This is a genomic window from Actinomadura sp. RB99, from assembly GCF_014706005.1.
Taxonomy (GTDB): domain Bacteria; phylum Actinomycetota; class Actinomycetes; order Streptosporangiales; family Streptosporangiaceae; genus Spirillospora.
In genome coordinates this window covers 56,342-111,716 of record NZ_JABMCA010000022.1, presented here as the reverse complement: position 1 = coordinate 111,716, position 55,375 = coordinate 56,342, and the positions used below count along the sequence as shown (strand labels likewise).

The following is a 55,375-nucleotide window of genomic DNA, read 5'->3' as shown; positions in this document are numbered from 1 at the left end:
GCAACATCGTCGGCGCGCCCGGCGAGGGCTGGAAGATCGCGATGGCCACGCTCGGCTTCGAGCGCGGCGTCGCCACGCTCGGCCAGCAGGTCGGGTTCCGCCGCGAGTTCGAGGGCGTCCTCGACCTCGCCCGCCGCACCGGCGCCATCGACGACCCGCTCCTGCGCGACCGGCTCACCCGCGCCTACATGGGCCTGGAGGTCATGCGGCTGAACGCCGTCCGCACGATGGCGGGCGTCGCGTCCGGCGCCCCGGGGCCCGAGTCGTCGATCTCCAAGCTCGTCTGGGGCACCTGGCACCGCGAACTCGGCGAGCTCGCCATGGACGTCCTCGGCGCCGCCGGGCTGGTCGCCGACGGCGAACCGTATGACCTCAACGACTGGCAGCGGCTGTTCCTGTTCTCCCGCTCCGACACGATCTACGCCGGGTCGAACGAGATCCAGCGCAACATCATCGCCGAGCGCGTGCTCGGTCTCCCCAGAGAGGCTCGCGGATGACGCCGCCCCCCTACGTCCCCGGGCACGGCCTGCTGAAGGACCGCGCCGTCGTGATCACCGCCGCGGCCGGCGCCGGGATCGGCGGCGCCACCGCCCGCCGCTGCCTGGAGGAGGGCGCCCGCGTCCTGATCTCCGACGCGCACGAGCGGCGGCTCGCCGCGTCCGCGCAGGAGCTGGAGAAGGAGTTCGGCGCCGACCGCGTCGCCGCGCTGCCCTGCGACGTCACCGACGAGGAGCAGGTCCGGGCCCTGTACGCGCTGGGCGTCGAGCGGTTCGGCCGGATCGACGCCGCGGTCAACAACGCCGGCCTCGGCGGCACCGCCGAGCTGGTCGACATGACCGACGACCAGTGGGGACGCGTCCTCGACATCACGCTGAACGGGACGATGCGCTGCACCCGCGCCGCGCTGCGTGTCATGCGCGACCAGGGCGCCGGCGTCATCGTCAACAACGCGTCGGTGATCGGCTGGCGCGCGCAGAAGGGCCAGTCCCACTACGCCGCCGCCAAGGCCGGCGTGATGGCCCTCACCCGCTGCTCCGCGCTGGAGGCCGCCGAGTTCGGCGTGCGGATCAACGCCGTCTCCCCGTCCCTCGCCATGCACCCCCACCTGGTCAAGGTGACGTCGGAGGACCTGCTGGACGAGCTGACGCGGCGCGAGGCGTTCGGCCGCTACGCCGAGCCCTGGGAGGTGGCCAACGTTATCGTCTTCCTGGCCAGCGACTACTCCTCGTACATGACCGGGGAGGTCGTCTCGGTCTCTTCACAACATCCGTAGGGTCTCCTCTCCGCACGCTTAGGAACCGACCATGAGTCCACGACGGCGCGACGCCGAGGGCACCGCCGCCGCCCGCGCGGAACGGCGGGCCGAGCTGCTCGCCACCGCCGCCGAGGTGTTCGCCTCGCAGGGGTACTCCGCCACCACCGTCCGGAAGGTGGCCGACGCCGCCGGCATCCTCGGCGGCAGCCTCTACTACCACTTCGACTCCAAGGAGGCGATGGCCGACGAGATCCTGTCGACCTTCCTGGACGAGATGTGGGCGGCCTACGAGCGCGTCCTCGCCGCCGGCCTCAGTGCCCGCGACACCATGGAGGGCGTCATCGTCGAGTCGTTCCGCTCGATCGACCGGCACCGGCCCGCCGTCGTCCTCTACCAGAACGAGTCCAAGCACCTCGCGACCAGCGAACGCTTCCACTACCTGCTCGAGTCGCAGCGCCGCTTCGAGACGATGTGGATGTCCCTGCTGGACCGGGGCGTCGAGGAGGGCGCCTTCCGCGCCGACCTCGACCGGACGCTGATCTACCGCTTCATCCGCGACACCGTCTGGGTCGCGGCCAACTGGTACCAGCACGGCGGGCGGCTGTCCGCCGACGACATCGCCAAGCAGTACCTCGCCATGGTCCTCGAAGGCATCCAGGCGAGCTAGCCCCGAAGGAGACACCCCCCATGGCCGAGGCCTACATCGTCGAAGCGGTCCGCGCCCCCGTCGGCCGCAAGAAGGGCGGGCTCGCCGGCGTCCACCCCGCCGACCTCGGCGCCCACGTGCTGAAGGCGCTGATGGACCGCGCGAAGGTCGACCCCGCCGCCGTCGAGGACGTGGTGTTCGGCAACGTCGACAGCGTCGGCCCGCAGGCCGGCGACATCGCCCGCACCTGCTGGCTCGCCGCCGGGCTGCCCGAGGAGGTCCCCGGCGTCACCGTCGACCGGCAGTGCGGCTCCTCCCAGCAGGCCGTGCACTTCGCCGCGCAGGCCGTCCTGGCCGGGACGTCCGACCTCGTCGTCGCGGGCGGCGTGCAGAACATGTCGCAGATCCCGATCTCGTTCGCGATGACCGCCGCCGAGCCCCTCGGCTTCACGCAGGGCCCGTTCGCCGGCTCCAAGGGCTGGACCGCGCGGTACGGCGACGCCGAGGTGTCGCAGTTCAACGGCGCCGAGATGATCGCCCGCGACTGGGACATCTCCCGCGAGGAGATGGAGGCGTTCGCCTACGAGTCGCACCAGCGCGCCATCCGCGCGACCGACGAGGGCCGCTTCGAACGGGAGATCGTCCCGCTGGAGGGCGTCACCGCCGACGAGGGCCCGCGCCGCGACACCACCCGGGAGAAGATGGCCGGGCTGAAGACCCTCGTCGAGGGCGGCCGGCTCACCGCCGCGCTCGCCTCCCAGATCTCCGACGGCTCCGCCGCGCTGCTCATCGCGTCCGAGCAGGCCGTCAAGGACCACGGCCTCACCCCGCGCGCCCGCATCCACCACATCTCGGCGCGCGGCGAGGACCCGATCCGGATGCTGTCCGCGCCGATCCCCGCCACCGCGCACGCGCTGAAGAAGACCGGCATGACGATCGGCGACTTCGACGCCGTCGAGATCAACGAGGCGTTCGCGCCTGTCGTGCTCGCCTGGCTGAAGGAGACCGGCGCCGACCCGGCGAAGGTCAACCCGAACGGCGGCGCCATCGCCCTCGGCCACCCGCTCGGCGCCACCGGCGCCCGGCTGATGACCACGCTGCTGCACGAGCTGGAGCGCACCGGCGGCCGCTACGGCCTGCAGACGATGTGCGAGGGCGGCGGCCAGGCCAACGTCACCATCCTCGAAAGGCTGTGATCCCCAGGGGGCGACCCCCTGGAACCCCCGTCACGGTGTTGGCCCAGGGGGGCGACCCCCTGGAACCCCCGCTCCGCTCGCCGGCGCTCGCTCCGCGTGCCTGCCCGTGAGCCGGGGCCCAGCATGGAAACTCCTCGATCGGAGGTCGTTGTGGACGTCTTCGAAAACGCGAAGCTCGGGCCCCTCACCCTGCGGAACCGGGTCATCAAGGCCGCCACCTTCGAGGGCATGACGCCGGACGCCCTCGTCACCGACGACCTGATCGAGTACCACCGGCGGCCCGCCGCCGGGGGAGTGGCGATGACGACCGTCGCCTACTGCGCGGTCGCGCCCGAGGGCCGCACCGAGCGGCGGCAGATCCACATGCGTCCCGAGGCCGTTCCCGGGCTGCGGCGCCTCACCGACGTCGTGCACGCCGAGGGCGCGGCCGCGTCCGCGCAGATCGGGCACGCCGGGCCGGTCGCCGACGCGAGCTCCAACAGGATGCGGGGCCTGTCGGCCGGGCGGTTCTTCAACCCGCTCGGGATGCGCTTCACCAAGGCGGCGACGGCCGAGGACATCGAGCGGGTCACCCGCGACCACGCCGCCGCGGCGCGCCTGGCGATCGAGGCGGGCTTCGACGCCGTCGAGATCCACTTCGGGCACAACTACCTGGCCAGCTCGTTCCTCAGCCCGCGGCTGAACAAGCGCGACGACGCCTACGGCGGGCCGATCGAGAATCGCGCCAAGGTCGCGCTCGGCATCGCCCGGGCGGTGCGCGAGGAGGTCGGCGACCGGATCGCCGTCACCGCGAAGATCAACATGCGGGACGGCGTGCCGGGCGGGCTGGAGGTCGACGACAGCCTGCAGGTGGCGCGCTGGCTGCAGGAGGAGGGCACCGTCGACGCGCTGGAGCTGACGGCGGGCAGTTCCCTGCTGAACCCGATGTACCTGTTCCGCGGCGAGGCGCCGGTCCGCGAGTTCGCCGCCAACTTCAAGCAGCCGCTGCGGACGGGCATCCGGATGTCCGGCACCAAGTTCCTGCGCGCCTACCCGTACCAGGAGGCGTTCCTCCTCGAACACGCCCGCCGGTTCCGCGCCGAGCTGGACCTGCCGCTGATCCTGCTCGGCGGCGTCACCAACCGCGAGACGATGGACAGGGCGATGGCGGAGGGCTTCCAGTTCGTCGCGATGGGACGCGCGCTGCTGCGCGAGCCCGACCTCGTGAACAGGATCGCGGAGGACCCCTCGACGCGGTCGCTGTGCATCCACTGCAACCGCTGCATGCCGACCATCTACACCGGCACGCACTGCCCCGAGATCCCCGCGGAGGGCCCGGCTTGACCTGGAGCGCGCTCTAACTCGTACCGTACGGTGCATGATCACTCCGCAGCACGGGATCGATTCGGGGTTCGGGTTCGAGAGCACGGCGCGCGAGGTCCTGGCGGGCATCGACCTGTCCGGCAGGCTGGCCGTGGTGACCGGCGGCTACTCCGGGCTCGGCCTGGAGACGACCCGCGCCCTGGCAGAGGCCGGCGCGCACGTCGTGGTGCCGGCGCGGCGCCCGGCGGTCGCGAAGGAGGCGCTCGGGGACCTCGGCGACGTCGAGGTGGACGAGCTGGACCTCGCCGACCTGGAGAGCGTGCGCGGCTTCGCCGACCGCTTCCTGGAGTCCGGCCGCGGCATCGACATGATCATCGGCAACGCGGCGGTCATGGCGTGCCCGGAGACCCGGGTCGGGCCGGGCTGGGAGGCGCAGTTCGCCACCAACCACCTCGGCCACTACGCGCTGGTGAACCGGCTGTGGCCGGCGGTCAGGGCCGGCGCGCGCGTCGTCGCCGTCTCCTCGCAGGGGCATCACTTCTCCCGGATGCGCTGGGACGACCCGCACTTCACGAGCGGCTACGACAGGTGGGAGGCGTACGGGCAGGCGAAGACCGCCAACGTGCTGTTCGCCGTGCACCTGGACGCCCTGGCGAAGGACGACATGCGCGCGTTCTCCCTCCACCCGGGCAGCATCCTCACGCCGCTGCAGCGGCACATCCCGAAGGAGGACAAGATCGCCTACGGGTGGATCGACGAGGAGGGCAACGAGATCGCCCAGGGCTTCAAGACCCCGGAGCAGGGCGCCGCGACCGCGGTGTGGGCGGCGACGTCCCCGCGGCTGGACGGGATGGGCGGCGTCTACTGCATGGACTGCGACATCGCCGAGCCCACCCCGGCCGACGTGCCCGAGGTGCGCGGCCGGAAGGCGGGTGCGCCCGCGCCCGTGGGCGTCCGTCCTTACGCGATCGACCCGGACGAGGCCGCGCGGCTGTGGGCGTACTCGGCCGAGCTGACCGGCGTCGACGCGTTCGCGGAGTAGCCGCCGCCCCGCGCGGCCCGGCTGACGCGGGGCCGGGCCCGGCGCCGATCCCGCCCGTCGGCATAATCCCTGGGGAACGACCGACGGCCGAGGGATGTGGCGATGATCGACGTGGGCGGCTGGTCGCCGGAACCGGTCGAGGCGGCCGAGGTCATCGACGCGGCGCCGTCCGCCGCGCTGGCGGGGGTGCTGGACGTCGAGCCGCCGGGGGAGGAGCTGCCGCCGCTGTGGCACTGGCTGCACTTCCTCGAACGGCCCGCGCAGCGCGAGCTCGGCCCCGACGGTCATCCGCTCGGCGGGCACTTCCTGCCGCCGATCCCCGACCGGCGGCGCATGTTCGCCGGCGGCCGGTTCCGCGTCCGCGAGCCGCTGCGCGTCGGCGACACCGTCACGCGCCGCACCGAGCTGGCCTCCACGGCGGTCAAGCAGGGACGCAGCGGCGAGATGCTGTTCGTGACCGTCCGCCACACGTTCCTGCGGGCCGGTGCCGAGATCGCCGTCGAGGAGCAGGACCTCGTCTACCGCAGCGGCGACGCGGCGTCCCGCCCGCCGGAGGTGTCCTTCGACGCGCCGGACACGAAGGCGCCGTGGACGCTGCCGGTGACCGCCGACCCGGTCCTGCTGTTCCGGTTCAGCGCGCTCACCTACAACGCCCACCGCATCCACTACGACGAGACCTACGCGACCGAGGTCGAGGGGCACGGCGGGCTGGTCGTGCACGGGCCGCTGCTGGCGATCCTGTGCCTCGAACTGCCGCGCCGGGCGGGCCTGAGGGTGAACGACCTGTCCTTCCGCGCCCGCAGACCCGTCTACGCGCGGCAGCCCTTCGTCGCGGCCGGCTCGCCGGACGGTGAGCTGTCGATCGAGGCGCCCGGCGGCGTCACCGCGATGACCGCGACCTTCACCGCCTCCTAGGCCGCCGTCACCGGGGGCTCCACGACGGCCGGTCCGTCCCGGCGCTCCGCCCTGATCTGCAGGACGTACCGCTTGACCTCGTCGGCGGCGTCCTCGCGGCTCCAGCCCAGCCGGGGCGCGAGGAGGTCGGCGACATGCGCAGCAGCGGCGAGGCCGCCGTCCCACTCCTCGATCGACACGCGCAGCCGCCGCGCGAGGACGTCCTCGAGGTGCAGGGCGCCCTCGTGCGTCACCGCGTAGACGGCCTCCGCGCACAGGTAGTCCTCCGCGCCGGGGATCGGTGCGCCGAGCTCCGGTTCGGCGGCGACCAGGTCGAGGACGTCCTGCGCGCACGACCCGTACCGGCGCAGCAGGTGCTCGATCCGCGCGACGTGCAGCCCGGAGCGGGCGGCGAGCCGGCGCCGCTCGTTCCACAGCACCTCGAAGCCGACCGCGCCGAGGATCGGCAGCCGCCCGGTGACCGACGTGGGCACCGACTCGTCCAGGCCCTCGGCGACCACGTCGACCGCGTCGCGCGCCATGACCCGGTAGGTGGTGAACTTGCCGCCCGTGACCACGACCAGCCCCGGCACCGGCTCCGCGACGGCGTGCTCGCGCGACAGCCGCGCCGTGTCGTCCATCTCGCCGGACAGCAGCGGCCGCAGCCCCGCGTACACGCCCTCGACGTCGTCCATGGTCAGCGGCGTGCGCAGCACCGCGTTCGCCCGCTCCAGCAGGTAGCCGATGTCGGTGTGGTCGGCGACCGGCTCGTCCGGGCCGTCGTCGTGCGGGGTGTCGGTCGTGCCGACCAGCCAGTGCCGGCCCCACGGGATGATGAACAGCACGCTGCGCTCGGTCCGGGTGATCAGCCCGGTGTCCATCGGGATCCGGTCGCGCGGCACCACCAGGTGGACGCCCTTGGACGCGCGCACCGCGAACGTCGCCCGCGCCCCCGTCATCGCCTGCGCGCCGTCCGTCCACACGCCCGTCGCGCAGACGACCCGGCGGGCGCGGACGGTGATCTCCCGCCCGCCCTCCAGGTCCACGACGTGCGCGCCGGTGACCCGCTCGCCCTCGCGCAGGAAGCCGGTCACCTCGGTGCGGGTGGCGACCCTCGCGCCGTACTGGGCGGCGGTGCGGGCGACCATCATCGTGTAGCGGGCGTCGTCCACCTGCGCGTCGTAGTACTGGATCGCGCCGACGAGCGCGTCCGCGCGCAGGGCCGGTGCCTCCCGCAGCGCGCCGCGCCGGGTGAGCTGCCGGTGCCGGGGCAGCGACCGGGCGCCGCCCATCGTGTCGTAGAGGGTCACGCCGGCGCTGACGTACGCCCGCTCCCACACCCGGTTGCGCAGCGGGTACAGGAACTGGACGGGCCGCACCAGGTGCGGTGCGAGCCGGTGCAGCAGCAGGGCGCGCTCCCGCAGCGCCTCGCGGACCAGACCGAAGTCGCGCTGCTCCAGGTAGCGGAGCCCGCCGTGGATCAGCTTGCTGGAGCGGCTGGAGGTGCCGGCCGCCCAGTCGCGGGCCTCTACCAGGGCGACGGTCAGGCCCCGGGAGATCGCGTCGAGCGCGGCGCCGGCGCCGACGATGCCGCCGCCGACGACCAGGACGTCGAACTCGTTCTCGGCCAGTGCGCGCAGGGTGTCCTCGCGGTACCGAGGGCCGAGGGCTACGGATGTCACTGCATGCTCCCGATGAGGGGTGATCGGTCAGGATGGTGCGGGCGGGGCCGGCGCCGGTGTCCCGGCCCCGCCGCGCGTGTTGTCCCGGCCGGGTCTAGTCGACGTCGACCCAGTCGAGGGTTCGGTTGACGGCCTTCTTCCAGCCGGCGTAGCCCTTCTCGCGCTGTTCGTCGCTCCAGGTGGGCAGCCAGCGCTTGTCCTCGTTCCAGTTCTGGCGCAGCTCGTCGGTGGTGTTCCAGAAGCCGACGGCGAGGCCGGCGGCGTAGGCGGCGCCGAGGGCGGTGGTCTCGGCGACGACCGGGCGCGACACCGGGACGCCGAGGATGTCGGCCTGCATCTGCATGCACAGCTCGTTGGCGGTGATGCCGCCGTCGACCTTGAGCGTGTCGAGGGCGACGCCGGAGTCCTCGCGCATGGCCTCCACGACGTCCCGCGACTGGTAGCAGATCGATTCGAGGGTGGCGCGGGCGAGGTGGGCGTTGGTGTTGAAGCGCGAGAGCCCGACGATGGCGCCGCGCGCGTCCGACCGCCAGTAGGGGGCGAACAGGCCGGAGAAGGCGGGGACGAAGTACACGCCGCCGTTGTCCTCGACCTGCCGGGCGAGCGCCTCGCTCTGCGCGGCGCCGGAGATGATGCCGAGCTGGTCGCGCAGCCACTGCACCGCCGACCCGGTGACCGCGATCGACCCTTCCAGCGCGTACACCGGCTTGCCGCCCCCGAACTGGTAGCAGACCGTGGTCAGCAGCCCGTTCTTCGACCGCACCAGCTCGTTGCCCGTGTTGAGCAGCAGGAAGTTGCCGGTGCCGTAGGTGTTCTTGGCCTCGCCGGGCGAGAAGCACACCTGGCCGACGGTCGCGGCCTGCTGGTCGCCGAGGGCCGCCGTCAGCGGGACCTCGCCGCCGAGCGGGCCGTCCGGGCGGGTCAGCCCGTAGCCCTCGGACGTCGACGACGGCCTGATCTCCGGCAGCATCGCGCGCGGGATGCCGAAGAACGAGAGCAGCTCGTCGTCCCAGTCGAGGGTCTCCAGGTCCATCAGCATGGTGCGGCTGGCGTTGGTGACGTCGGTGACGTGCACGCCGCCGTCCGGCCCGCCGGTCAGGTTCCACAGCACCCAGCTGTCGGTCGTCCCGAAGATCGCGTCGCCCCGCTCGGCCGCCTCCCGGACCCCGTCGACGTTCTCCAGGATCCACTGGATCTTGCCGCCGGAGAAGTAGGTCGCGGGCGGCAGCCCGGCCTTGCGGCGGATGACGTCGCCCTTGCCCTCCCGCTCCAGCGCCGAGGCGATGCGGTCGGTGCGGGTGTCCTGCCAGACGATCGCGTTGAAGTAGGGCCGCCCGGTGCGGCGGTCCCACACCAGCGTCGTCTCACGCTGGTTGGTGATGCCGAACGCCGCGAGGTCGGTGTGGCTCAGGTTCGCCTTGTTCAGCGTGCTCTGGACGACCGCGCGGGTGCGCTCCCAGATCTCGGTGGGGTTGTGCTCGACCCAGCCGGCCTGCGGCAGGATCTGCTCGTGCTCGAGCTGGTGGCGGGCGATCTCGTTGCCGCCGTGATCGAAGATCATGAACCGGGTGCTCGTGGTGCCCTGGTCGAGCGCTCCGACGAAGTCAGCCATGTGCGGAATCTCCAGTGGGAAGGACCTGCGGACGGGGGGTCGCGCCGCTCACGCGGCCTCGTACTCGGGCTCGGGCTTGGCGACGTCCGGCTCGGTGCCGTCGGACGGCAGGAACCAGCCGATCAGCAGCTTGTACAGGCCGGCGCCGAGCACGCCGCCGATGAGCGGGGCGACGATCGGGACCCAGAAGTACAGGTCCCCGTGCTGGTCCTTCCAGGCGCCGCCGTAGCCGGTGATGAACTGCGCGAGCCGGGGGCCGAAGTCGCGCGCCGGGTTGATCGCGTAGCCGGCGTCCGAGCCGAACGCCATCCCGATCGCCACGACCAGCAGCCCGATCAGGAAGGGGCCGAGGTTGGCCAGCGGCGGCGAGTTCCGCGCGTCGGTCAGCGCCTTGATGACGAACAGCAGGATGGCGGTGCCGATGACCTGGTCGCGGAACGCGCCCCAGGTGCCGACGGGCAGGGTCCCGTTGCCCGGCAGCGTCGAGAAGACGCCCTGGGTCTTGATGGTGTGGCCGGGGTCGACCTTGGCCAGGATCTCGCTGTAGTTCCACCGGACGATCAGCGCCGCGATGAACGCCCCGGCGGTCTGGGCGGCGATGTAGGGCGCCACCTTCCGCCACGAGAACTCCTTGAACGTGGCCAGCGCGAACGTGACCGCTGGGTTGAGGTGGGCGCCGCTGATCCGCGCGGCGACGTAGACGCCGAGCGTGACGCCGAGCCCCCAGGCCCAGGCGATGCTGTCGTGGTCGCCGATGCCGGCGCCGGCGACCTGCGCCACGACGCCGACTCCGAACAGGATCAGGATCATGGTTCCGGCGAACTCGGCGGCGAGCTCCCCGGCCAGCGGTGGGAATTTCCGGCGTTCCGCCATGTCTGTGCTCCTCGGCTGCGGGGGTGGACGCGAAGCCTCATGAGGCTGGCCAGAACGTAGGACGCGGATGACCCGGAAACAACGGAAGGCTGCCGACAATGTCGAACACTTTCCCCGCCGCCCGGCGCCGGTTACCCTCCCCCCTGTGCACCAGATCACAGAATCCGGGCAGTTCGGGACGGGAACGGTGGTGATGACGACAGGTGCCGACATTGTCGGCACCCTGGCCCGAGAACTAGCATCGGGTTCATGCCCGGACCTGTGCAGTCGATCGAGCGGGCCGCCGCGATCCTGCGGCTGCTCGCCGCGAGCTCCGGCCGGCTCGGGGTCGGTGAGATCGCCAGCTCGCTCGGCCTCGCCCGCGGCACCGCGCACGGCATCCTGCGCACCCTGGAGCGGGTCGGCTTCGTCGAGCAGGACGGCGGCACCGGAAAGTACCAGCTCGGCGCCGCCCTGCTCCACCTCGGCACCAGCTACCTGGACGTCAACGAGCTGCGCTCCCGGGCGATCAACTGGGCGGACGCGCTGGCCTCGCGCAGCGGCGAGGCCGTCCGGATCGGCACCCTGCTCGACGGGAAGGTGCTGGTCGTCCACCACGTCTTCCGGCCCGACGACACCCTCCAGGCGCTGGACGTCGGGTCGCTGCTGCCGCTGCACGCGACCGCCCTCGGCAAGGCGCTGCTGGCGCACGACGCCAACGCGGCGGCGTCCATCCGCGACACCGAGCTGGAGTCCTACTGCCGCCGGACGATCACCGATCCGCGCCTGCTCGCACGGGCCGCCACCCGGGTCCGCGAGAACGGCTGGGCGGCCGAGGTCGAGGAGCTGTCCATCGGCGAGGCGGGCATCGCCGCCCCGATCCGCGGGTACGGGGGACTCGTCGTCGGGGCCATCGGCATCTCCGGCGCGGTCGAGCGGATCTGCGACACCGGCCGCGTCCCCGAGCCCCGGCTGGTGGCGTTCGTGCGGGACGCGGCCCGCGCCGTCTCACGGGACCTCGGCGGCTCGCGATGGTGACGCGCGGAGACCGCGGGTGACGGGACGAGCGGCCGCCCGCACCGGCGGGCGGCGGGACCGGGAGACGCGGCGGGACCGGCGGACGGGGAAGGGGCACGGCGGGGGAGAGGGCGCAACGTGACCGAACGCTACGTGATGTCGATCGACCAGGGCACCACCTCGACCCGGTGCATCCTGTTCGACCACGGCGGCCGGCTCGTGTCGGTGGCGCAGCGCGAGCACCGGCAGCACTTCCCGAAGCCCGGCTGGGTCGAGCACGACCCCATGGAGATCTGGCGCAACCTGGAGCGGATAGCGCCGGAGGCGCTCGCCCAGGCGGGCGTCACCGCGAACCAGGTCGCCGCCGTCGGCATCGCCAACCAGCGCGAGACCACCGTGCTCTGGGACCGGCTCACCGGCGCCCCGATCGGCCGCGCCATCGTCTGGCAGGACATGCGGACCGGCCCGCTGGTCGACGAGCTGGGCCGCGCCCCCGGCGCCGCGATCGTCACCGAGCGCAGCGGGCTGCCGCTCGCCACCTACTTCTCCGCGCCGCGCATCCGCTGGCTGCTCGACCACACGCCCGGCCTGCGCGAGCGCGCCGAGCGCGGCGAGGTGCTGTTCGGCACCATGGAGAGCTGGCTGATCTGGAACCTCAGCGGCGGCGTCGACGGCGGCGTGCACGTCACCGACGTCACCAACGCCAGCCGCACCCTGCTGATGGACCTGCACACGCTGTCCTGGGACGACGACCTGCTGGCGTTCTTCGGGGTGCCGCGGGCGATGCTGCCGGAGATCAGGTCGTCCACCGAGACCTACGGGACGGCCCGCCGGGTGTTCCCCGGGGTGCGGGTCGGCGCCGCGCTCGGCGACCAGCAGGCCGCGCTGTTCGGCCAGACGTGCTTCGCGCCCGGCGAGACCAAGTGCACCTACGGGACCGGCGCGTTCCTGCTGATGAACACCGGGACCAAGCCGGTGCGGTCGGAGAACGGGCTGCTCACCACCGTCGGCTACAAGATCGGCGACGAGCCGGCGGTGTACGCGCTGGAGGGCTCGATCGCGATCACCGGCGCGCTCGTCCAGTGGTTCCGCGACGGGCTCGGGCTGATCACCACCGCGCCGGAGATCGAGACGCTCGCCCGGACCGTGAGCGACAACGGCGGCTGCTACATCGTGCCGGCGTTCTCCGGGCTGTTCGCCCCGCACTGGCGGAGCGAGGCCCGCGGCATCATCGTCGGCCTGACCTCCTACATCACCAAGGGCCACCTGGCGCGGGCGGTGCTGGAGGCGACCGGCTGGCAGACCCGCGAGGTCGTGGACGCGATGAACCGGGACTCCGGGCTCAGCCTCCGGGAGCTGAAGGCCGACGGCGGCATGACCTCCGACAACCTGCTGATGCAGATGGTCGCCGACATGCTGAACGTGCCGGTGGCGCGGCCGATGGTGGTCGAGACCGTCTCGCTCGGCGCCGCGTACGCCGCCGGGCTGGCCGTTGGCTACTGGGCGGGCCTGGAGGGGCTCCGGCGGAACTGGCACCGCGCGGCCCGCTGGGTCCCCGCCATGGAGGCGAGCCGCCGCGACCACGAGTACGACAACTGGAAGCGCGCCGTGGAACGCACCTTCGACTGGATCCGGGCCGGCGAGGAGCCCGGCGAGGGGCCCTGACCCGCCCTGACCGGCCCGGGCCGCGGGGCGCCGCGCCGCGTCAGACGCGGTTCCGCTCGACCAGCTGCTTGACGATCACGTTGCGCTGGATCTCGTTGGTCCCCTCGCCGACGATCATCAGCGGGGCGTCCCGGAAGTAGCGCTCGATGTCGAACTCGGTGGAGTAGCCCGCCGCGCCGTGGATCCGGACGGCGTTGAGGGCGATCCGCATCGCCGCCTCGGAGGCGTAGAGCTTGGCCATGCCCGCCTCCATGTCGCAGCGCTCGCCGGCGTCCAGCCGTCCGGCGGCGTCCAGGGTGAGCAGCCGCGCCGCGCGCAGCTCGGTGGCCATGTCGGCGAGGTAGTTGCCGACCGACTGGTGCTTCCAGATCGGCTTGCCGAACGCCTCGCGCTCCTGGGCGTAGCGGACGGAGTCCTCCAGCGCGGCCCGGGCCACGCCGAGCGCGCGCGCCGCGACCTGGATCCGGCCGACCTCCAGACCGCGCATCATCTGCGCGAACCCGCGGCCCTCCTCGCCGCCGAGCACCGCGTCCAGCGGCGCCTCGCAGCCGTCGAACGACATCTCGCAGCTCTCCACGCCCTTGTAGCCGAGCTTCGGCAGGTCGCGGGAGACCGTCAGGCCCGGCCCCTTCTCGACGAGCAGGACGCTGATGCCGCGGTGGCGGGGCCGGGCGTCCGGGTCGGTCTTGCACAGCAGCGCGATCAGGCCGGACGTCCGCGCGTTCGTGATCCACATCTTCGCGCCGTCGATCACGTAGCGGTCGCCCTCGCGGCGCGCGGTCGTGGTCATCGCCTGCAGGTCGGAGCCGCCGGACGGCTCGGTCAGCGCCATCGTGGCGCGCAGCTCGCCGGTCGCCATCCGGGGCAGGTACCGGCGCTTCTGCTCCTCGGTGCCGAAGACCGCGAGCAGGTGCGAGACGACCGTGTGCCCGCCGAACGCGCCCGCGAGCGACATCCAGCCGCGCGCCAACTCCTCGGTGACGAGGGCGTAGCAGGCCTTGGAGACCGAGACCTCGCCGTACGGTTCGGGCACGGCGAGCCCGTAGACGCCCAGCTCCTTCATGCGGGCGATCAGGTGCTCGGGGTAGGCGTTCGCGTGCTCGAGGTCGCGGGCCACCGGCCGGACCTCCCGGTCGACGAAGTCCGCGACGACCTCGACGATGGCGCGCTCCTCGTCGCTCAGCGTGAACACGGCTGCCGCCCTCCTCCGGCCCCGGCACCGGCCGGCGCCTTTTCATATATTTGATTTGAAAATCACCACTGTCAACTCGCTGGAGGCCGGAAGCGGCTGATCGGACACGAGGGGGACGGCCCGTCCCTACATAATGTTGGGATCAGGCAGGCGCACGGGGAGACGATGACGGTGGCGAGTTCCGGCGACCGGGCGCTCGGCAGGCGCCGCCAGCTCAGCGACGAGGTGGCCGCCTACGTCCGCGAGCTGATCATGTCCGGCCAGGTCGGCCACGGGGAGTTCCTGCGGCTGGAGCGGATCGCCGACGACCTCGGGATCAGCGTCACCCCCGTCCGGGAGGCGCTGCTGTCGCTGCGCGGCGAGGGCTTCGTCACGCTGGAGCCGCGCCGCGGGTTCATGCCGGCGCCGCTGTCGCGCCAGGACGTCCAGGACCTGTTCGAGGCGCAGGCCTACTTCGCCGGGGAGCTGGCCTCCCGCGCCGCCGAGAAGATCACGGCGGAGGAGCTGGAGGCGCTCGACCGGACGCAGGGGCTGCTGGAGCAGGCGTCCAAGGCCCAGGACGCCGAGGGCATCGAGCGGGCCAACCACCAGTTCCACCGGGTGATCAACCTGTGCGCCGGGTCGCCCAAGACGGCGTGGCTGCTCCAGCTGGTGGTGCGGTACGCGCCGCGCCGCTTCTACTCCAGCATCCAGGGCTGGAGCCAGGCCTCCGTCGACGACCACCGGCTCATCCTGGCGGCGCTGCGGGCCGGGGACCCCGAGGCCGCGCGCGGCGCGATGCGGGCGCATATCAGGCACGCCGGAGCGCTGCTGGTCGTGCACCTGGAGGCGCAGGGGTTCTGGGCCGACCACACGGGCTGACGGGGGCGCTCCCAGGGGGCCGCCCTTCCCTGGGGCGGTCATCGCCCCATATCGTATAAAAAATTGCGAGGAGGGATCGATGGACGACCGGGACTCCGGAGCGGTGCGCGCCCCCGCGCGGCGATCGGCGGCGGACGCGTGACCGGCGGCCCCGCCGGCGACGTCGTCGAGGTCGCCGACCACGACGCGACCCGGGTCCTGACGCTGAACCGCCCCGAGGCGCGCAACGCGATCGACATCCCGATGCGCCTGCGGCTCCTGGACGAGCTGCGCCGCGCCGCCGACGACCCGGCCGTCCGCGCGATCGTGCTGACGGGCGCGGGCGGCACGTTCTCGGCGGGCGGCGACCTGCGGTCGATGGAGGGCGCCGGGCCCGACGAGGTCCGCGAGCGGCTGGCGCCGGTGCACCGGGCCGTCCGGATCATCGCGACCTGCGGGACCCCGGTGGTCGCCGCCGTCGAGGGCGCCGCCGCCGGGCTCGGCGTGTCCGTCGCCGCCGCCTGCGACCACGTGGTGGCCGCCGAGGACGCCCGGTTCGTCGCCGCGTTCGGCAAGGTCGGGCTGGTCGCGGACGGCGGGCTGCTGTGGACGCTCCCGCAGCGCGTCGGGATGGGCCGCGCCAAGGAGATGCTCGTGTTCGGCCGGACGGTGCCCGCGCCGCGGGCCTGCGAGATCGGGCTCGCCGACTCGCTCGCGCCGCCCGGCGGGGCCCTGGACGCGGCGCTGGAGCTGGCCGCCGGCGCGGCGTCGCTCGCCCCGCTCGCCGTCGCCGCCGCCAAGCGGCTCCTCGCGCGCGCCGACCACAGCCTGAAGCGGCTGCTGGAGGCCGAGCGGGAGGAGCAGGCCGCGCTGTTCGGCACCGCCGACTTCGCGGAGGGCCGCGCCGCGTTCGCCGAGCGCCGCGCCCCCCGCTTCGAGGGCCGCTGAGCCGCCGGCGCGGCGGCTCCTTCGCACAGGCGCGTGATCCGGGAGGGAATGGAACGTGAGCAGGCTGCAGCAGACCTACGGGCTGTCGGACGAGCAGCGGGAGATCGTGGCGACGGTGCGGGCCTTCGTCGACAAGGAGATCCTCCCGGTCGCGACGGAGCTGGAGCACGCGGACGCGTACCCGCAGGAGATCGTGGACGGGATGAAGCGGCTCGGCCTGTTCGGGCTGGTGATCGGCGAGGAGCACGGCGGCCTCGGCGAGTCGCTGCTGACCTACGCGCTCGCGGTGGAGGAGCTGTCGCGCGGCTGGATGAGCGTGTCCGGCATCGTCAACACGCACTTCATCGTCGCCTGGATGATCACGCACCACGGCACGCCGGAGCAGCGGGCGCACTACCTGCCGAGGATGGCGACCGGCGAGATCCGCGGCGCGTTCTCCATGTCGGAGCCGGGCTGCGGCTCCGACGTGTCGGCGATCAGGACCCGCGCCGTGCGCGACGGCGACGCGTACGTGATCGACGGGCAGAAGATGTGGCTGACCAACGGCGGGTCCGCCAACCTCGTCGCCACCCTCGTCAAGACCGACCCGGACGCGGGCCACCGCGGCATGACGACGTTCCTGGTCGACAAGACGCCCGGGTTCGGGGAGGTCGCGCCGGGCCTGACCGTCCCCGGGAAGATCGAGAAGATGGGGTACAAGGGCGTCGACACGACCGAGCTGGTCTTCGACTCCTACCGGATCCCGGCCGCTCAGGTCCTCGGCGGCGAGCCCGGCCGCGGCTTCTACCAGATGATGGACGGCGTCGAGGTCGGCCGCGTCAACGTCGCGGCCCGCGGCTGCGGCGTCGCGCGCCGCGCCTACGAGCTGGCCCTCGACTACGCGCGGCGGCGCGAGGCGTTCGGCAGGCCGATCGCCGAGCACCAGGCGGTCATGTTCCGGCTCGCCGAGATGGCGACCAAGGTCGAGGCGGCCCACCAGATGATGGTGATGGCGGCGCGCCGCAAGGACTCCGGCGAGCGCAACGACCTGGAGGCGGGCATGGCCAAGTACCTGGCCAGCGAGTACTGCAAGGAGGTCGTGGAGGACTCCTTCCGCATCCACGGCGGCTACGCCTACTCCAAGGAGTACGAGATCGAGCGCCTCTACCGGGAGGCGCCGATGCTGCTGATCGGCGAGGGCACCGCCGACATCCAGAAGATGATCATCGGCCGCCGGCTGCTGGAGGACTGAGACCGCGATGCTCCCCCTCGAAGGCATCACCGTCGTCGCGCTGGAGCAGGCGGTCGCCGCGCCGTTCGCCACCCGGCAGCTCGCCGACCTCGGCGCCCGCGTCATCAAGGTCGAGCGCGTGGACGGCGGCGACTTCGCCCGCGCCTACGACGCCGACGTGCGCGGCGGGCTCGGCACCCATTTCGCGTGGCTGAACCGGTCGAAGGAGTCGGTCGCGCTCGACCTCAAGCGGGACGAGGGGCGGGCGATCCTCGCCGAGTTGGTCGCGGGCGCCGACGTGTTCCTGCAGAACCTCGCGCCCGGTGCCGCCGCCCGCCTCGGCTTCGGCGCGGACGGGCTGCGCGCCCGCGACCCCCGGCTGATCGTCGTCGACATGTCCGGCTACGGGACGCGCGGCCCGTACCGCGACAAGCGCGCCTACGACATGCTCGTCCAGGCCGAGGCGGGGCTGATCTCGGTGACCGGCACCCCGGAGACGCCGGTGAAGGCGGGCTCCCCGCTGGCCGACATCGCCGCCGGGATGTACGCCTTCTCCGGGACGCTCGCGGCGCTCGTCCGGCGCGGCACCACCGGCGAGGGCGCGGCGATCGAGGTCACGATGTTCGACGCGGTCGCCGAGTGGATGAGCCAGGCGATGTACACGACCCTCTACACGGGGTCGGTGCCGCCGCGGACCCGGCTGAGCCATCCGGTCATCTGCCCGTACGACGCCTACCCGACGGCCGACGGGGTCGACGTCGTCATCGGCGTGCAGAACGACCGCGGCTGGGCGGCGCTGGCGACCGGCGTCCTGGACCGTCCCGACCTGGTCACCGATCCGGAGTACGCGACGAACCGGGCGCGGGTCCGCAACCGCGGGAAGGTGGACGCGATCGTCGCCGGCGTCACCTCGGCGATGGACCGCGCGGAACTGCTGCGGCGGCTGGACGAGGCGGGCGTCGCGAACGCGTCGCTGAACGACGGGCACGGGCTGATCGCGCACCCGCAGCTCGCCGAGCGGGACCGCTGGCGCGAGGTCGGCTCCCCGGTCGGGGCGATCCACGCGATCCGCCCGCCGATCACCTTCGCCGACGTCGAGGCGCGGATGGACCCGGTCCCGGCGCTCGGCGAGCACACCGAGGCGGTCCTGCGCGAGCTCGGACGCGACGGCGCGGACATCGCGCGGCTGAGCGGGTCCGGGACCGTGCGGCTGCACGCGGAGGCCCCGCCCGCCACGTGACCGGCGCGCCCGCCACGTGACCGGCGCCCGCGGCCCGCCCGGCCGCCGCCCCGGCGATCACGACCGGGCCACCGGATATCGTGGCGGTATGGCCAGCACGACCCCGCCCTCCGCCCCCGACCGCCGCCGCGAGGAGATGCGCGACTTCCTGCGCACCCGCCGCGCCCGGCTCACGCCCTCCGACGTCGGCATGCCCGACGCGGGCCGGCGCCGGACGCCGGGCCTGCGGCGCGAGGAGGTCGCCGTGCTCGCCGGGGTCGGCGTGTCCTGGTACACGTGGCTGGAGCAGGGCCGCGACATCAAGGTCTCCGGCGACGTGCTGGACGCCATCGCCCGCGCCCTCCGGCTCGACGCCGCCGAGCGCGAGCACCTGTACCTGCTGGCCGGGCTGAACCCGCCGCGGCGCGAGGCCGGCCCCGCCGCGCCGATCACGCCGGAGCTGCGGCGGGTGCTGGACGCGTGGTCGCCGCGGCCCGCCTACGTCCGGGACCGGCACTGGAACTTCGTCGCGATCAACGACGCGGCCCGCGAGGTGTTCGGGTTCTCCGACGTGGACCACAACTGCCTGGTGACGTTCTTCACCAACGCCCGCTACCGGAGCATGCACCTGGAGTGGGCCGCCGCCGCCCCGGGCGTCGTCGCCCGGTTCCGCGCGGACGCGGCCCGCTATCCCGACGACCCCGAGTTCGGCCGGATCGCGGAGGACATGATCGAGGTCAGCCCGGAGTTCGCCGAGCTGTGGCCGCGGCACGACGTGAGCGCCGCCACGCAGGCGGTCAAGGGCGTCCGGCACCCGGAGGCCGGCGAGATGATCTTCGAGGGGACGCTGCTGCCGCTCGCCGACCGCCCCGGCACCGACCTCGTGCTGCAGAACCCGCGGCCCGGCACCGGGACCATGGAACGCCTGGAGCGGCTGATGGCGCGGCGCGGTCTGGCCGCGGCGAGCTGACGCCCGCCCGCGAGGGTGGTGGTGGCAGACCCAGGATGAGCGCGGTCTGCCTGCTTCTCCGGCGATCCGGCACGATCGTTCCCGAACGAACCAGATGAAGGGAACGGCCGTGAGGAATCGTGATTTCGCGGGTACGCCGGTGGGCGCCGTCGGGCTGGGCTGCATGGGCATGAGCTGGGCCTACGCCGAGTCCGAGCGCGACGACGACGCGTCGGTGGCGCTGATCCGCGAGGCGCTCGACCTGGGCGTCACCTTCCTGGACACCGCGCAGCCCTACGGCGACGGCCACAACGAGACGCTGGTCGGGCGGGCCCTCGCGGGCCGCCGCGACGAGGCGGTGCTCGCCACCAAGACGGGCCTGGTCGTGGAGTCGCTCGCCACCAGGGAGATCGTCCGCAACGGGCGGCCGGAGCACGTCAAGGCGTCCGCCGAGGACAGCCTCCGCCGCCTGGACACCGACGTGATCGACCTCTACTACCTGCACCGCGTCGACCCGGACGTGCCGCTGGCCGACACCTGGGGCGCGATGGCGGAACTGGTCGCCGAGGGCAAGGTGCGGCGGCTGGGGCTGTCGGAGGTCAGCGTCGCGCAGGCGGCCGAGGCGCACGCGATCCACCCGGTGGCGGCGATCCAGTCGGAGCTGTCGCTGTGGACGCGGGACGCGATGGGGCAGCCCGCGGCGGAGTCCGCCGGCGCCGGCGCGGTCTCGGGCGCCGGAGAGGCGGGCGACGTGGTCGGCTGGTGCGCCGCCAACGGCGCGGCGTTCGTCCCGTTCTCGCCGCTCGGCCGGGGGTTCCTCACCGGGACCGTCACCGCGGCCGACTTCGAGGACGGCGACTTCCGCGGCGCCAACCCGCGCTTCCAGGAGGAGGCGCTGAAGGCCAACCTGCGCATCGTCGATGTCGTCAAGACGGTCGCCGAGCGGCACGGGGCCACCCCGGCGCAGGTCGCCATCGCCTGGACGCTCGCGCAGGGCGACCACGTCATCCCGATCCCCGGCACCAAGAAGCAGCGGTACCTGCGCGACAACGCCGCCGCCGCCGACCTGGACCTCACCGAGACCGACCTGGCCGAGCTGGACGCCGTTCCCGCGGCCGTTGGAGGGCGTTACTGATGAAGGCCGTCACCATTCCCGCGTTCGGCGAGGCCGACGTGCTGCGCGTGGACGAGGTCAAGGTCCCCGAGCCGGGGCCGGGGCAGGTGTCGATCGACGTCGCCTACGCGGGCGCCAACTTCGCCGAGGTGCTGTACCGGCGGGGCGTCGTGGACGTGCCGCTGCCGTTCGTCCCCGGCATCGAGGTGTCCGGGCACGTCCGCGCGGTCGGCCCGGACGTCGAGGGGCTGCGGCCCGGGCAGCCCGTCGCCGCGCTGACGATCGTGGACAGCGGCGGGTACGCCGAGGCCGTCGTCACCTCCGCCGACCTGGTCGCGCCGCTGGACGGTCTCGACCTCGGCCTGGACGTCGCGGCCGCGATCCCGTCCAACAGCACGACCGCGTTCCTCGTCCTGGACCGGGCGGCGCGCATCGAGCCCGGCGAGACCGTGCTCGTGCACGCCGCCGCCGGAGGGGTCGGCAGCCAGCTCGGCCAGGCGGCGCGGCAGCTCGGCGCGGGCCGGGTGGTCGGCACCGTCGGCGGCCCGGCGAAGATCGAGACGGCGCGCGGCTTCGGCTACGACGACGTCGTGCTCCGCGACGAGCTGCCGGACCGGGTCGCGGACCTCACCGGCGGGCGCGGGTTCGACATCGTGGTCGACATGGTCGGCGGCCCGGCGCGCCGCACCAGCCTCGACGCCCTCGCCCCGATGGGCCGGATGATCGTCATGGGCAACGCGTCGGGCGCGGACGACGTGGGCGTGTCGGCGAACGAGCTGTGGTTCAGCAACAAGTCCGTGTCGGGGTTCAACCTCGCGGCGTTCTCGGGCGCGTTCCCGGCCGAGGCGGGCCGGGGCCTGCGCCGCGCCGTGGCCGCCGCGGCCTCCGGCGACCTGCGGCTTCAGGTGGAGGAGCTGCCCCTGGAGCGGGCCGCGGAGGCGCACCGCCGCATCGAGTCGGGCGCCACGACCGGCAAGCTCGTCCTCGCGGTGCGCGGCTGACGCTCACACCGCCGTGACCAGCCATGCGGTGCTCCGCAGCCGGACGCCGCCGGGCGTCTCGAACGGGCGGGCCGCGCCGGTCAGCGCGGCCCGCGCGCGGCCGGCGGCGGCCTCGTCCAAGGCGCCGCCGAAGGCGCCCCAGGCGAGGATGAACGAGGCGGCCGCCTCCGCGTCCGGTCCGAGGACGATGGACGTCTCGACCGGTTCGGAGCGGACGTCGGCGAACCCGGCCGCGCCGAGCACGGCGGCGATCCGGTCGGGGTCGGACAGCGAGTGCACGTCGGACGGGGGCCCGCCCGCCGGCGCCGGGGGCATGGCCGCCGCGACGATGCCCGGCAGGTCGTTGCCGCCGGGCGGGCCGACGGTCGTGAACACCAGCCGTCCTCCCGGCTTCAGGGCCCGGCGGACGTTGCCGAAGGCGGCCACGGGGTCGCGGAAGAACATCATGCCGAACCGGCTGATCGCGACGTCGAACTCGCCGTGGCGGAAGGGATGCGTCTGCGCGTCGCCCGCCTCGAACGCGACATTGGCCAGGCCCTCGCCGTCGGCGAAAGCGCGGGCCTGGGCGAGCAGGGGCTCCGCGATGTCGTTGCCGAGGACGCTTCCGCGGGCGGCGAGCCGTGCGGCCCGCCGCGAGGTCGCGCCGTAGCCGCAGCCGACGTCGAGCACGCGCCCGGCGGGCGGGACGGCGGCGGCGGCGAACAGGGCGTCGTCGTATCCGCCGCTGATCACCTCGTAGCGGGCGGCGTCGGCGACGCGGTCGATGGTCTCCATGGTCATGCCTTCCGTGCCGGGGCGGGCGCCTCGGCGGCCAGGGCGAGCAGTTCGTCGACCGACCACTGGTCGTAGGCGTGCTCGCCGTACTTCGCCGCGATGAGCCGCCCGTCCGCGCCGATCAGGAAGTCGCCGGGCAGGCCCAGCCGGCCGCCGGTCGGGCGGGCGGCCGGCGGGCGCTCGCGGCCCCGGAGCACCCGCCAGGTCTTGATGACCGAGGACCAGGCGAGCGGGCCCCACACCCGGGGGTCGAGCAGCGCGCGGCGCGCGGACTCGACGCCGAACTCGGCGTACAGGCGCTTGCGGGGGTCCCCGACGACGGGGAACGGGAGTCCGGGGACGTGCTCGCGCAGTTCCTCCTCGGTGGAGTGGAACACCACGATCTCGCGGATCCCGGCGGCCTCGATCTCGGCGTGCCGGGTGACGAACGAGCGCAGGTGCAGGTTGCAGATCGGGCAGCCCGCGAACCGGCGGAACTGCAGGTGGACGAGGTGGCCCGGGTCGGGCACGGGGACGGCGGGGCCGCCGACCGGGGTCAGCTCGCGGGCGGGGACGTCGGAACCGGGGACGAGACGCATCGGCGCGCTCCTTAGGTGTACGGCATACGCTTACGATCGTAAGTGTATGCCGTACGCTGTCAAGTGCCATGCCGAGACCCCGCTCGCTCACCCAGGACCAGGTCGCCGCCGCGGCACTCGCCGTCATCGACCGGGACGGCCTCGCCGGGCTGTCCATGCGCGCCGTCGCCAAGGAGCTCAAGCTGAGCACCATGGCGCTGTACCGGTACGTCCGCGACCGGGAGGAGCTGGAAGGACTCGTCATCGACCTCGTCTACGCGGAGGTCGACCCCACGCCGCCGCCCGGCGGCCCGTGGGAGGAGAGGATCGTGACCATGGCGCTGCGGCTGCGGAAGGCGTTCGGCGCGCACGCGGCGATCATGCCGCTGACGCTCACGCACCGGCACGACTCGGCCGGGTCGCTGTGCTGGGGCGAGACGGTGGCCGGCATCCTGCGCGACGCGGGCATCACCGGGCCGCGCGCCGCCGTCGCCCTCCGCGCGGTGATCGCCTACATCATCGGCGCCATCCAGCTGGAGCACCTCGGCCCGCTGGAGGGCGAGGGGACGGCCGCCATCGCCGCGCTGCCCGCCGACCGGTTCCCGAACATGGCGGAGACCGCGCGGCACGCCCGCCACATCGGCCCCGACGAGGAGTTCCGCGGGGGACTGGCGGCCGTGCTGCGCGGCCTCGGCACCGTCTAAAGCACCAGCATCGTCTAAAGCACCAGCACCGCCTAACGCACCAGCAGCGCCTGCTGCGCGGCGATGGCCCGCACGGCCTGCTCCACGATCCCGTCGATCAGCCGGGCGCAGCTCGGCAGGTCGTCGATGACCCCGACGACCTGGCCCGACGCCATCACTCCGAGATCGGGACGGCCGTCCACCATCGCCGCCTTCAGCAGCATCGGGGTGTTGGCCGCCATGAGGACCTGCGACCAGGACAGGTCCTTGCCGTGCTTCATCGCCTTCCCGTCCGCGATCATCGCGCGCCACGACATCCCGGACAGCTTCTTGAACCGGGCCCCGTTGCGCAGCGCCCGGACCAGCCCGCTGACCCGGCCGGACGACTCCAGCCCGTCCACCAGCTCGCTGCGCAGCACCCGGTGCGGCATCCCGTCGACCTGCCGGGTCACGACCGTCTCGCCCGTCTCCAGGTACACCTGCTTGACCGCGTCGGGGACCGAGCTGTCGGAGGTCAGCAGGAACCGGGTGCCCATCGCCACTCCCGCCGCCCCGTAGGACAGCGCGGCGGCGAGCCCGCGCCCGTCGAAGAAGCCGCCGGCCGCGATCACCGGGATGTCGACCGCGTCCACGACCTGCGGCAGCAGCAGCGTGGTGGCGACGGCGCCGGTGTGCCCGCCGCCCTCGCCGCCCTGCACCAGCACCGCGTCCGCGCCCCAGCCCGCGACCTTCTCCGCGTGCCGCCGCGCGCCCACCGACGGGATCACGACGAGGCCCGCGTCCTTGAGCTTGGCGATCAGCTCCTTCTTCGGCGCGAGCGCGAACGACGCGACCTTCACGCCCTCCTTGATCAGCAGGTCGATGCGGTCGCCGGCGTCCCCGGCGTCGGCCCGCAGGTTGACCCCGAACGGCGCGTCCGTGCGGTCCTTCACCTCGTGGATCGCGTCCGCGAGCTGGTCCAGCGTCATCGTCGCCGACGCGAGGATCCCGAGACCGCCCGCGTTCGCGACCGCGGTGACCAGGCGCGGGCCGGCCACCCAGCCCATGCCCGTCTGGACGACCGGGTGCCGCACGCCCGTCAGCCGGGTCAGCGGGGTGTCGAGCCGCTGCTCCATCAGGCCGGGACCTCCCGCTCGCGCAGCCCCTTCGGGTCGAGCACCTCGCGCATGACCCGCAGCTCCTCGTCGTCGGGGAGGCGGGTCTGCGGCACCTCGTCCGGGACGGCCAGCTCGAACCCGGTGGCGGCCACGACGTCCTCGACGGTCACGCCGGGGTGCACCGAGCGCAGCCGCATCCGGTGGTCGGGGGTGTCGAAGTCCAGCACCGCCAGGTTGCTCACCACGGCGCGGATCTCGTGCGCGCCCCGGTCCCAGCCGACGCCGCTGACGAAGTCGACCGTGTCGGTGAACACCCGCGTCGAGTGCTTCGGCACCCAGTAGCTCGTCGGGTTCAGCAGCGTGTTGCCCGGCCCGCCGCGCGACCCGAGGAGCTGCCGCGTCGGCCGCTCCCAGTCGCCGATGCACGAGATGTTGGTGTTGCCGTACCGGTCGATCTGCGACGGCCCCATCACCACATGCCGCCGCGCGTTCAGCACCAGCCACAGGTGGTCGCGGAACGGCAGCCAGCCCTCCGCCACCTCCGCCGTGCGGCCCAGCGGGACGGGCTCGGCGCTCAGCGTCGGCCCGCCGTCGGTCGTCAGCAGGTCCGGCTCGAACGTCGCCCGCGCGAGCCGCGAGCCCAGCATCGGCACGAAGCCGGCGACCGCCGCCGCCACGATCTCGCCGTCGCCCCGGAACAGCTCGGCGCAGGCGACCGCGCAGACCTCGGCCCTCGTCACATCGCTCATCGGGACTCCTCCTGCCAGGTCCGGACCGCGTCCTGGTAAGCGGCCTCGTCGCCGGACAGGAACCGGTCGCGGAACGCCGCCCACGACTCCGGGTCGCCCGCCGACTTCGCGTACAGCTTCTGGAACGCCTCGTCGCGGCGGTGGTCGGGCTCGCAGTCGGTGAAGTGCGCGCCGTTCGGCGTCTCCACCACGCCCGCGACCTGCGCCCGGCTGATCAGCATCGACTGCGGCGGGCCCTCCTTGGCGAAGTCGGCGGTGTCCACCAGCCGCTCGCAGGAGATGTACGTCCGGTCCGCGGCCTTGGCGAACAGGTCGTCCATGTACGGGTCGGCGCCGAGGTACTGCGCGTTGCCGCGCGCGTCGGCGCGGTTCATGTGGATCAGCGCCGCGTCCATCTTCAGCGCCGGGACGGCGACGAGCTCCTGCCCGTCCTCGTACGGCGACCGGATCGTCTTCAACTCCGGGTTGACGCGCATCACGTCCGAGCCGAGCCCGACCGGGGTGGGCAGGAAGGGCAGCCGGTGCGCCGCCGCGTACAGCCCGAACATGAACATGCCCTCGTCGTACTCGGTCAGCTCGATCGACCCGGTCTGCCGGGCCTGCCGGAAGTGCGGCTCCAGCGGGATCGAGTCCATGGTCACGAACGCGGTGACGAGCCGGCGGACCTTGCCGGCCGCGCACAGCAGCCCGACGTCCGGGCCGCCGTAGGTCACCACGGTCAGGTCGGTGACGTCGGAGCGGCACAGCGCCCGGACCAGGGCCATCGGCTTGCGCCGCGAGCCCCAGCCGCCGATCCCGAGCGTCATGCCGCTCTCCAGCGACCCGACGATCTCCTCGATGGAGAGAACCTTGCTCACTTGGCCCCCTTCGCGACGAAGGCGTCGCGGTGCTCGTCGCCCGCGCCCATGAGGTTCAGCTCGAACGTGAACCCCTGCTCGTAGCGGTAGCTGCGGCGGACGTCGACCGGGTCGATGCCGTTCAGCGACTCCTTGGCGCGCCGGATCACGTACCTGTCCTTCGCCGCGATGTTCCCGGCGACCTCCAGCGCCTTGGCGCGCAGCTCGTCCTTCGGGACGACCTCCAGCACCGAGCCGTGGTGGTGCAGCTCGGCCGCGGTCACGTTGCGGCACGTGTAGACCATCGCGCGCATCAGGTGCTGCGGGACGAGCCGGGCCAGGTGCGTCGCGGCGCCGAGCGCCCCCCGGTCGACCTCGGGCAGGCCGAAGAAGGCGTCGTCGGACGCCACGACGATGTCGGCGTTGCCCGCCAGGCCGATTCCGCCGCCGAGGCAGAAGCCGTGCACCGCGGCGACGACCGGCACCTCGCAGTCGTAGACGGCGGCGAACGCCGCGAAGCAGCCCCGGTTGGCCCCCACCAGCGCGGTGTGGCCATCGGTCCGCTGCATCTCCTTGATGTCGACGCCCGCGTTGAAGCCCCGGCCCTCGGCCCGGAGCACGACGGCGCCGACCTGCGGGTCGCGGCCGGCCGCGAGCACCGCGTCGGCCAGCTCGAACCAGCCCGCGACGGTCAGTGCGTTGACCGGCGGCGCGTCCACGACGATCTCGGCGACCCCGTCCAGGGTCGTGGTGGAGACTCCCATGCGCTACCTTTCCACCAAACATTTGTTAGAACAGACCGTAGCAGAGGGGCTCGGAGGAGGCGGGATGTCACTGACGCTGGACCTGGCGGGGAAGACCGTCGTGGTCACCGGAGGCGCGCGCGGGGTCGGTGCGGGGATCAGCCGCGCCTTCCTGGAGGCGGGCGCCGACGTGATCGCGGTGGCCCGGCGGGAGCCGGACGCGCTGCCCCGGGGCGGCGGCCGCGAGGCGGCGTTCGTCTCGCTGGACGTCCGGGACGCCGACGCCGCCGAGGCCTTCGCCGCCGGGCTCGACCGGGTCGACGTCCTGGTCAACAACGCGGGCGGCGCGCCGTTCCGGCCGCTCACCGACGGGCCGCTGCGCACCCACCTCAAGATCATCGAGCTGAACCTGACCGGACCGCTGATCATGGCGCGGACGCTGCGCCCGCTGATGCCGGACGGCTCCTCGGTGGTCAACATCGGCAGCGTCAGCGGGGTCCGGCCGTCGCCGGGCACCGCCGCGTACGGCGCCGCCAAGGCCGGGCTGCACAGCCTCACCCAGTCGCTGGCCGTCGAGTGGGCGCCGCGGGTGCGGGTCAACACCCTGGTCCTCGGCATGATCCGCACCGAGCTGGCGCACCTGCACTACGGGGACGAGGCGGGCGTCGAGGCCGTCGGCCGCACCGTCCCGATGGGCCGCCTCGGCGACCCGTTCGAGGTCGGCGCGGCCTGCGTCTACCTGGCCTCGGACCTGGCGTCCTACGTCACCGGGTCGCAGATGCTGCTGCACGGCGGGGGAGAGCGCCCCGCGTTCCTGGACGCCGCCACCGTGAACAAGGAGGAGTCGCGATGATCTGCAAGGACCGCGTGGTCGCCGTCACCGGGGCCGGGCGCGGGCTCGGCCGCGCGCACGCGCTGGAGTTCGCCCGGCAGGGCGCCCTCGTCGTCGTCAACGACCTGGGCGTGGCCCGCGACGGCAGCGGCGACGCCTCCGGCGGCCCCGCCCAGGACGTCGTCAAGGAGATCGAGGCGCTCGGCGGGCGGGCCGTGGCCAGCACCGACGACATCGCCACCGACGCGGGCGCCGCCGCGCTCGTCGCCACCGCCGTGGACACCTTCGGCCGCCTCGACACCCTCGTCAACAACGCCGGGTTCCTGCGCGACCGGATGCTGATCAACCTCTCCGAGGACGAGTGGGACGCGGTGATGCGCGTCCACCTCAAGGGGCACTTCCTGCCGCTCAAGCACGCCGGGCGGTACTGGCGGGCCGAGAGCAAGGCGGGCCGCGCCGTGGACGCCCGCGTGATCAACACCTCGTCCGGCGCGGGCCTGCTCGGCAGCGTCGGCCAGGGCAACTACTCGGCCGCGAAGGCCGGCATCGTCGGGCTCACCCTCGTCGCCTCCGCCGAGCTCGGCCGGTACGGGGTGAACGTCAACGCGATCGCGCCCGCCGCCCGCACCCGGATGACCGAGGAGGTCTTCGCGCAGACGATGGCCGCGCCGGCCGAGGGCGAGTTCGACGCGATGGCGCCGGAGAACGTGTCGCCGCTGGTCGTCTGGCTCGGGTCCGCGCAGTCCAAGGGCGTCACCGGCCGGGTCTTCGAGGCCGAGGGCGGCAAGATCTGCGTGATGGACGCGTTCCGGCACGGCCCCGCGGCCGACAAGGGCGCCCGCTGGGACCCCGCCGAGGTCGGCGAGGTCGTCGCCGGCCTCCTCGCCGAGGCTCCGGAGCCCGAGCCGGTGTACGGCGCGGGCTGATTCGCCCCCCGCCCGCGCCCCTCGCCCGCGCCCGGCGCATGCCGGGCGCGGCCGGTTCCGGTCGCGAACCTCCGTGGAACCGCCCTGACCTGCCACCATTCCGGATATCGGCGGGGGATGGGGGATGGTCGTGTCACCGAACCGGATCGTGGCGACCACGCGTCGTAGTTGCCGGGGAATGTCCCCGGACGACGTGAGAGGCAGGGGGTGCCGCCATGGCTCCTGTTGAGGGTCCGCCGCCAGGGGACGTGCCGCGCCGCGGCCCCGCCCACGAGATGACCGGCGCGTTCCTCGCCGGGCCCGGCGGCCGCCCCCGGCCCGTGGCGGCTCCCGCGGTCGCGCCGGCGCGGCGGGGACGGATCGGCGGACGCCGGGGCCGCGTCGCCGCGGGAGCGGCCGCGGCCGTCGTGGCGGGCGCCCTCCTCGGCCTCGGCGCCGAGTCCGGCGGGTCGCCGTCCCCGCTGCGCCCGGTCGGCCGGTTCCTCGACTTCTACTGCGGGGTCTTCGCGCTGGTCGCGCTGTCGCTGACGGTCATGATCGGGCTGCTGGCCACCGACCGCGCGATCCTCGCCTCCCGGCACCGGCTGCGGGCCCAGGCCGTGCACCGGGCCACCGCGTTCCTCGCCGTGGCGATGCTGGCCGTCCACATCGACTCGCAGCTCGCCGAGCACCGGGTCGGGATCGCCGGGGCGTTCCTGCCGCTGCCCGGCCGGCACGCCGCCGACTACGACATCGGCGTCATCGCCTTCTACCTCCTGATCATCGCGGTGGCCGGGGGCATCGCGCGCGGCCGCTTCGCCGGCACCCGGCGTCCGTGGATCTGGCGGGCCACGCACCTCACCGCGTACGCGGCGTGGCCGCTCGGGATCTGGCACGGCCTGACCTCCGGCCGCGCCCCCGCCGTGTGGGTGACGGCGGGCTACCTGCTGTGCGTGGCCGGAGTCGTGCTCGCGCTCGCCGCCCGCCCCGTCCTGCGGCCCCGGGAGAGGAGGACGCCGTGAGCGCGCTCGCCGTCCGGCACGTCGGCCCGCCGCGCCTCACCAAGGGGCTCGCCGACGGGGGACGCCTCGACTGGGACGCCCACCGCGCCCTGCATCCGCACCCGCGCCCCCTCACCACCGACCAGCTCGTCGCGCTGTGCGAGGAGGGGCGGCTGCACGGGCGGGGCGGCGCCGCGTTCCCGTTCGCGCGCAAGCTGCGGGCGACCGCCGACAGCGCCGTGCGGCGCGGCAAGCGGACGATCGTGGTCGTCAACGGCACCGAGGGCGAGCCCGGCAGCGCCAAGGACAAGGCGCTGCTGCGCGGCGCGCCGCACCTGATCCTGGACGGCGCCGCGCTCGCCGCGACCGCGCTCGGCTCGCTGGAGATCATCGTCGCCGTGACGGACGGGACGGCGGCCGCGTCGGTGCGGGACGCGATCGCCGAGCGCGACCTCGGCGGCCGGGCCCGCGTGGCGCTGCTGCCGGAGCGGTTCGTCACCGGCGAGAGCGGGGCGCTGGTGCGCGGCATCAACGGCAAGCGCCCGATCCCGCCCGGCCGCAAGGGCCGCGCCTCGACCCGCGGCGTGGACGGCCTGCCCACGCTGCTGTCCAACGCCGAGACCTACGCCCAGCTGGCCGTCCTCGCCGGGCTCGGCCCCGCCGGGTACCGGAAGGTCGGGACGCCCGACGAGCCCGGCACGGTGCTGCTGACCGTGACCGGCTCGGCCCGCTTCCCGGCCGTGGTGGAGACGCCCGCCGGGGCGCCGCTCGGCCACCTGCTCGACCTGTGCGGCGCGCGGGCGGGCGAGGGAGTGCTGGTCGGCGGGTACCACGGCGCCTGGCTGAAGGGCGAGGTCGCGACCCGGACCGCGGTGTCGCGCGCCGGGCTCGCTGCGGCGGGCGGCGCGCTCGGCGCCGGGATCGTCATGCCGGTCGGGCGCGGCACCTGCCCGCTCGGCGAGGCCGCGCGCGTCGCCGGGTACCTGGCCGCCGAGTCGGCCGGGCAGTGCGGGCCGTGCCGCCTCGGGCTGCCCGACGTCGCCGGCGCGCTCGCCGACATCGCCGCCGGCCGGGGCGTCGCGGCGGCCTGCGAGGCCGTCCGCCGCGCCGTCGGGATGGTCGTCGGCCGCGGCGCGTGCTCCCACCCCGACGGCACCGCCCGGTTCGTGCTGTCCGCGCTGGAGGTCTTCGCCGACGACCTCGCCCGGCACGCCTCCGACGGCGGCTGCGGGCGGCCCGTCCTCGGGGTGCTGCCCGCCGAGGCGGAGGCGGCCGAGCTGCGGCTGGAGGTCGACTGGAGCCGCTGCGACGGCCACGGCCTGTGCGCCGACGTGCTGCGCGGCACCGTCCGGATGGACGAGTACAACTACCCGGTGATCCCGTCCGAGCCCATCCCGGCGCGGCTGGAGGCCGACGCGCGGCGCGCCGTCGCGATCTGCCCCGGCCTCGCCCTGCGCCTCGTCCCGCGCACGCCCCACGAGAAGGCGGGCCGGGCCTCCTAGCGGCGCAGGAATGCCCGGTGGGGCGGCGGGCGTTGTAATCGGCGCGCCGACGGAAAATGGATCGCCCGGCGCGGGCGATTCCGGCTACGGTGCGAAGGTTTGAGGGTGAGCGGGGCCTGCCGGCCTGGAACCCTATCCTTGTCGATGGTTATGAGGACACCTGTGAGATCGCCGCTCGCCGACCTGCGCGCGCGCCTGCCCGAGCTGATGCTGCGCGACCAGCACCGGCTCCGCCGCCGCATCGACGGCGCCCAGAAGATGCGGGACGCGGCGCGGCGCGCGAAGGTCGCCGAGGAGATCGCCGCCGACGTCGAGGCCGCCGGACGGCGGGTCGAGCGGCGGCGCCTCGCCGTGCCCGAGATCACCTACCCGGCGGAGCTGCCGGTCGCGCAGAAGAAGGACGACATCCTCGCCGCGGTCCGCGACCACCAGGTCGTGATCGTCGCGGGCGAGACCGGCTCCGGCAAGACCACCCAGATCCCGAAGATCTGCCTGGAGCTCGGCCGCGGCGTGCTCGGCTCGATCGGCCACACCCAGCCGCGCCGGCTCGCCGCCCGCACCGTCGCCGACCGGATCGCCGAGGAGCTCGGCACCGAGCTCGGCGACACCGTCGGCTACAAGGTCCGCTTCACCGACAGGGCCGGCGACGACACGCTCGTGAAGCTGATGACCGACGGCATCCTGCTCGCCGAGATCCAGACCGACCGGCTGCTGCGCCAGTACGACACGCTGATCATCGACGAGGCGCACGAGCGCAGCCTGAACATCGACTTCCTGCTCGGCTACGTCAAGGAGATCCTGCCGCGGCGTCCCGACCTCAAGGTGATCATCACCTCGGCGACGATCGACCCCGAGCGGTTCTCCCGGCACTTCGGCGACGCCCCGATCGTCGAGGTCTCCGGCCGGACGTACCCGGTGGAGGTGCGGTACCGGCCGGTCGCCGACCCCGACGACCCGTCCGCCGACCCCGACCGCGACCAGATCCAGGCGATCATCGACGCGGTCGACGAGCTGGGCCGCGAGGCGCCCGGCGACGTCCTGGTCTTCCTCAGCGGCGAGCGGGAGATCCGCGACACCGCCGACGCGCTCACCAAGCACTTCACCCGCCAGAGGACGGCGACCGAGGTGCTGCCGCTGTACGCGCGGCTGTCGGCCGCCGAGCAGCACCGGGTGTTCCAGGCGCATCGCGGGCGGCGCGTCGTCCTCGCGACGAACGTCGCCGAGACGTCGCTGACCGTCCCCGGCATCAAGTACGTCGTCGACCCGGGCACCGCCCGCATCTCCCGCTACAGCCACCGGCTGAAGGTGCAGCGGCTCCCGATCGAGCCGGTCTCGCAGGCGTCGGCGAACCAGCGCAAGGGGCGCTGCGGCCGCGTGTCCGAGGGCGTGTGCATCCGGCTGTACTCCGAGGAGGACTTCGAGTCCCGGCCCGAGTTCACCGACCCGGAGATCCTGCGCACGAACCTCGCGTCGGTCATCCTGCAGATGACGGCGCTCGGCCTCGGCGACATCGCCGCGTTCCCGTTCGTGGAGCCGCCGGACCGCCGCAACGTCAAGGCGGGCGTCGACCTGCTGCACGAACTCGGCGCCATCGACCCGGCCGAGAAGGACCCGCGCAAGCGGCTCACCCCGCTCGGCCGCCGGCTCGCGCAGCTGCCCGTGGACCCGCGGCTCGCCCGCATGGTGCTGGAGGCCGACCGCAACGGGTGCGTCCGCGAGGTCCTCGTCATCGCCGCCGCGCTGTCGATCCAGGACCCGCGCGAGCGCCCCGCCGAGCACCAGCAGGCCGCCGACGAGATGCACCGCCGGTTCGCCGACCCCACGTCCGACTTCCTGGCGTACCTGAACCTGTGGAACTACCTGCGCGAGCGGCAGAAGGAGCTGTCGGGCAGCGCGTTCCGCCGCATGTGCAAGAACGAGTTCCTGCACTTCCTGCGCGTCCGCGAGTGGCAGGACCTGCACGGCCAGCTCAAGCAGGTCGCCAAGTCGCTGGGCGTCACGCTCAACACCGCCGACGCCCCGCCCGACCGCATCCACGTCTCCCTGCTCGCCGGCCTCCTCTCGCACATCGGGCTCATCGACTCCGACAAGAAGGAGAAGGACAAGCCGCGGCGCGGGCAGGAGTACCTCGGCGCGCGCGGCGCGAAGTTCGCCGTGTTCCCGGGGTCGGCGCTGTTCAAGAAGCCGCCGCGCTGGGTGATGTCGGCGGAGCTGGTCGAGACGTCCCGGCTCTGGGGGCGCATCAACGCCAAGATCGAGCCCGACTGGATCGAGCCGCTGGCGGAGCACCTCGTCAAGCGCAACTACAGCGAGCCGCACTGGTCGAAGAAGCAGGCCGCCGTCATGGCGCACGAGAAGGTCACCCTGTACGGTGTGCCGATCGTCGCCGACCGGCGCGTCAACTACGGCTCCATCGACCCGGCGCTGTCCCGCGAGCGGTTCATCCGGCACGCGCTCGTCGAGGGCGACTGGGAGACCCACCACGAGTTCTTCCACGACAACCGCGCGCTGCTCGAGGAGGTCGAGGAACTGGAGCACCGCGCCCGCCGCCGCGACATCCTCGTGGACGACGAGACGCTCTTCGACTTCTACGACGCGCGGATCCCCGAGGACGTCGTCTCCGGGCGGCACTTCGACGCGTGGTGGAAGCGGGCGCGGCGCTCGGACCCCGACCTGCTCGGGTTCGAGAAGTCGATGCTCATCAACGAGACCGCGGGCGGTGTCAGCGAGGCCGACTACCCGGACGTGTGGAAGCAGGGGCCGCTGCGGCTGCGGCTGACCTACCAGTTCGAGCCGGGCACCGACGCCGACGGCGTCACCGTCCACATCCCCGTCCAGGTCCTCAACCAGGTCCGCCCGGACGGGTTCGAGTGGCAGGTCCCCGGCCTGCGCACCGAGCTGGTCACCGAGCTGATCCGGTCGCTGCCGAAGCAGCTGCGCGTCAACTTCGTCCCGGCGCCCGACTACGCCCGCAAGGTCCTCGACCGCGTCGCGCCGCGCACCGAGCCGCTGCTGGACGCGCTGGAGCGCGAGCTGACCGCGATGACGGGCGTCGCCGTCGCGCGGGAGGCGTGGGACCCCTCGCGGCTGCCCGCGCACCTGCGCATCACCTTCCGCGTCGTCGACGACCGCAAGCGCACCCTCGGCGAGGGCACCGACCTCGACGAGCTGAAACGCGGGCTGGCGGGCAAGGTGCGCGGGACGCTGGCGAAGGCCGCGTCGAACGTGGAGCGGTCCGGCCTCACCGAGTGGACGATCGGCGAGCTGCCCCGCACCTACGAGCGGCGGCAGGCCGGCTACGACGTGAAGGCGTACCCGGCCCTGACCGACGAGGGCGACAGCGTCGCCGTCCGCATGTACGAGACGGAGGCCGAGCAGCGCCGCGCCATGTGGCTCGGCACGCGCCGCCTCATCCTGCTGAACGCGCCGTCCCCGGTGAAGCTCATCCAGGGCCGCCTGACCAACAAGGGCAAGCTGGCGCTCAGCCACAACCCGCACGGGTCCGTCGCGGCGCTGTTCGACGACTGCGTCACCGCCGCCGCCGACCGGCTCATCGCCGAGGCGGGCGGGCCCGCGTGGGACGAGGCCGGCTTCCGCGCGCTGTACGACCGGGTCCGCGCCGACCTGCACGACGCCACCGCGCAGGTCGTCGGGCTGGTCGAGCGGATCCTCGCCGAGTCCCACGAGCTGGACCGGCGGCTGCGCGGCACCGCCAGCCTCACGCTCGTCCCGGCGCTGACCGACATCCGCGGGCGGCTGGCGGGCCTGATCCACCCGGGGTTCGTCACCGAGACGGGCTGGGCGCGGCTCGCCGACCTGCCGCGCTACCTGCGCGCGCTGCAGATCCGCCTCGACAAGCTCCCCGAGAACCCGGGACGCGACCGGATGCTCGCGCACCAGGTCGACGTGCTGGGGCAGGAGTACGAGCAGGCGCTCCGCCGGCTGCACCCGTCCCGCCGCGACGAGGAGCCCGCCCGGCAGATCCGCTGGATGCTGGAGGAGCTGCGGGTCAGCCTGTTCGCCCAGCAGCTCGGCACCCGGTTCCCCGTGTCCGACAAGCGCATCCGCAAGGCCATGGCCCAGCTGTAGCTCAGGCGGGGTCGCGTGCGAACAGCTCCAGATGCGCGCACCGCCGGCACCGCCACGCCTCGATCTGCCGGCGGGGCCGGCCTATGCGCTTCGCACCGCCGAACAGGCCCAGCTCGAGCGCGCCCTCGATCCAGCGCGCGTACCCCCGGCTGGCCTGCCCGGCGTCCTCGATGAAGCCGGGCTCGAAGTCGCCGCCCCCGCACTGCGTGCACGTCATCTCCATTCGCGGGATGCTAACGCGGTGCGAACATGATCAATTGTCGGATATGACTGGGGGCATGGCCTTGAGGGAGTTCTACCCGCCGATCGAGCCCTACGACTCCGGCCTGCTGGACGTCGGCGACGGGAACCGCGTCCACTGGGAGGTCTGCGGGAACCCGGACGGCAAGCCCGCGGTGTTCCTGCACGGCGGGCCCGGCGGCGGCGTGGTCCCCGCCTTCCGGCGCTTCTTCGACCCCGCCGCGTACCGGATCGTCCTGTTCGACCAGCGCAACTGCGGCCGGAGCCGCCCGCACGCCGGAGACCCCGGCGTCTCCCTCGAGCACAACACCACACCGCACCTCGTCGCCGACATCGAGCGGCTGCGCGAGCACCTGTCGATCGAGCGCTGGCTGGTGTTCGGCGGCAGCTGGGGGAGCACCCTCGCGCTCGCCTACGCGCAGGCCCATCCCGAGCGCGTCACGGAGATGGTGCTGCGGGGCGTCTACCTCGTCCGGCCGTCCGACGAGGCGTGGGGGTTCACGCCGACCGGCGCCGCCCACCTGTTCCCGGCCGAGTGGGCCGCGTTCCGCGACGCGATCCCGCCGGACGAGCGGGACGACATGGTCGCCGCCTACGGCCGCCGCATCGAGGACCCGGACCCGGCCGTCCACCTGCCCGCGGCGCGGGCGTGGATGGGGTGGGAGCTGTGCGCCAACACGCTGCTGCCCGTCGCGGCGCCCGACCTCGACGACCCGGCCGTCCTCGCGTTCGCCCGTATCACGCACCACTACATCGCCGCCGGCGGATTCCTGCCCGACGGCGGCCTGCTCGCGGGCGTCGATCGGATCCGGCACGTCCCCGCCGTGATCGTCAACGGCCGCTACGACATGAAGACCCCGCCGGACCAGGCGTGGGACCTGCACCTCGCCTGGCCCGAGGCGGAGTTCCACATCGTCGAGGACGCGGGGCACGGCGGCGCCGAACCGGGCACCCTGGACCGGCTCATCGAGGCGACGGACCGGTTCGCCGTGCGGTGACGCCCGGGCGGTTCTACTCACTTCGGTGCGACGTGCGTGGTCCCACATCTACCTCGCAAGTCACTGCAGTACCGTGTACTAGTGCGTATGGTTCATTCCATGCCTAACAGCGAAGAGCGCGACAATAGCGGCCCCGAGGGGACGGCCGCGGCTCCCCAGGGCGCGGTCTCCGAGGACGGGCGTCCGCAGGGCGCCGCGTCCGCGGAGGGCGACGCGGCCGGCGGGCAGGGCTCGCCAGGGCAGCAGGGGGCCCCGCGGCAGGGCACGCCGCAGCAGTCCGCGCCGGAGGCGCGCGACGACATCGCCGGCACCGCCGGCACCGCCGGCGCCGAGACGGCGGTCGCGCGGATGGGCGACCCCGTGACGGTCTGGCCGTGCGCGAACTGCGGGCGGCCGGTCCCGCAGCCGGTCGGGGCCGTCCGCACCGTCCGGTACTGCCAGGACAACGACGGCGCCTGCGCCCGCGAGGCCCGCGACCGCCGCGAGCGGGGCCGGGACGCGCCCGGCCTCACCGGGCAGGTCGCCTCCACCTGGGAGATGGTCGAGCGGCTGGAGAAGGCCGCGGACCTGCTCGCCGACTCGCTGACCTCCGAGCTGAGCGTCGCCGGCGTCGAGCGCCGGGTCGCCGAGGTGCGGGCCGAGGCCGCCCGCGAGCTGGCCATCGCGCAGAGCGAGCGGGACGCCTCGCAGCGCAAGGCGGAGGAGGCGTGGCACGAGGCGTCGTCCGCCCGGGGCCGCGCCGACAAGGCCGAGAAGGACGCCGCCGAGGCCCGCGAAGAGGCCCGCCTCGCGACCGCCAAGCGCGACGCCGCGCAGCAGGCGTGGGAGGAGGCGCACCAGATCGCGCAGCAGTCGATGACGGCGAAGCTCGCCGCCGAGAGCGAGCGCGACCGCGTCGCCGCCCGCGAGACCGAGCTGCTCGCCGCGCTGGAGGCCGCCCGCGCCGAGCTGGTCGGGCTGCACGCCAAGCTCGCCGAGGCCGAGGGCGCCGCCGAGTCGCAGCGGGTCGAGGCCGCGGTCGCCAAGCAGGGTGCCGAGGACCTGCGCAACGCCATGCGCGACACCGAGGCGCAGCGCCAGCGCGCCATGCAGGCCGCCAGCAAGGCCGAGGCGGAGCGCGCCGCCGCGCTGCGCGCGCAGTCCGAGGCCGAGGCGGAGGTGGTCCGCGCCAACGCCCGCGCCGAGGACGCCGCCAAGGAGCGCGACGCCGCGCGGGCGCAGGCCGAGGCCGCCACCGGCGAGCGCGACGAGCTGACCGCCAAGATCAACGACCAGGCGGTGCAGCTGCGCCAGCTGTCCCAGTCGGTCGCCGAGCAGCAGGCCGCGCTGTCCGCCCTCGCCGAGGAGCGCGACGCCGCCCGCGCCGAGGCCGACCGCGCGCGCCGCCAGATAGACCAGCTCACCCACAACACCCTGTCGTCCAACGTCCCGCCGGGCGGCCGGCTGTCCGGCGGGAGCCCTGTCCCGCCGCCGGGCTTCGCGAACGCCCCCGGCGGCGCGCAGCCGCCGCTGGCGCCGACCGGCCCCGCCGGCGGCTCCGGCTTCCCGCTCGGCGCGCCCGTCCCGCCCGGAACGCCGGGACCGAACGGGACGCAGGGACCGAACGGAACGCACGGCGGACCGCCGCCCGGATCGTCCCAGTCGGGCGGGCACACGCTGCCGCCGCCCGCCGCCGGCGGCCCCCCGTCGCCCGCGGGCGGCCCCCCGGCGGGCGAGCCGCCGCTGCCGCGCCGGCAGCTGAACGGAGCCGACCGGGAGGACCCGCTGTTCACCGGCCCCTGACGGCCGGCGCCGGCGGCTCAGCCGTACTTGACGACGATCACGAGGACGACGACCGCCCCCGCGACGATCATGGTGGCCTGGCCGCGCTCGCGCACCGCCGTCCGCCGCAGGCCGGCGACCCGCCGGCGGCTCAGCCGCATGTCGGACGCGGCGCGGCGGGCCCGCTCCCAGTGCCTGCCGGTGTACACCGCGAGCGCCGCCACCCCGAGGAGAAGGAAGACCGTTCCGCCCATCTGACCCGCCTCCAGTCGCGGAAAGTCAGATTGAACAGCGGAACGGCGGTGCCGGACCATGTCGCGTGACATATTTCCCGCGGTCGGGTGGAGACGGTCTGGCGGGCGGCGGTTCCGGAGCACCGGTCCGCCGCCCCCGCCGGGTCACCGGCCGAACCGCTCCGGGTCGATCTCGATCCAGATCTGCTCGGCGCGGCCGAGCAGCCGGCCGTCGGCGCCGTACAGCGCGGTCGCCGCGTGCATCTTGCGGCCCTCCCGGCTGCGCGCCAGCCCCATCACCACGCACTCCTCGCCGGCCTCGGGCACGTCGGTGACCTGCGCGGTCATCGTGCCGAGGACGGCCGGGCGGCCCGCCACGTCGAACGACCAGCCGCCGGGGCAGTCCAGCGCCGCCCACACCAGCGTCCGCTCCGGCACCCGGTCGGGCACCCACGGCGCCGCGACGGTGCCGTCGCCGACCTGCCCGGGCTCCAGCCGGAGCCCGTCGCCGGGCTCGCGCTCCGGCCCGCACACGAAGCAGCGCGGGAACGGATGGTTCTCGATCGCCCGGAACTTCTCCGCCGCCCGCAGCGCGTCCACGAACGGGACCGGCGGCACCGGCGGCACCACGATCGCCCCCGCGAGGGCCTCCGCGACGAGCGTCTCCCCGTCCCACATCCGCACGCTGTGCCCGCGCTCGTCCTCCACGGTGACCGTCAGCTCGGTCTCCAGCGGTGGCGGCTGCCGCAGCGTCACCGTCACCGTGTCGATCGGCACCCGCCCCGCCAGCAGCCCCGCCGTGTACCCCCCGTTGCCCGACCCGTCCGGGCCGTGGAACCGCCTATCGATGATCACTGGGTCCCCCGCAATCACATCCGCCGCACGAAAACGGCACCGATCATAATGAGCGGCACCGACATGCCGGGCCGTCGCCCCTGCTCTAGAGCGCGCGCGACGGCTGGGGGCGGCCCGGGCGGGTGGTGAAGAACACCGAGAGGGAGCCGCGCAGGCGGGCCCGGACGGTGTCCTCGTCGACGTCGACGTCCTCGGGCACGGGGGTGCGCTCCAGGGCGCGGGAGATGAGCACGTCGACCTTGCGGTCGGCGACCAGGACCGAGCAGGTGTCGCAGGCGTACCAGGGGTAGAGCATGTTCAGCACGGCGACGGCGGTGTCGTCGTCGGACAGGTGCGTGGTGTCCAGCTCGACCTCGAACATGTCGGTGTCCTCGGGGTCGAGCGTGGGGTAGTACAGCCACGTCGGCCCGTCGGCGCCGCAGAAGTCGCACGCGGGCTCGCCCGGCGACGCTTCGCCGACGGCGAGTTCCAGCTCGTGGTCCCACGGCTCCACCCGGCGGTTGTGCCGGTATCCCACCCCGTCCAGCGAGCCCTCGCGGTTGTGGGTGACGTCGTGCACCTCGCCGCCGCAGCGGGCGCACATGAAGCCGATCTCCTCCATGTCCCTCCCTGATCGCTGAGGCACGGCTCTCACAGTATCCGGCCGGGAGGCTCCCTCGTACCCGGCGGCGCGATCGTTCGGGTACGTTGAAGATCTTCCGCCGCTCCGGCGATCCCGGCCCGGTGTTCCGGACGCATACCCCGCGCGCCTCCCCGCATGTCCCGGTGCTCCTTCCGCGAGCCCGTCCCACCGAGCCTTCGAAAGGGAGGTCCCCTTGTCCCTTCCCGCCCCGACCGACATCGTGCTCAACGCCGACAAGATCGACCTCGTCCGGGACCGGCGGCCGCTGCTCGACCAGGTCACCATGACGGTGCTGCGCGGCGAGCACTGGGCGCTGATCGGGCCGAACGGCGCCGGCAAGAGCACGCTGCTCGGCATCCTCGGCGCCTACACCCACCCGACGCGCGGCGCCGCCGAGATCCTCGGCCGCCGGCTCGGCCGGGTGGACGTGCAGGAGCTGCGGAAGCTGATCGGCCAGGTCAACCCGCGGCACCCGCTGGAGTCGGCGCGGACCGTCCGGGAGATCGTGCTGACCGGCGTGACGGGCACCATCGAGCTCGTCCCGCGCTGGACGCCGACCGAGGACGACCTGCGCCGCGCCGACGAGCTGATCGCGCTGATGGGGCTGACGGCGCGCACCGACGCCCGCTGGCCGAACCTGTCGCAGGGGGAGCGGGGCCGGGCGCTGATCGCGCGGGCGCTGATGCCCGACCCGCCGCTGCTGCTGCTCGACGAGCCCGCCACGGGCCTGGACGTCGCGGCGCGCGAGCGGCTGCTCGCGAGCATCGACCAGCTGCGGGGCGAGCGCCCGGACCTGACGACCGTGCTGGTCACGCACCACCTGGAGGAGCTGCCGACCAGCACCAGCCACGCGCTGCTGCTGCGCGAGGGCCGGGTCCTGGCCTCGGGTCCGGCGGACGAGGTGCTGACGACCGAGCTGGTCAGCGCGTGCTTCGACCACCCGATCACGATCACCCGGCACAACGGCCGCTGGGCCGCCACCGCCGGGCCCGCGTAGCCGCCGGGTCCTCAGTCCGCGGCGACCCGGTGCCGGGCCAGGTGGGCGAGGATCGACTGGTTCGCCTCCCACCCGTCCGGGAACTTGACCGGCACGCCGAGGTGGACGGGCTCGGTGGACGGGTGGGCGTCCAGCAGCTCGGGGATGCCCGCCCGCGCCACCACGACGCACGCGTGCCGGTGCCGCGACGTCAGGACGCACAGCCGTCCCGACTCCAGGTGGAACGCGGTGGCGTCGCGGCGGCCCGACAGCGGGTGCAGCATGACCGTCACGTCGTACTCGCGGCCCTGCAGCCGGTTGGCGGTGTCGACGGTGATGCCCGTGCCGTGCTCGCCGAGCGCCGCGCGGATCGCGGTGACCTGGTCGCGGTGGGCGGCGCCGATCGCGACGCGGGTCGCGTCCACCGGCTTGGAGCCGAGTTCGGAGTGCGCGACCGGGCCGCGCTGCAGCAGCCGGACGGCGAGCGTCGCCGTCGCGCGGACGGCCTCGGCGTCGGTGCGCAGCGTGTGGCGGGCGGGCAGCTCGTACAGCGCCCAGCCGGTCGCGGCGGCCTCCTCCAGGGCGTGGTCGTAGCTGGTGCCCATGCCGCGCGCCCCGTACTCCAGCCGCCGGTCGCCCTCATCCGTCCCGGCGCGGAAGCCGGTGAACGGGTAGAACGCGTCGGACACGACGGGCGCCGCGGACGCGGGGAGCCGCCACGACACCGGCAGCCGGTGGACGGGCAGGCCGGGATTGTGCGCGAGCAGGACCGAGACGGCGCTGCGCATCGGGTCCCAGGACAGGCCGGCCCAGCGCTCGACCTCGACGGTGGAGAACGGGTCGAGCTGGCCGGGGTCGCCCACGAACAGGGCGCGCTCGAACCGGCCGGCGATGCGCAGCAGCATGTCCGAGCGCATCTGGTACGCCTCGTCGACGATCGCCCACGGCCACGACCCGTCGGACAGCGTCGCCCACTTCGCGGCGGTGGCGATGACGATGGTGTGCTCGGCGAGGTCGTCGGCCTTCTGCGCGACCCGCACCGACGGATGCGCCAGCACCCGCTCGGACGGCAGGTACCCCGACGCCGACAGCCGGCCCAGCGTCAGTTGGGGGTGCTTCGTCGCGATCCGCTCGATGAGGTCGTCGACCTGCTCGTTGGTCTGCGCCACGATCATCAGCCGCTCGCCCGCCTCGGCGAGGTGCGCGGCCGCGCGGACCACCAGCGTCGACTTGCCCGCCCCGGGCGGCGAGTCGACCACCACGCCGCGGTGCCCGCCGCCGAGGTCGGCGAGCACCCCGTCGACGGCCCGCGTCGCGGCCTCACCGGGATCGAGGCCGGGGGACGGCTCCGGCCCGGCCAGCGCGACCAGATGGCGTTCGGTCATGACCAGTCCTCTTCGGCGTCCTCGTCGGTCGGCACGTACTCCTCGGGCGGCCCGCCGTGGGTCCACGGCGTGTCCTCCCGGTCGGGGAACTTCGCGGCCCCGAACGAGCCCTCCGTCAGCGAGGTGAAGCACACCCGGTCGCCGACCGCGGGGACGGCGCCGGGCTCCGGGGTGAGCTTGCGGCCCATCCCGCCGGTCAGCTCCAGCAGCACGCCGCCGTCGCCGATCTCCACGATCCTCCCCTTCAGCGCCGGGCGCGCCGCGTTGCACACGGTCGACCCGATGTCGAGCCGCACGGGGTCCTCGGTGCGGACCCGCAGCAGCGGACGCAGCTTCGGCCGCTTGCCCGTCTCGTCCAGCCGGGCCGGGTCGCACTCGGTGACCGGCCCGCCGAACGCCTGCCCGGCCAGCCGGTGCTCGGCCATGACCAGGGGGTCGTCGAACGCGCGCTGCGCCTCGTAGGCGTCCTGGGCGCGTTCGAGATCGTGCAGCCGCCGCGCCGCCCGGACGGGCGGGTCGCGGCGCGCCTGAGGATACGCCTCGCCGAACGTCTGGTGGTAATAGGTGAAGGCGTCCCGGTCGCGCTCCCAGCGGCGCGGGACGCTCGCGCCCTCCGGCATCGCCCGCAGCAGGCCGACCGCCCGCCACATCAGGTCCCATGTCGGGGCGAGCTGCCCGCCGATGAGCGCGCGGAGCCGGTCGCCGGCGCGCGGGTCGCCGCCGGACCGGTCGTAGGCGGCGATCGCCGGGGCGAGCACCTCGTTGTCGAACGTCGGGTCGGTCGCGGGCCCGGCGGGCGGGCAGGTCACCGGGTCCTCGGCGCGCGCCGCGGCGGCGGGGCCGTCCAGCCCGTCCGGCGGGTCGATCCACCCCATCAGCGCGGCGAGGTTGCCGTCCTCCACCGAGCTCTGCCCGGTCGCCCAGTGCAGCCGCAGCACCTCCGTCATCGCGCGCAGCAGCGACGACCCCGGATGGTCGTGCCGGTCGGCGAACCACGTCAGCCAGCGGCCGAGCACCGGCACCGCCGGGTCGACCGCGTACGGGCCCTCGGTGCTGCGGAACCGCGTCGACCGGCCCAGCAGCCGCAGGAACGCGACACCGCCGCGGTTCGGCACGAGCAGCTGCGGCGCGTTGCCGTACCGGATCCGTTCGTCGCCCTCCTTGCCGGGCGGCAGCTCCTCCACCTCGCCGCGGCTCGTCTCGATGTGGTTCAGCACGAGCTTGGCGAGCTCCGCCGCGAACGCGAACCGCAGGTCGCGGTTGCGCGGCTGCGGCACCACCAGCAGCGACGGGTCGTCCGGCGCCGACCCGAGCATGACCGCCAGCGGCGCCGCCGCCTCGCCCGCGAGCTTCAACGGGATCAGCACCAGCGGCGCGTCCGATATGTGGACGTGCCGGACCGTCGCCAGCGGCTGCGCGATCCCGGCCCGCACCGCCTCCAGCCGCGCCAGCGAGCTCAGCGCGCTCATCGGGCCGTCACGCGAGGTCCCCGCGGCCGGTGCCGAGGGCCTCGGCGCGCAGCCGGGCCGCCGCGCGCAGCTGCTCGGCCGTCTCCGCGAGATCGTCGGACGGGCTGAGCGACCCGTCCGCGAGGCCCAGCGCCGTGCCGATCGTGTCGACGCCGCCGAGGTCGTCGCGCACGGCCCGGCCGAGCGCACCCGTCGCCCCGCAGGCGCGCGCCTCGTCGCGGCAGAAGAACGCCATCTCGCAGCCCGCCATGCACTCGGGCGCGTAGCGCGCCTCCACCGTGCGGACGGAGTCGGCGAGATGCTCGCCGGGCTCGAACGTCAGGTCGCCGGGCAGCGCGTCCAGGATCCGGTCGACGCGGGTGAGGCGCGCGAGCTGCCGTTCCAGCACGGCCAGCTGCGGGCGGACGTCCAGCGGCGTCGCCGACGGCCGGTTGGAGAAGTTCTCCGGGCACACGAGGAACACCTCGTGCGACACCCGCGCCGGGTCGTGCCCGAGCTCGGCGACCAGCCGGCGCAGCGCCAGCACGTACACCGCCGACTGCCGGGCCGCCGCCGCGACCTGCTCGGGCTCGGCCTGCCCGTCCACCACCGCGAACGACTTGATCTCGATGACGTGCAGCCGGCCCTCGATCTGGAACGCGATGACGTCCGGCTCCAGGTAGGCGAGCTGCCCGCCGATCTCCAGCCGCAGCAGCGGGTGGTCGAACAGGGTGCCCTCGCCGGTGTCGAGCGCCTGGGCGAGCAGCCGCCGGGTGCGGGTGTGCCGCAGCTCCCGCCCCTCGTTCCCCGCGACGACCTCCAGATCGTCGTAGGCGACCTCGGTCACCGCCAGGCCCATCCGGTCGCGCAGCAGCGTCAGCAGCTCCGCGCACCCGTCGGCCTTCACCTGCGCCTCGAACGCGTTGCCGCGCGTGATCGCGAACTGCGACTGGCCGAACGGGGACGGGAACCCGAGCGCGCGCGCCACCGCGTCCTTGTCGACGCCCGCCGCGTCCATCAGCCCGCGGCGGGCGCAGCCGGGATTGGCGGTCAGCGCCGCGATCGTGCGGGCGTCGTGGTTGCGCGGCGGAGCGCTTCCGCGCAGCCGGTCCAATTCCGGCGCGGTCTCGGTCATCGGTCCGTTTCTCCAGAGCTGGCACGTCGCCGTGCGGAATCCTGCAGGGCCCGCAGCCGGCTGCCGAACAGCCGTTCCGCGTCGTCGAGCTGGGCCCGGGCGCGCCCGGCGGCCGACGCGCGGCGCCGCCGGTCGGGCTCCCGGTGCACGTCCAGCTCGGCCCGGGCGGCCTCGGCGAGCACGGCCGGATCGACTGTACCGACCGTACCGGTGACCGCACCGGGAATGTTGGAGGCGAACCGCCACAGCAGCCGCTGCGCGTCCGGCGAGGGCGGCGTGCGCCCGGCGTGCTCGGCGAGGCGGATCGCGGAGGCGAGGAAGTCGGTGCGCGGGCTGAGCGGCCCGACGATCCGCTGCTCCAGCGGCCAGGTGCTCACCGTGAGCAGGCCGCGCGCGGGGGCGAGCAGGTCGGCGGTCAGCGCGGCGCACAGGTAGTAGGGCCGCGCGTACGGCGCGGTCCGGAACGAGCGCTCTTCGTCGCGGCGCAGGCTCGTCAGCCGCGTCCCGGGGATCTCGCCGGGGAAGAACGCCGCGTACACCGACCCGATCAGCTTGGGCGCGGCGGGCACCCCGAGCAGCGTCAGCGCCTGGTGGACCTGGTCGCGGACGGGCAGCAGCCCGCGGCGCCCGTCGCTTCCGGCGGGCGCGGGCTCCTCCGGCTCGCCGGCGTCGCCGAGGACGGCGGTGTCCCACTCCTGCTCGGCGCGGCGCAGGTCGGCGCGCAGCGCGCGGGCCGTCCGCCGGTCGCCGGTCGCCATCGCGCGGCGCACGCCGGCGCGCAGCTCCGCGATGCGCGCCTCCAGCGCGTCGGGGGCCGGGACGCCGGGGGACGGGGGCATGCGGCAGACAGTACAGGAGCTTCCAGACAGTTCCAGCGTTTTCCAGCTTTCGCGGCGGCCGGTCCGATCAGCGCGGCCGGTGCCAGACGACGGAGTACCGCCAGAGCAGATGCCGGCGGAACACGGCGCCGGGCAGGAGCCGTAGCGCCTCGTCCCGTACCTCGCCCCAGGTCATGTCGGGATCGGCGAGCGGCGCGCCGGGCTCGCCCGCGGTCCCGCGCTTGAGGAGCCGGCGGTGCAGGACGTGCCCGGGCACGCCCGCCGCCCCGTACAGGAAGTCCTTCGGCCCGGCGTTGTTGGCGAGGCCGAGCACCACCAGCGCGCCGCCCGGGCGGACCGCGTCGCGCATCGCCGCCATGCCCGCGGCGAAGTCCATGTGGTGGATCGTGGCGACGCTGCACACGAAGTCGTAGTACCGCTCCGGGAGGTCGTACTCCAGCAGCCCGGCCTCCACGAAGTCGACGTTCCCGACGCCCTCGCTCAGCCTCTTCGCCTTGACGACCATCTCCGCCGACCGGTCGAGCCCGGTGACGTGGCGGGCGCGCGGCGCGAGCCGGCGCGCGAGCAGCCCGTCGCCGCTGCCGACGTCGAGCGCCTCGCCGCAGCCGCGCGGCACGTTGCGCAGGACGAGGCCGTGGTAGTGGGTGTTGTGGTTCCAATACTCGGCGGGCGTCTCGGTCATGGCACCTCGCTCAGGATCGCGGGTCGCGTCGCAGCGGGTGCCCTTCCGGCACCTCCACGAGGACGATCCTCACACCGTCCGGGTCCTCGATCCACATCTCCACCAGGCCCCACGGCTCCTCGCGCGGCTCGCGGACGACGCGCGCCCCGGCCGCCGCGAGCCGGTCGTGCTCGGCCCGCACGTCGCGGACCTGCAGCCAGATCATGGGGGACGGGCCGGCGCCGCCCGGCCCGTGCCCCGACACCTCCAGGAATCCGGGCCCGAGGAAGAACACGACGCCGGGGGAGTCCGGCGGCCCGAACTCGCGGTACACCGCCAGCCCCAGCACGTCGCGGTAGAACCGCCGGCTGCGGTCGAGGTCGGCGGGACGCAGCAGGATGCGGCTGCTCAGTACCTCCATGCGCCCATCCTCGCCCCGCGCCCGCCTCCGCGACGCCCCGCCACGCCCACGGGACCGGACGGATCAGCCGCCGAAGCTCGCCCGGTAGGTCGCGGCCATGTCCTCGTCGCCGTGGCCCTGCTCGATCACGCGGCGGAACCGGTCGCCCGCCGCGTCGTTGACGTCGACGCGGACGCCCGCCGACGCGGCCGCGTCGTGGATCAGCCGGGTGTTCTTCTCGGCATTGCGGACGGCGAAGCTCGTCGCGTAGTCGTCGGCGAGCATCGCCTTCATCTTGATCTGCAGGTAGGCGTTGTCGAGCGGGCCGCCGGTGAGGACCTCGCCGAGCAGCGCCGGGTCGAGGCCGAGCCCCTTGGTCAGCGCGACGGACTCGGCGATGACGGAGGTGAGGGAGATGGCGTAGCTCACCGCGGCGAGCTTCAGCCGGGTGCCGGCGCCGCTCGCGCCGTCCTCGTCGAGCCAGAGCGTGCGGCTGCCGATCGCGCCGAACACCGGGTCGAGGACCGTCCGCGCGTCCTGCGGGCCGGCCGCCAGGACCGTCAGCTTGCCCTGTTCGGCGGGCTGCTTCGTGCCCTGCACGGGGGAGTCCACGAAGGTCGCGCCGTGCTCGGCGGCGAACGCGGCGAGCCGCGGGACGTCGTCGACGCCGACCGTGCCCATCTGCGCCCAGATCTGCCCGTCCCGCAGCGCGGGCGCGGCGTCGGCCATCACGGCCAGCGCGGTGTCGCCGTCGTTCAGCATGGTCATGACGACGTCGGCGCCCTCGACGGCCTCGGCGGGCGAGTCCGCGACCGTCGCGCCGTCCGCGGCGAGCGGCTCGGCGCGCTCCCGGGTGCGGTTCCAGGCGGCGACGCCGTGGCCGTTCTTCAGCAGGTTCCGGGCCATCGCGGCGCCCATGATCCCGGTGCCGAGCAGTGCGATCTGCGTCATCTCCGGCTCCTTTTAGACTGATCGATACATAACGGTGCGGGACAAGCCTGGCACACGGCCGCGCGTCGCGCATCCCGGAAGGTCCTTACCCGCCGGCGGCCGCCCATCGCGGTGCCGCACGGCTCTTTCGCGCGAGCCCGCCCCGGCGGGCGCGGCGGGGGAGGGGGTCAGCCGTAGGCGGGACTGCCGTCCGGCACTTCGGCGAAGGCGTCGGTGTACGGCGCGGCGAACACCTCGAGCGTGCGCTCCAACTGCGCCGACCACCAGGACACGAGCCCGGCCGCGCTCCGCTCGCCCGCGCCCTCCTCGCCCAGGTAGCGGTGCCGCAGCGGCGCCACGTCGCAGAGCCGCTCCCACCACTCGCGGTGCACCGCGGACTGGATCTGCCCCGCGTCCAGCGGGAACGCGGCGCGGTGCCCGCGCACGAACGCCTGCACCCGGTCCAGGTCGAGGCCGCGCTCGTCCTCGCAGGCGAACAGCCGCGCCGCCGCCCGCACGACCTCGCCCGCGACGGGACCCGTGGTCAGCGCGTCCCAGCCGAGCACCGCCGTGACGTTGCCCGCGCCCGCGTACCGCAGATGCCCCGCGTGGAACGCGCCGTGCAGGTGCCCGACCGTGCTGACCTCGATCTCCGGCGGCTGGTGCCCGGCGAACTCGGCGAGCAGCGCCCGCCGCTCCCGCAGCCGGCGCGCGGTCAGCGCGTCGAAGTCGGTGCCGCCGCCCTCCGGTACGGCCTCCAGCATCGCGTCGACGGCGGCCGCCGCGTCCGCGGCACGCGGCGTCGGCACGAGCAGGCTCTGCTGGACGGGCGGCGTGATCCGCTCCATCTCGGCGTGCAGCCGGCCGAGCAGCTCGCCGAGTTCCTCGCACTGCCGGAAGGTCAGCTCCAAGCCGCCGCGGCGCCGCCCGGCGACCCATGGGTACAGCGCATAGGCGTGCCCGGAGGCGGTGACGAGCGTGCGGCCGGACTTCGCCGGCAGCGGCGCGAGGACGGGGAGCCCCGCGGCGTCGAGCGCACCCGTCAGCTCGTGCTGGAAGAGGACGCGCTTCCGTTCGGCCGGTGCGTACTCCTTCAGGAAGAACGGGCCGCCGGACGTGCCGACCCGCCAGCACCGTCGGCCGGACGCGCCGTCCAGGGCCTCGGGCGCCGGCGCCGCGTCGAACCCCCAGCGCTTCAGCAGCCGGGGCGGCGGACCCTCGTCCGCGCCGTTCTCGCCGGTCGCGGGGGCGCCGGCGCCGTGCATGGCGGCGCCGCGCTTTTCGGCGCCGTGCTCATCAGCGCTGGGAGACGTCGGCACCTTCGCACCTCGGCGGCCTCGGACGGACGGCGGTCGAACGGATGTTCCCACCCGACGCTACACGCCCCGGCGCTCCGGCGAAAGGGAACCGGCCGGGCCGGGCGGTTCGCGCCCGCGCCCGGCGCGCCCCCGACCTCAGACCCGCTCGAGGACGACCACGGGGATCTCGCGGTCCGTCTTCTGCTGGTACTCGTCGTAGGCGGGCCACGTCGCCGCCATCTTCTTCCAGAACGCCGGCTTCTCCTCCGCCGTCGCGGTGCGCGCCCGCGCGGTGAACCGGTCGCCCTTCACCTGGACCTTCACCTCGGGGTTCGCCTCGAGGTTCAGGAACCACTCCGGCGGCTCGTCAGCGCCGCCCTTGGACGCCACGACCAGGTAGGCGCCCCCCTCGGGCTGGTAGATGAGCGGCGTCGTGTACTCCTTGCCGCTGCGCCGTCCCTTCGTCGTGAGCAGCAGCGTGACCGTCCCCTGCCAGTCGTGCCCCTCCGCGCCGTCGGTCTCCTGGTAACGCTCGACGTGCTCCTTGCCGTACAGCATCGAGTCCTCCTCCATCCGGTTGCGGCCGTACCGCGGCCACCTGTGTGAACCCGCGAGCCCCCCATGACCTTCCCCGTGACGGGGGCCCAAAGCCCGGACGCTCATTACGCTGGGGACGGTGAGCGACCCGGTGGAGCTGGCGCGGCGATGCGCCGAGACGATGTACGCGGACGACAAGGTCGCGCAGGACCTCGGGATGGAGATCAGCGAGATCGCGCCGGGACGGGCGGTGCTGCGCATGACGCTCTCCCCGGCGATGGTGAACGGCCACGGGATCGCCCACGGCGGCTACCTGTTCCTGCTCGCCGACTCGGCGTTCGCCTATGCGTGCAACACCCACGGCGCCGTCACGGTCGCCGCGTCCGCCGATGTCGTGTTCGTCGCGCCCGCGCGCGCGGGCGACGTGCTGGAGGCGACGGCCGTGGAACGCACCCGGTACGGGCGCAGCGGCGTCTACGACGTGACGGTCAGGCGCGTCCCGGACGGGGACGTCATCGCGGAGTTCCGCGGCGGCAGCCGCAGCCGGAAGGAGAGCGTCCTGGACGAGGCGGCGGAGCCACCTCGCTAGAAGGACGACGGAGCCGCCCGCCGGAAGGCCAGCGGAGGCGCCCGCTGGACGAGCCGCGGAGGCGCCCCGCTAGCGCGCGGTCAGAGCTCCTTCAGGATGCCGGTGAGCAGCCGGCCGGTGTCGTCGGGGCGCGCTGCGGTGATGCACAGGTTGTTCATCGCGCGCATGTACGTGTCGACGTCGGTCGGCTTGTCCAGGTACAGCGCGCTGGTGAGCTGCTCCAGGTAGACCACGTCGGACAGGCCCGGCTCGGCGAAACGCAGGATGGTGAACGGGCCGCCGGCGGCCGCGTGCCCGCCCGCTCCGAACGGCACGATCTGGAGCGTGACGTTCGGCAGCTCCGACATCGCGATGAGGTGCTGCAACTGCCGGCGCATCACGTCGCGGCCGCCGAGGGGGCGGCGCACGACCGCCTCGTCCAGGACGGCCCACAGCGTCGGAGCGCCGGGCGAGGTGAACCGCCGCTGCCGGGTCGTGCGGAGCTGGACGCGCCGCTCGACCTCCTCGTCGGAGGCGTCGGAGTAGCCGAGGCGCACCACGGCGTGCGCGTAGTCCTCGGTCTGCAGCAGGCCAGGCACGAACTGCAGCTCGTAGGTGCGCAGGAGCGACGCGGCCTCCTCCAGCCCGAGGTAGACCTCGAACCAGCTCGGCAGGACGTCGCCGTAGCGGTGCCACCAGCCGGGGGTGTTGGCCTCCTTGGCCAGCTCCAGCAGCGGCGCGCGCTCGGCGGGGTCGTTCACCCCGTACAGGGTGAGCAGGTCGGAGACGTCGCGCTCCTTGAACCCGACGCGCCCCAGCTCCATCCGGCTGATCTTGGAGTGCGAGCCGCGGATCTCGTAGCCCGCCTGCTCGGTGGAGATGCCGCGGTCCTCCCGCAGGCGGCGCAGCTGGGCGCCGAGCAGGATGCGCAGGACCGTGGGCCCGCCACGCCGCGGGTAGTCGATCAGCCTGCCGGGCTGGTCGCCCTCGGCCGGAGGCGTGGGTGCGGCTGAATCCTGGGGCAAGGGGTCACCAGCCAGTCGACGGGTCTGTTCTGGGGCGGAACGGCACCGCCCTATGTTAGAGGATCGAAGCACGTTTTTGGGAAGTATGAAAAAGCGCGTCTTCGGCATAACGGCTCATCCGTGTGAGAACGGTCGAGCTGGACGCTCCGTGCGCCGATCGGCGCGGGTGAGGATACTCCCGCCGGGCCCCTGGATCGAACCGGGGGCGGCGCCCGGTGGGCCCGATCGGCGTTTTGGAGCGTGACCACGGCCCGTGACCAGTGCCGTCGGTGGCGGGTCGAACGCGGAACGTGGCGAACGGGTGACGATCTCGTTGACCAGGAGGTCATTTTCATAGCGGCGAAGTCACTGCCGGCCCACGAATTGCCTGGCGTTTCGCGCTCTTGTGCACGCCAATCGGCACCGGTATTCCGAGGCGGTCGTATGACGCGCGAATGACGGCGGTCATCTCGTTCGGTGAATATCGGCGGGACGGGAACAGACGGCGCGGTGCCGGGGTTGGCGACCGTCGAGCGTGGAAGGCACCCGTTGAAGCCGTCCCATGAGGAGGATCCATGAGCAAGCTGTCCGACGAGGCCAAGGCACTGCTGAACCGCCCGCTGCCGGGGTGGGCCACGACCGTCCGCCCTGACGGCTCCCTGCACAACACCGTCGTGTGGGTGGGCCTCGACGGCGACGACGTCCTCATCAACACCGCCGTCGGGCGCGCCAAGGAGCGGCACCTCAGCAAGGACGCGCGCGTGTCGGTCAGCGTCCTCGACCCCGACGACGCGTTCCACTGGGTCAGCGTCTCGGGCGAGGGCAGGCTGGAGACGGAGGGCGCCGTGGACGTCATCAACGGGCTCTCCGAAAAGTACACCGGGAACGCCACCTATCCCGTCCAGGAGGGTGAGGTGCGCCTCACCGTCCGCATCACCCCTGATCAGGTCCTCTACAGCGCCGGCGGGTGACCAAGCTCTCGTCCCCTTCGGGCGATCTTCGGGTCCGGGACGGCGTTCACTTGTCGGGAGGGCGCCGCGCACCGCGGTGACGCCCGCGGCGCCCCGGCACTTCCCGGAACATCACCGAGATCCACTCTTGGGGGAACCATGAACGCGACCCTCGAGCGACCGGAGGTCCGGTTTCTCACCTCGGGCGAGGTCACGGACGCCCAGCGCACGGAGGCCGAGCGTGCCGTCCGCGCGGCGCTGGACGGCACCGGGGCCGCGTCCGTGCAGGTCACGCTGAGCATCGTGGCCGACCCGGCGCTGCCCAGGCCGGCCCTCGCCAGGGCCGTCGCCGAGCTGGACGGGCAGCAGCTCCGCGCGCAGGCCGCCGCGCCGACGCTGGAGGAGGCCATCGGCCTGCTCCGGCACCGGCTCGCGGTCCGCGCGTCCTACCGCCGGGCGGGCTGACCGGCCGTCCTCCGGACGGGCGGCCGACCCGCGCTGACCGCGCGAACGGGCGGCGGCGTCTCTACCGGGCGCCGCCGCCCACCCGCGCCCCCGCCGGGCGCCGCCGCCCACCCATGTGCCGAGAGGCCCCGGCCGCCGACGCCGACGCGTCATGAGACGCCGCCGGCCCGGCGTGCGGGTCGGTCGTCTCAGGCGTCCCGGTGGCTGAGGACCAGGCCGGCGAACGCGAGCGGGACGAGCGCGTAGGCCAGCAGGACCGCTGCCGCCGCCGGTGGCGACAGCAGGTCGCCGTAGATGGAGTGCCCCGCGCTCCAGCCCGCGATCTCGGTGGGCAGGCCCGAGAGCATCACCGATCCGAGCCGCCCGTTCCACGGCTGCGGCAGGTGGTGGACCAGCAGCGGGACGACATGCCAGAGCACGACGACGGCGACGATCGCACCGGCCGCCGACCGCAGCAGCACGCCGAGGGCCAGGCCGAGCAGGGCGAACACCGCCACCGCGACGCCCGAGACCGCGAATCCCGGCAGGTCGTGCCAGACGGACGCGCGCTGGTCGGGGAACGGCCGGCCGCCCGCGGCGAGCCGGGCGCCGAGGAAGCACCCGATGGTGACCGCCTCGCCCACGGCGAGCCCGGTGAGCGCCACCACCACGGCCTTCGCGGCCAGGAACCGCGGCCGGGACGGCACCGCGACCAGGCTCGTCCGCACCATCCCAGTGCGGTACTCCGACGTCACCGCGAGCACGCCGAGGACTCCGAGGCACAACTGGGCGACCCAGCCGCCCAGTTCCTGCAGCGGCCGCAGGAAGAACCGCGCGCGCCGGGCGGGGTCCAAGCCGTCCCAGACGTGCGCCTGCTGGACGGCCAGCAGCACGACGAGCAGGGCGAACCCCGCCGCGACCGCGACGATCACGTAGGTCGACCGGACGGAACGCAGCTTCCACCATTCGGCGGCGACGGCGTCGAGCATCACGCGTCCCGCCGTCCGAACATGCGGGCGCCGACGCCCAGGGCGACCACCACGTACGCGGCCAGGAGCAGGGCGGAGGACGCCGGCGGGAGGCCGTCCCGCGCGGGGGAGGCGCCCGGCGGCGAGGCCATCCGCCCCGCGAGGCTCTCGGGGAGCACCGCCCAGACCCGCTCGCCCCACGGATCCGGCAGCAGGTTCGCGACGGGCGGCACCACGAACAGCACCGCCATCCCGGCCGTGATCGTCCCCGCGGTGGAGCGGAGCACCGCCGCCAGGCCGGTCGTCATGAGCGCGATCGCCGCGGTCGTCACCGCCATGGCCAGCACGTACGGGACGTGGTCGAGGAACGAGGCGTCGAACCCGCGCATTGGACGGCCGTTCGCGGCCGCCTTCCCCGCCACGACCCCGACGGCCAAGCTCGCAAGTGCGGCCGCGAACATCGCCGCGCCCGGAACCGCCGCCTTCGCGTAGAACAGCATCCGACGGCGCGGGATCGCGGCCAGGCTCGTCCGGATCATTCCGGACGCGTACTCCGACGTCACCGGCAGCGCCCCGAGCAGCACCGCGCAGACCGGCAGAGCGATCGCGAGCGGCTGCTCCGGCGGCGCGGACTCGAACGCCGCGCGCCGCGCCTGCGACAGACCGTCCCAGTAGTGCGCCGCGTACAGCGACCACACGACGCACAGGAGCGCGAACGTCGCGACCGTGCCGAGCACGGCGAACGTCGAGCGCACCGAGCGCAGCTTCCACCACTCCGCCGCCAGCGCGTCGATCACGCCCTCACCGCCCCGAACTCGGTGCTGCCCGCCGTCAGCTCCATGTAGGCCTCCTCCAGCGACGCGCTCCGCGGCGTCACCTCGTACAGCGGGATCCCGTGCGCGGCGGCGCGGTCACCGATCTCCGTCACGTCCAGCCCCGCGACCGACAGGGCGCCGCCCGGCGCGGCCTCGACCGTGCCGCCCGCCGCCGCCAGCACCCCGACCAGCTCCTCCGGACGCGGCGACCGGACCAGCACCCCGCGCGCGAACCGGTCCGCCAGCTCCCGCACCGAGGTGTCCGCGATCAGCCGGCCGCGCCCGATGACGACCAGCCGGTCCGCGGTCAGCTCCATCTCGCTCATCAGATGGCTGGACACCAGCACCGTCCGGCCCTCGGCGGCCAGCGCCCGCATCAGCTCGCGGATCCACCGCACCCCGTCCGGGTCCAGCCCGTTCACCGGCTCGTCGAACAACAGCACGCCCGGGTCGCCGAGCAGCGCCGCCGCGATCCCGAGCCGCTGCCGCATCCCGAGCGAGAACCCGCCCACCCGCTTGCGCGCGACGCCCGCCAGGCCGACCTGCTCCAGGACCTCCGCCACCCGCCGCGTCCCGATCCCGTTGCTGCGCGCCAGCCAGCCGAGATGGTCGAACGCGCGGCGGCCGCCGTGCACCGCCCCCGCGTCCAGCAGCGCCCCCACCTCGTGCAACGGCCGCCGCAGCGCCGTGTACGGGCCGCCGTTCACCAGCGCCGCGCCCGACGACGGCGCGTCCAGCCCCAGCAGCACGCGCATCGTCGTCGACTTCCCGGCGCCGTTCGGGCCGAGGAACCCCGTCACCGCCCCCGGCCGCACCTGGAACGACAGGCGGTCCACGGCGACGGTCCCGCCGTAGCGCTTGGTCAGCTCCCTCACTTCGATCATGCCGTCAACGCTCCCGCCGG

At 74.0% G+C, this 55,375-nt stretch carries 55 protein-coding genes (1 of these 55 only partly in view); 28 read left to right on the top strand and 27 right to left on the bottom strand.

Annotated elements, in window-relative coordinates; all coding sequences use genetic code 11:
* The 7 genes from amrb99_RS21125 to amrb99_RS21095 all read left to right on the top strand — a co-directional run.
* Positions 1-497: the 3' end of an acyl-CoA dehydrogenase family protein gene (locus amrb99_RS21125; protein ID WP_190858530.1), read on the top strand. 685 nt of this gene lie to the left of the window's left edge; only the last 497 of its 1,182 coding nucleotides appear in the window; its start codon lies beyond the left edge, outside the window; its stop codon occupies positions 495-497.
* The gene (locus amrb99_RS21120; RefSeq protein WP_190858527.1) at positions 494-1,273 is read left to right on the top strand and encodes an SDR family oxidoreductase; all 780 of its coding nucleotides are present in this window, start codon (positions 494-496) and stop codon (positions 1,271-1,273) included. Before amrb99_RS21125 ends, amrb99_RS21120 begins: the two co-directional genes overlap by 4 nt.
* Positions 1,274-1,304: 31 nt before the next feature.
* Entirely contained in the window at positions 1,305-1,922 is a 618-nt protein-coding gene (locus tag amrb99_RS21115) for a TetR/AcrR family transcriptional regulator (protein WP_190858525.1), read from the top strand.
* A 20-nt stretch (positions 1,923-1,942) separates the two neighbouring features.
* Positions 1,943-3,097: an acetyl-CoA C-acetyltransferase gene (locus amrb99_RS21110; RefSeq protein WP_190858523.1), complete on the top strand. Its 1,155-nt coding sequence runs from the start codon at positions 1,943-1,945 to the stop codon at positions 3,095-3,097.
* Between the two features lie 150 nt (positions 3,098-3,247).
* Positions 3,248-4,420, top strand: a complete 1,173-nt coding sequence (locus amrb99_RS21105; RefSeq protein ID WP_347256773.1) for an NADH:flavin oxidoreductase — start codon at positions 3,248-3,250, stop codon at positions 4,418-4,420.
* Between the two features lie 34 nt (positions 4,421-4,454).
* A complete protein-coding gene (locus amrb99_RS21100) occupies positions 4,455-5,441 on the top strand; it encodes an SDR family NAD(P)-dependent oxidoreductase (protein WP_190858518.1) in 987 nt (328 codons plus the stop codon).
* A 102-nt stretch (positions 5,442-5,543) separates the two neighbouring features.
* The gene (locus amrb99_RS21095) at positions 5,544-6,356 is read left to right on the top strand and encodes a MaoC family dehydratase N-terminal domain-containing protein (RefSeq protein WP_190858516.1); all 813 of its coding nucleotides are present in this window, start codon (positions 5,544-5,546) and stop codon (positions 6,354-6,356) included.
* On the opposite strand, the gene amrb99_RS21090 is transcribed toward amrb99_RS21095, so the two are convergent.
* The 3 genes from amrb99_RS21090 to amrb99_RS21080 all read right to left on the bottom strand — a co-directional run bounded on the left by amrb99_RS21090 (position 6,353) and on the right by amrb99_RS21080 (position 10,502).
* On the bottom strand, positions 6,353-7,975 hold the full coding sequence (locus amrb99_RS21090; RefSeq protein ID WP_194737037.1) for a glycerol-3-phosphate dehydrogenase/oxidase: 1,623 nt from the start codon (positions 7,973-7,975) through the stop codon (positions 6,353-6,355). The genes amrb99_RS21095 and amrb99_RS21090 overlap by 4 nt on opposite strands.
* 136 nt (positions 7,976-8,111) lie before the next feature.
* On the bottom strand, positions 8,112-9,629 hold the full coding sequence (gene glpK / locus amrb99_RS21085) for a glycerol kinase GlpK (RefSeq protein ID WP_190858512.1): 1,518 nt from the start codon (positions 9,627-9,629) through the stop codon (positions 8,112-8,114).
* A 48-nt stretch (positions 9,630-9,677) separates the two neighbouring features.
* Entirely contained in the window at positions 9,678-10,502 is an 825-nt protein-coding gene (locus tag amrb99_RS21080) for an MIP/aquaporin family protein (RefSeq protein WP_190858510.1), read from the bottom strand.
* Between the two features lie 249 nt (positions 10,503-10,751).
* Between amrb99_RS21080 and amrb99_RS21075 the strand changes: the two genes are divergently transcribed.
* Positions 10,752-11,519 (top strand): IclR family transcriptional regulator, encoded by a 768-nt coding sequence (locus tag amrb99_RS21075; protein WP_151594760.1) that lies wholly within the window; start codon positions 10,752-10,754, stop codon positions 11,517-11,519.
* Positions 11,520-11,636: 117 nt separating this feature from the next.
* A complete protein-coding gene (gene glpK / locus amrb99_RS21070) occupies positions 11,637-13,163 on the top strand; it encodes a glycerol kinase GlpK (protein ID WP_190858508.1) in 1,527 nt (508 codons plus the stop codon).
* Between the two features lie 40 nt (positions 13,164-13,203).
* On the opposite strand, the gene amrb99_RS21065 is transcribed toward glpK (amrb99_RS21070), so the two are convergent.
* Positions 13,204-14,355, bottom strand: coding sequence for an acyl-CoA dehydrogenase family protein (locus tag amrb99_RS21065; RefSeq protein WP_190858506.1), 1,152 nt, complete (start codon positions 14,353-14,355; stop codon positions 13,204-13,206).
* 165 nt (positions 14,356-14,520) lie between these two features.
* Here amrb99_RS21065 and amrb99_RS21060 point away from each other — a divergent pair, with 165 nt between their 5' ends.
* The 7 genes from amrb99_RS21060 to amrb99_RS21030 all read left to right on the top strand — a co-directional run bounded on the left by amrb99_RS21060 (position 14,521) and on the right by amrb99_RS21030 (position 21,636).
* On the top strand, positions 14,521-15,216 hold the full coding sequence (locus amrb99_RS21060) for a GntR family transcriptional regulator (RefSeq protein ID WP_190858504.1): 696 nt from the start codon (positions 14,521-14,523) through the stop codon (positions 15,214-15,216).
* A 138-nt stretch (positions 15,217-15,354) separates the two neighbouring features.
* Entirely contained in the window at positions 15,355-16,143 is a 789-nt protein-coding gene (locus amrb99_RS21055; protein ID WP_190858502.1) for an enoyl-CoA hydratase-related protein, read from the top strand.
* A 55-nt stretch (positions 16,144-16,198) separates the two neighbouring features.
* On the top strand, positions 16,199-17,374 hold the full coding sequence (locus tag amrb99_RS21050) for an acyl-CoA dehydrogenase family protein (RefSeq protein WP_190858500.1): 1,176 nt from the start codon (positions 16,199-16,201) through the stop codon (positions 17,372-17,374).
* Positions 17,375-17,381: 7 nt separating this feature from the next.
* On the top strand, positions 17,382-18,593 hold the full coding sequence (locus amrb99_RS21045; protein WP_190858498.1) for a CaiB/BaiF CoA-transferase family protein: 1,212 nt from the start codon (positions 17,382-17,384) through the stop codon (positions 18,591-18,593).
* A gap of 88 nt (positions 18,594-18,681) precedes the next feature.
* Positions 18,682-19,542 (top strand): helix-turn-helix transcriptional regulator, encoded by an 861-nt coding sequence (locus tag amrb99_RS21040; protein ID WP_190858495.1) that lies wholly within the window; start codon positions 18,682-18,684, stop codon positions 19,540-19,542.
* A gap of 109 nt (positions 19,543-19,651) precedes the next feature.
* Positions 19,652-20,656 (top strand): aldo/keto reductase, encoded by a 1,005-nt coding sequence (locus amrb99_RS21035; protein WP_190858493.1) that lies wholly within the window; start codon positions 19,652-19,654, stop codon positions 20,654-20,656.
* Positions 20,656-21,636 carry a zinc-binding dehydrogenase gene (locus amrb99_RS21030; protein ID WP_190858491.1) on the top strand — a complete coding sequence of 327 codons (981 nt, stop codon included), beginning with the start codon at positions 20,656-20,658 and terminating at the stop codon, positions 21,634-21,636. Before amrb99_RS21035 ends, amrb99_RS21030 begins: the two co-directional genes overlap by 1 nt.
* A 3-nt stretch (positions 21,637-21,639) precedes the next feature.
* On the opposite strand, the gene amrb99_RS21025 is transcribed toward amrb99_RS21030, so the two are convergent.
* Together amrb99_RS21025 and amrb99_RS21020 are read right to left on the bottom strand one after the other, a co-directional pair.
* The gene (locus amrb99_RS21025) at positions 21,640-22,416 is read right to left on the bottom strand and encodes a class I SAM-dependent methyltransferase (RefSeq protein ID WP_190858489.1); all 777 of its coding nucleotides are present in this window, start codon (positions 22,414-22,416) and stop codon (positions 21,640-21,642) included.
* A complete protein-coding gene (locus amrb99_RS21020; RefSeq protein ID WP_190858487.1) occupies positions 22,413-22,988 on the bottom strand; it encodes a peroxiredoxin-like family protein in 576 nt (191 codons plus the stop codon). Before amrb99_RS21020 ends, amrb99_RS21025 begins: the two co-directional genes overlap by 4 nt.
* A gap of 68 nt (positions 22,989-23,056) precedes the next feature.
* Between amrb99_RS21020 and amrb99_RS21015 the strand changes: the two genes are divergently transcribed.
* Positions 23,057-23,671: a TetR/AcrR family transcriptional regulator C-terminal domain-containing protein gene (locus amrb99_RS21015; RefSeq protein ID WP_190858485.1), complete on the top strand. Its 615-nt coding sequence runs from the start codon at positions 23,057-23,059 to the stop codon at positions 23,669-23,671.
* 32 nt (positions 23,672-23,703) lie between these two features.
* On the opposite strand, the gene amrb99_RS21010 is transcribed toward amrb99_RS21015, so the two are convergent.
* Genes amrb99_RS21010 through amrb99_RS20995 form a run of 4 tightly spaced genes read right to left on the bottom strand, consistent with a single transcriptional unit; the run spans position 23,704 to position 27,096 of the window.
* Positions 23,704-24,765 carry a nitronate monooxygenase gene (locus tag amrb99_RS21010; protein ID WP_190858483.1) on the bottom strand — a complete coding sequence of 354 codons (1,062 nt, stop codon included), beginning with the start codon at positions 24,763-24,765 and terminating at the stop codon, positions 23,704-23,706.
* Positions 24,765-25,496 (bottom strand): CoA-transferase, encoded by a 732-nt coding sequence (locus tag amrb99_RS21005; RefSeq protein WP_190858474.1) that lies wholly within the window; start codon positions 25,494-25,496, stop codon positions 24,765-24,767. The genes amrb99_RS21010 and amrb99_RS21005 overlap by 1 nt, the downstream gene beginning before the upstream one ends.
* Positions 25,493-26,353: a CoA-transferase gene (locus amrb99_RS21000; RefSeq protein WP_347256772.1), complete on the bottom strand. Its 861-nt coding sequence runs from the start codon at positions 26,351-26,353 to the stop codon at positions 25,493-25,495. Before amrb99_RS21000 ends, amrb99_RS21005 begins: the two co-directional genes overlap by 4 nt.
* The gene (locus amrb99_RS20995) at positions 26,350-27,096 is read right to left on the bottom strand and encodes an enoyl-CoA hydratase family protein (protein ID WP_190858472.1); all 747 of its coding nucleotides are present in this window, start codon (positions 27,094-27,096) and stop codon (positions 26,350-26,352) included. The genes amrb99_RS21000 and amrb99_RS20995 overlap by 4 nt, the downstream gene beginning before the upstream one ends.
* Positions 27,097-27,160: 64 nt before the next feature.
* Here amrb99_RS20995 and amrb99_RS20990 point away from each other — a divergent pair, with 64 nt between their 5' ends.
* From amrb99_RS20990 to hrpA, 5 genes are all read left to right on the top strand, one after another.
* The gene (locus amrb99_RS20990; protein WP_190858470.1) at positions 27,161-27,928 is read left to right on the top strand and encodes an SDR family oxidoreductase; all 768 of its coding nucleotides are present in this window, start codon (positions 27,161-27,163) and stop codon (positions 27,926-27,928) included.
* On the top strand, positions 27,925-28,833 hold the full coding sequence (locus amrb99_RS20985) for an SDR family oxidoreductase (protein ID WP_190858468.1): 909 nt from the start codon (positions 27,925-27,927) through the stop codon (positions 28,831-28,833). Before amrb99_RS20990 ends, amrb99_RS20985 begins: the two co-directional genes overlap by 4 nt.
* 215 nt (positions 28,834-29,048) lie before the next feature.
* Positions 29,049-29,834 carry a hypothetical protein gene (locus amrb99_RS51290; RefSeq protein ID WP_190858466.1) on the top strand — a complete coding sequence of 262 codons (786 nt, stop codon included), beginning with the start codon at positions 29,049-29,051 and terminating at the stop codon, positions 29,832-29,834.
* On the top strand, positions 29,831-31,315 hold the full coding sequence (locus amrb99_RS20975) for an NADH-ubiquinone oxidoreductase-F iron-sulfur binding region domain-containing protein (RefSeq protein WP_190858464.1): 1,485 nt from the start codon (positions 29,831-29,833) through the stop codon (positions 31,313-31,315). Before amrb99_RS51290 ends, amrb99_RS20975 begins: the two co-directional genes overlap by 4 nt.
* A 150-nt stretch (positions 31,316-31,465) precedes the next feature.
* Positions 31,466-35,404: an ATP-dependent RNA helicase HrpA gene (hrpA, locus tag amrb99_RS20970; protein ID WP_190858462.1), complete on the top strand. Its 3,939-nt coding sequence runs from the start codon at positions 31,466-31,468 to the stop codon at positions 35,402-35,404.
* A 1-nt stretch (position 35,405) separates the two neighbouring features.
* On the opposite strand, the gene amrb99_RS20965 is transcribed toward hrpA, so the two are convergent.
* A complete protein-coding gene (locus amrb99_RS20965; protein ID WP_190858460.1) occupies positions 35,406-35,627 on the bottom strand; it encodes a hypothetical protein in 222 nt (73 codons plus the stop codon).
* Between the two features lie 61 nt (positions 35,628-35,688).
* Between amrb99_RS20965 and pip the strand changes: the two genes are divergently transcribed.
* Complete coding sequence (gene pip / locus amrb99_RS20960) at positions 35,689-36,642, top strand: prolyl aminopeptidase (protein WP_206700040.1); 954 nt, start codon at positions 35,689-35,691, stop codon at positions 36,640-36,642.
* Between the two features lie 99 nt (positions 36,643-36,741).
* Positions 36,742-38,424, top strand: coding sequence for a chromosome segregation ATPase (locus amrb99_RS20955; protein ID WP_241755748.1), 1,683 nt, complete (start codon positions 36,742-36,744; stop codon positions 38,422-38,424).
* A gap of 17 nt (positions 38,425-38,441) precedes the next feature.
* Here amrb99_RS20955 and amrb99_RS20950 read toward each other — a convergent pair whose 3' ends face one another.
* The 3 genes from amrb99_RS20950 to amrb99_RS20940 form a co-directional block, all read right to left on the bottom strand.
* Positions 38,442-38,657 carry a hypothetical protein gene (locus tag amrb99_RS20950; protein WP_190858457.1) on the bottom strand — a complete coding sequence of 72 codons (216 nt, stop codon included), beginning with the start codon at positions 38,655-38,657 and terminating at the stop codon, positions 38,442-38,444.
* 144 nt (positions 38,658-38,801) lie between these two features.
* A complete protein-coding gene (locus amrb99_RS20945) occupies positions 38,802-39,491 on the bottom strand; it encodes a hypothetical protein (protein ID WP_190858455.1) in 690 nt (229 codons plus the stop codon).
* A gap of 85 nt (positions 39,492-39,576) precedes the next feature.
* Positions 39,577-40,092: a hypothetical protein gene (locus amrb99_RS20940; protein WP_190858453.1), complete on the bottom strand. Its 516-nt coding sequence runs from the start codon at positions 40,090-40,092 to the stop codon at positions 39,577-39,579.
* Positions 40,093-40,306: 214 nt separating this feature from the next.
* Here amrb99_RS20940 and amrb99_RS20935 point away from each other — a divergent pair, with 214 nt between their 5' ends.
* On the top strand, positions 40,307-41,110 hold the full coding sequence (locus tag amrb99_RS20935) for an ATP-binding cassette domain-containing protein (RefSeq protein WP_190858451.1): 804 nt from the start codon (positions 40,307-40,309) through the stop codon (positions 41,108-41,110).
* Between the two features lie 11 nt (positions 41,111-41,121).
* Here the strand turns inward: amrb99_RS20935 and amrb99_RS20930 are convergent, their stop codons facing one another.
* The 9 genes from amrb99_RS20930 to amrb99_RS20890 form a co-directional block, all read right to left on the bottom strand.
* A complete protein-coding gene (locus amrb99_RS20930; RefSeq protein WP_190858450.1) occupies positions 41,122-42,474 on the bottom strand; it encodes an AAA family ATPase in 1,353 nt (450 codons plus the stop codon).
* Entirely contained in the window at positions 42,471-43,943 is a 1,473-nt protein-coding gene (locus amrb99_RS20925) for a hypothetical protein (protein WP_190858447.1), read from the bottom strand. The genes amrb99_RS20930 and amrb99_RS20925 overlap by 4 nt, the downstream gene beginning before the upstream one ends.
* 7 nt (positions 43,944-43,950) lie before the next feature.
* Positions 43,951-45,057, bottom strand: a complete 1,107-nt coding sequence (locus tag amrb99_RS20920) for a hypothetical protein (protein WP_190858445.1) — start codon at positions 45,055-45,057, stop codon at positions 43,951-43,953.
* Positions 45,054-45,896 carry a hypothetical protein gene (locus amrb99_RS20915; protein ID WP_190858443.1) on the bottom strand — a complete coding sequence of 281 codons (843 nt, stop codon included), beginning with the start codon at positions 45,894-45,896 and terminating at the stop codon, positions 45,054-45,056. The genes amrb99_RS20920 and amrb99_RS20915 overlap by 4 nt, the downstream gene beginning before the upstream one ends.
* Before the next feature lie 67 nt (positions 45,897-45,963).
* On the bottom strand, positions 45,964-46,578 hold the full coding sequence (locus amrb99_RS20910) for a class I SAM-dependent methyltransferase (RefSeq protein WP_190858441.1): 615 nt from the start codon (positions 46,576-46,578) through the stop codon (positions 45,964-45,966).
* 10 nt (positions 46,579-46,588) lie between these two features.
* Positions 46,589-46,978: a VOC family protein gene (locus tag amrb99_RS20905; RefSeq protein ID WP_190858439.1), complete on the bottom strand. Its 390-nt coding sequence runs from the start codon at positions 46,976-46,978 to the stop codon at positions 46,589-46,591.
* A gap of 63 nt (positions 46,979-47,041) precedes the next feature.
* A complete protein-coding gene (locus amrb99_RS20900; RefSeq protein WP_190858437.1) occupies positions 47,042-47,908 on the bottom strand; it encodes an NAD(P)-dependent oxidoreductase in 867 nt (288 codons plus the stop codon).
* A 167-nt stretch (positions 47,909-48,075) separates the two neighbouring features.
* Positions 48,076-49,206, bottom strand: coding sequence for a phosphotransferase (locus tag amrb99_RS20895; protein WP_347256771.1), 1,131 nt, complete (start codon positions 49,204-49,206; stop codon positions 48,076-48,078).
* A gap of 135 nt (positions 49,207-49,341) precedes the next feature.
* Positions 49,342-49,743, bottom strand: a complete 402-nt coding sequence (locus amrb99_RS20890) for a nitroreductase family deazaflavin-dependent oxidoreductase (protein WP_190858435.1) — start codon at positions 49,741-49,743, stop codon at positions 49,342-49,344.
* Positions 49,744-49,903: 160 nt separating this feature from the next.
* On the opposite strand from amrb99_RS20890, the gene paaI reads away from it, so the two are divergent.
* The gene (gene paaI / locus amrb99_RS20885; protein WP_190858595.1) at positions 49,904-50,311 is read left to right on the top strand and encodes a hydroxyphenylacetyl-CoA thioesterase PaaI; all 408 of its coding nucleotides are present in this window, start codon (positions 49,904-49,906) and stop codon (positions 50,309-50,311) included.
* An 80-nt stretch (positions 50,312-50,391) separates the two neighbouring features.
* On the opposite strand, the gene amrb99_RS20880 is transcribed toward paaI, so the two are convergent.
* Complete coding sequence (locus amrb99_RS20880; RefSeq protein ID WP_190858592.1) at positions 50,392-51,258, bottom strand: helix-turn-helix transcriptional regulator; 867 nt, start codon at positions 51,256-51,258, stop codon at positions 50,392-50,394.
* Positions 51,259-51,869: 611 nt separating this feature from the next.
* Between amrb99_RS20880 and amrb99_RS20875 the strand changes: the two genes are divergently transcribed.
* A complete protein-coding gene (locus amrb99_RS20875) occupies positions 51,870-52,265 on the top strand; it encodes a PPOX class F420-dependent oxidoreductase (protein ID WP_190858433.1) in 396 nt (131 codons plus the stop codon).
* A 138-nt stretch (positions 52,266-52,403) separates the two neighbouring features.
* Positions 52,404-52,709 carry a hypothetical protein gene (locus amrb99_RS20870; RefSeq protein WP_190858431.1) on the top strand — a complete coding sequence of 102 codons (306 nt, stop codon included), beginning with the start codon at positions 52,404-52,406 and terminating at the stop codon, positions 52,707-52,709.
* A 188-nt stretch (positions 52,710-52,897) separates the two neighbouring features.
* On the opposite strand, the gene amrb99_RS20865 is transcribed toward amrb99_RS20870, so the two are convergent.
* The 3 genes from amrb99_RS20865 to amrb99_RS20855 are packed head-to-tail and all read right to left on the bottom strand — an operon-like array spanning position 52,898 to position 55,355.
* The gene (locus tag amrb99_RS20865; RefSeq protein ID WP_190858428.1) at positions 52,898-53,677 is read right to left on the bottom strand and encodes an ABC transporter permease; all 780 of its coding nucleotides are present in this window, start codon (positions 53,675-53,677) and stop codon (positions 52,898-52,900) included.
* Positions 53,677-54,453: an ABC transporter permease gene (locus amrb99_RS20860; protein ID WP_190858425.1), complete on the bottom strand. Its 777-nt coding sequence runs from the start codon at positions 54,451-54,453 to the stop codon at positions 53,677-53,679. The genes amrb99_RS20865 and amrb99_RS20860 overlap by 1 nt, the downstream gene beginning before the upstream one ends.
* The gene (locus amrb99_RS20855) at positions 54,450-55,355 is read right to left on the bottom strand and encodes an ATP-binding cassette domain-containing protein (protein ID WP_190858422.1); all 906 of its coding nucleotides are present in this window, start codon (positions 55,353-55,355) and stop codon (positions 54,450-54,452) included. Before amrb99_RS20855 ends, amrb99_RS20860 begins: the two co-directional genes overlap by 4 nt.
* Positions 55,356-55,375: the final 20 nt, after the last annotated feature.

What these genes read in the sequence shown, in the direction of transcription:
- amrb99_RS21120 (WP_190858527.1), top strand. Translation starts at nt 494, where the DNA reads ATGACGCCGCCCCCCTACGTCCCCGGGCACGGCCTGCTGAAGGACCGC.
- amrb99_RS21115 (WP_190858525.1), top strand. Translation starts at nt 1,305, where the DNA reads ATGAGTCCACGACGGCGCGACGCCGAGGGCACCGCCGCCGCCCGCGCG.
- amrb99_RS21110 (WP_190858523.1), top strand. Translation starts at nt 1,943, where the DNA reads ATGGCCGAGGCCTACATCGTCGAAGCGGTCCGCGCCCCCGTCGGCCGC.
- amrb99_RS21100 (WP_190858518.1), top strand. Translation starts at nt 4,455, where the DNA reads ATGATCACTCCGCAGCACGGGATCGATTCGGGGTTCGGGTTCGAGAGC.
- amrb99_RS21095 (WP_190858516.1), top strand. Translation starts at nt 5,544, where the DNA reads ATGATCGACGTGGGCGGCTGGTCGCCGGAACCGGTCGAGGCGGCCGAG.
- glpK (WP_190858512.1), bottom strand. Translation starts at nt 9,629, where the DNA reads ATGGCTGACTTCGTCGGAGCGCTCGACCAGGGCACCACGAGCACCCGG.
- amrb99_RS21080 (WP_190858510.1), bottom strand. Translation starts at nt 10,502, where the DNA reads ATGGCGGAACGCCGGAAATTCCCACCGCTGGCCGGGGAGCTCGCCGCC.
- amrb99_RS21075 (WP_151594760.1), top strand. Translation starts at nt 10,752, where the DNA reads ATGCCCGGACCTGTGCAGTCGATCGAGCGGGCCGCCGCGATCCTGCGG.
- amrb99_RS21060 (WP_190858504.1), top strand. Translation starts at nt 14,521, where the DNA reads ATGACGGTGGCGAGTTCCGGCGACCGGGCGCTCGGCAGGCGCCGCCAG.
- amrb99_RS21045 (WP_190858498.1), top strand. Translation starts at nt 17,382, where the DNA reads ATGCTCCCCCTCGAAGGCATCACCGTCGTCGCGCTGGAGCAGGCGGTC.
- amrb99_RS21040 (WP_190858495.1), top strand. Translation starts at nt 18,682, where the DNA reads ATGGCCAGCACGACCCCGCCCTCCGCCCCCGACCGCCGCCGCGAGGAG.
- amrb99_RS21030 (WP_190858491.1), top strand. Translation starts at nt 20,656, where the DNA reads ATGAAGGCCGTCACCATTCCCGCGTTCGGCGAGGCCGACGTGCTGCGC.
- amrb99_RS21025 (WP_190858489.1), bottom strand. Translation starts at nt 22,416, where the DNA reads ATGACCATGGAGACCATCGACCGCGTCGCCGACGCCGCCCGCTACGAG.
- amrb99_RS21020 (WP_190858487.1), bottom strand. Translation starts at nt 22,988, where the DNA reads ATGCGTCTCGTCCCCGGTTCCGACGTCCCCGCCCGCGAGCTGACCCCG.
- amrb99_RS21015 (WP_190858485.1), top strand. Translation starts at nt 23,057, where the DNA reads ATGCCGAGACCCCGCTCGCTCACCCAGGACCAGGTCGCCGCCGCGGCA.
- amrb99_RS21010 (WP_190858483.1), bottom strand. Translation starts at nt 24,765, where the DNA reads ATGGAGCAGCGGCTCGACACCCCGCTGACCCGGCTGACGGGCGTGCGG.
- amrb99_RS21005 (WP_190858474.1), bottom strand. Translation starts at nt 25,496, where the DNA reads ATGAGCGATGTGACGAGGGCCGAGGTCTGCGCGGTCGCCTGCGCCGAG.
- amrb99_RS20995 (WP_190858472.1), bottom strand. Translation starts at nt 27,096, where the DNA reads ATGGGAGTCTCCACCACGACCCTGGACGGGGTCGCCGAGATCGTCGTG.
- amrb99_RS20990 (WP_190858470.1), top strand. Translation starts at nt 27,161, where the DNA reads ATGTCACTGACGCTGGACCTGGCGGGGAAGACCGTCGTGGTCACCGGA.
- amrb99_RS20985 (WP_190858468.1), top strand. Translation starts at nt 27,925, where the DNA reads ATGATCTGCAAGGACCGCGTGGTCGCCGTCACCGGGGCCGGGCGCGGG.
- amrb99_RS51290 (WP_190858466.1), top strand. Translation starts at nt 29,049, where the DNA reads ATGGCTCCTGTTGAGGGTCCGCCGCCAGGGGACGTGCCGCGCCGCGGC.
- hrpA (WP_190858462.1), top strand. Translation starts at nt 31,466, where the DNA reads ATGAGGACACCTGTGAGATCGCCGCTCGCCGACCTGCGCGCGCGCCTG.
- amrb99_RS20965 (WP_190858460.1), bottom strand. Translation starts at nt 35,627, where the DNA reads ATGGAGATGACGTGCACGCAGTGCGGGGGCGGCGACTTCGAGCCCGGC.
- amrb99_RS20955 (WP_241755748.1), top strand. Translation starts at nt 36,742, where the DNA reads ATGCCTAACAGCGAAGAGCGCGACAATAGCGGCCCCGAGGGGACGGCC.
- amrb99_RS20950 (WP_190858457.1), bottom strand. Translation starts at nt 38,657, where the DNA reads ATGGGCGGAACGGTCTTCCTTCTCCTCGGGGTGGCGGCGCTCGCGGTG.
- amrb99_RS20940 (WP_190858453.1), bottom strand. Translation starts at nt 40,092, where the DNA reads ATGGAGGAGATCGGCTTCATGTGCGCCCGCTGCGGCGGCGAGGTGCAC.
- amrb99_RS20930 (WP_190858450.1), bottom strand. Translation starts at nt 42,474, where the DNA reads ATGACCGAACGCCATCTGGTCGCGCTGGCCGGGCCGGAGCCGTCCCCC.
- amrb99_RS20925 (WP_190858447.1), bottom strand. Translation starts at nt 43,943, where the DNA reads ATGAGCGCGCTGAGCTCGCTGGCGCGGCTGGAGGCGGTGCGGGCCGGG.
- amrb99_RS20920 (WP_190858445.1), bottom strand. Translation starts at nt 45,057, where the DNA reads ATGACCGAGACCGCGCCGGAATTGGACCGGCTGCGCGGAAGCGCTCCG.
- amrb99_RS20915 (WP_190858443.1), bottom strand. Translation starts at nt 45,896, where the DNA reads ATGCCCCCGTCCCCCGGCGTCCCGGCCCCCGACGCGCTGGAGGCGCGC.
- amrb99_RS20910 (WP_190858441.1), bottom strand. Translation starts at nt 46,578, where the DNA reads ATGACCGAGACGCCCGCCGAGTATTGGAACCACAACACCCACTACCAC.
- amrb99_RS20905 (WP_190858439.1), bottom strand. Translation starts at nt 46,978, where the DNA reads ATGGAGGTACTGAGCAGCCGCATCCTGCTGCGTCCCGCCGACCTCGAC.
- amrb99_RS20900 (WP_190858437.1), bottom strand. Translation starts at nt 47,908, where the DNA reads ATGACGCAGATCGCACTGCTCGGCACCGGGATCATGGGCGCCGCGATG.
- amrb99_RS20890 (WP_190858435.1), bottom strand. Translation starts at nt 49,743, where the DNA reads ATGCTGTACGGCAAGGAGCACGTCGAGCGTTACCAGGAGACCGACGGC.
- paaI (WP_190858595.1), top strand. Translation starts at nt 49,904, where the DNA reads ATGTACGCGGACGACAAGGTCGCGCAGGACCTCGGGATGGAGATCAGC.
- amrb99_RS20875 (WP_190858433.1), top strand. Translation starts at nt 51,870, where the DNA reads ATGAGCAAGCTGTCCGACGAGGCCAAGGCACTGCTGAACCGCCCGCTG.
- amrb99_RS20870 (WP_190858431.1), top strand. Translation starts at nt 52,404, where the DNA reads ATGAACGCGACCCTCGAGCGACCGGAGGTCCGGTTTCTCACCTCGGGC.
- amrb99_RS20865 (WP_190858428.1), bottom strand. Translation starts at nt 53,677, where the DNA reads ATGCTCGACGCCGTCGCCGCCGAATGGTGGAAGCTGCGTTCCGTCCGG.
- amrb99_RS20855 (WP_190858422.1), bottom strand. Translation starts at nt 55,355, where the DNA reads ATGATCGAAGTGAGGGAGCTGACCAAGCGCTACGGCGGGACCGTCGCC.